We start from the raw sequence: 56,691 nt of genomic DNA, 5'->3' as shown, positions 1-56,691 counted from the left end.
AGCACCTCGTTCAGCCCTTCCTGCGTGATCGGCTTAAGCAGGTAGTCGGCCACCTGGTTGCGCAGCGCCCTCTGGATATAGTGAAAATCCGCGTGGCCGGTCAGAACGATGAGCTCGATCTCGGCATAGGAGCGCCGAATATTCTCGATCAGGTCGAGGCCGTCCATCACCGCCATTTGGATATCCGTAATGATCAGGTCGGGCTTCGCTCGCGCGACGGCTTCCAGCGCCTCCTCGCCGTTCCTCGCTTCCTCGACGGCCGATATCGCGATATGGCTGTTCTCGAGCAGCTTGATGATTCCTTTGCGGATGACGGCTTCGTCTTCAACGATCAGAATTCTCAACGTTCTCCCTCCCCTTGGGCAGCAAAATCCGAACGAGGATACCGCCCGACATCGATTCCTGCATCGACAAACCGTAGGCTCCTCCGTACTTCAAGCGGAGCCGGCTATGGACGTTCGCGAGTCCGATGCCGGCGCGCGAATCCCCGGGCGGCGACTCAAACCGGCGATTGATCTCCTCGATTCTCTCCTCTTCCATCCCTTCCCCGTTATCTTCCACGAAAAGGGCATAAGAGTCGTCGTCCACGTCCTCCGCGTAAATCCGAAGGTAATAATCGCGGCTTCCCTGGAACGCGTATTTGAACGCGTTCTCGACGACGGGCTGAAGCGTCAGCTTCAGGATCGGGTATTCCCCGAACTCGCTCACTCCGTCCATGTCGATCTCGATATCCGGGTAGCGTTCGTGCTGGATATCCAGGTACGTCGCCACGTGCGCCGCCTCCACCTTAAGCTCGACCTCCGCCATCGGGTCGTCGACGGAGTAGCGGAAGAAGTCGGCGAGCGCCTTGCTCATGCGGCTGACGCTCGGAACCTCGTTCAGGATCGCCTGGCAGTTGATCACCTCGAGCGTGTTGTACAGAAAATGAGGATTGATCTGGTTCTGCATCGCATGCAAGGTCGCGTCTCTCTGCTTGACCTCCGCGCTCAGCTTGTCCATCTCCGCCCGGTGCGCCTTCTCGATGGAATCGGTCATCGTGGCGAGCATGCGGTTGAAGCCGTTGCCGAGAACGCCCACCTCGTCGGCGTATTTGCCGTTAAAGCGAACGTCCAGGTCGCCGAGCTCCGCTTGCTTCATGAGCCTGAGCAGCTTCTTGATCGGCCGGACGAGGGACAAGGAGAGGATGACCGAGATAAACAGCGTCATGAGCACGACCAGCACGAGGATGAACGGCTGAATGATCCTGATTTTGCTGACCGTCTCCTCGATGTACGACTTCTTGATATGGGCCTGGATCCGGAAGCCGCTCTGGCTAAGGGTGGAATCCATGCGGATGTCGTCCCGCGAATCGTAAAGCTCGGCCGGAGCCAGCGAGGAATAAACGATCTGACCGGACGCGTTCAGCAGCTCGATGTTCAAATCCCGGGTCACCAATAACCGGAAGGCATCGTTGAACATTTTGCCGTTCAGCCGAATGACGAGGATTCCGTCCTTCCCTTCGGCGTCGTAACGGGCCATCGTCAGGTAGATCGTCGTCATCGAGCGGTCTTGATAGAACAACAGCTCTTGGGTCGGCTGCGACCAGAAGTTGACGCTTCCGGAGAGGAAGTCTTTATACCAGCTCATCTCGCGATAATCCATGTCCGGCACCGGATCGAGCTCCGGGTCGTAGAACAGCGTCTCGGCCCCTCCGGCGCGACGGTCCCGCAGCAGGAAGAAAGCGGATTCCAATTCGCTCGAATACTGCATGCGGTACGCTCCCAGCGTGTTCTCCGCCCAGCTTCGGTCGTCGGCCGCCTCCGCGGAATCGCCCGTCCTTAGCTTCATGAAGCGGCTCTCGTTCCCCGAATACTCGAAGAAATAATGGACGTTGCTGACGATCCGGTACATCTGGTTGTCCAGGTTAAGCGCCGCTTGGTCGATCGAGCGCTGGACCCGGTAAATCTCGTTGTCCGTCAGCACCTTGCGGAAGTATTGCTGGTAGACGAAGGCGATGCTGAACACGCCGATGAAGGAGACGATCGCGATCGAGACGAATATCTTCGTGAAGAACTTCCGGTCCATGACCAGCTTCAGCAGCTTCTCCTTCATCGCAAGCCCCCCTCTACCGGCTGTTCGTTCGTTGATAGACATTATAACCATATTTCGCGGGGGTTGTCTTCGACATTTTTCTTCCGGATTCGACCTTCCGTTGTGCGCGCAAACGAATAAAGGCCCCTCCCGCTATCGGGAGGAGCCTGTCAGCCTGTCGCTACCCAGCCTTACAACGGCATAGATAAAGCCATATACCTTACGTGGGATAACTCGCCGTTTTGCTCGAAGTAGAGATGGAATTTCACGTAATCGCCGACCCGATATCCCCAGTAGGAATCCGTCTTGATATTCGGTTCGCCGAGAATGGCTGCGACCTCTTCGGAGGTAGATCCGTGGCCTACTCTCGGGAATCGATCAGCGTAAAATCATCATAGTGGAACGCCGGGGCCACGATGCAAGTGACGAACACCGGCTCGTCCCCGAGCGGGGTCGCCGTCTGCCAGGCTCCAGCGGGAACGAGCGCCTGCGGACGCTGTCCCTTCTCCAGATCCATGCCCAGCACGAACGTCTCTCCCTTCTCCGGCTCGTCGCCTTTGCCGCCCAATGTCAGCAGAAGCGGACCTCCGGAATGGTACAGCCACAGCTCGTCCGACAGCACCTTGTGCCATGCCGACACCTCGCCCGGATGGAGCAGGAAGTAAACCGAGCTTGCCGACGCCCGCGCCCCGGAATAGGCTGCGCCGAGCACCTCGCGGGGAATCTCGAACGACGACTTCCACATTTCGCGGAACCATCCGCCCTCCACGTGCGGCTGCAGATCAAGCGCCTCGACCAGAGGCGACAACGTTTGGCTTGGCATGCGTTTCTCTCCTTTGGATCTCTCTATTTATCGCTATCTATTATACTGATTTTACGCCGAATGATCCGAATTGGACGAAAAAAAAGCCGGGCCCGTTCCCCGACCTTCGAGGAAAAGCGACGGCTTGAGGCGCGAGCGTCAGCTGCGAACCTTCTCCAGCGTATAGCGGTTCTCCGGGATCGGGAGGCCCAGGTTGCCTCGCAGCGTGTCGGCTTCGTACTCCGTACGGTAGATTCCCCGCTCCTGAAGGATCGGCACGACAAGCTCGACGAAATCGCTAAGCCCGCTCGGAACGTTCGAATGAATGATGAAGCCGTCCGCCGCGCTTTCCTCGTGCCAGAGCTGAATCCGGTCCGCGATCTGCTCCGGCGTCCCGAAGAACTCTCCTCTCGGCGTCGCGCTCTGAAGCGCTACCTGGCGAAGCGTAAGCCCCTTTTCCTTGGCTTGCTTCTTGATCTTGTCCGTTCCGCTGCGGAAGCTGTTGCTGCCGAGATCCCCGATATCCGGGAACGGCTCATCCAGAGGGTATCGCGAGAAGTCGAAGTGATCGAAGAACCGTCCGAGGTAGTTCAGCGCGTTCTCTATCGAGACAAGGCTCGCGATCTCTTGGTACTTACGCTCGGCCTCCTCCTCGGTTCGGCCGATGATCGGGCCGATGCCGGGCAGAATGACGATATCGTCCGGGGAGCGGCCCTCGAGCGCGGCCCGGCGCTTCACGTCCCGGTAGAATGCCTTCGCTTCTTCCAGCGTTTCGGGCCCGGTGAACACGGCGTCCGCTTCCTTCGCGGCGAGATTGCGGCCGCTCTCCGACGAGCCGGCCTGGAAGATAACCGGGTGGCCTTGCTTGGATCGAGCGATATTAAGCGGGCCCTGAACGGAGAAGTGCTTGCCCTTGTGATTCAGCGTATGCAGCTTCGACGGGTCGAAAAAGACGCCGCTTTCCTTATCCCGCACGAAGGCGTCGTCCTCCCACGAGTCCCATAGGCCGCGGGCCACCTTAAGAAACTCCTCGGCGATCTCGTAGCGTTCGTCGTGCGTCGGGTGATTCGCCCGGCCGTAGTTCAGCGCCGAGCCCTCCAGAGGGGAAGTGACGACGTTCCAGCCGGCGCGGCCCCCGCTGATATGATCGAGCGAGCCGAACTGGCGGGCAACCGTGAACGGCTCGCTGTAGGATGTGGACAGCGTGCCGACGACGCCGATCTTCGAGGTGGCGGCCGCAAGCGCCGACAGAATCGTCAGCGGCTCGAAGCGGTTCAGGAAGTGGGGGATCGACTTCTCGTTGATGTACAAGCCGTCCGCGATGAACACGAGATCGAACTTGCCCTCTTCCGCCTTCCGGGCTTGACTCTTGTAGAAGTCGAAATTGACGCTCGCGTCCGTCGGCACCTCCGGATGTCTCCACGCCGAAACGTTGCCTCCGACTCCGTGAATCAAAGCTCCGAACTTCAGTTTTTTTCTCGCCATCGGATCCGTATCCTCCTTTTTAGTGGAACGCCTTCGCCTTCAATTGCAGCTTGTAGCTCTTCACGAGAGTGTCGCCTTGCCGGACGTCCTTGTCATAATCCCGCTCGAAGCCGAGATATTCGTACAGACGGACTGCCGGAGCCATCACGTCCGACGTGTGAAGATGCAGCGTCTCCGCCCCCCATTCGGATGCGCGTCTGGCGCTCTCGCGCAGGATGGCCGTGGCGATGCCCTGTCCCCGGTGGGACGGGGAGACGGCCAGCAGCCGTATGATCGGGCTATGAATGCCAAGCTCCGGATCCCCGTAAGCTTCGGCCGAAGAATCGAAGAGAAGCGCGCTGCCGACGATTTCCCCGTTCAGCTCGGCGACCAGCCTAGCCTTGGGAGCTCCCCCGTCAACCGACGCCAGAATCGATTCCTTGTAAGCCTCCCAGCGATCGGGGATGTCGGAGGCGTACTGCTCGTAAGCCTCGATCAGGATTTTGCGAAGCTCTTCCCTGTCCGCCTCGGCGGCGTCGCGTATGCGAATCTTAGTTTCCGGCATGTCTCCGATCCCTCCATGGTCTCTTTATTGGCTCCGAACGCTGTCCGACGCTTCGGACAAGGCCAGCTTGATCCGGTCGATCTGCCCCAAGTGATGCTGCACGTGCTCGACGAAGGAGCGAACGACTTCGTTCAGTTTAACGGTGTCTCCCTTCGCGTTGACGGCCGTCTTCTGCCCGTCCTCCTCCGACAATCGGCGGAATAGCTGCGCGTTGTAGATCAACAGCGAACGGTAAAAAGTCAAAATCTCGGGAGCCGACGCTTCGTTGCCGTATTGGTTCGCCACCCAAGGATCCTGCTTGAAGGCGGGCAGGCGCTCCGCCGAGCCGGACAGGATCTCGCGGATCCGGAAGGAGACGACGATGTTGTGATCGGCCAGATGGGTGAGCACCTCGGCGATGCTCCATTTGTTCGCGGCTTCCTTCCACTTGAGCTGCTGCGGGGTGAAGTCCGCGATGGCGGCCTGCAGCTGGTCGTGCGTGTTCAAATATCGAGCGATCTCAAGCTCGCTTAGGCTCATATCGGTTACTCCTTTTCGGATGTCGTTAAGAAAGGATCGGTCCGCCTTATGGGCGCTATTCCGGGCTAAGCTTGTCGAGGCCGTCCTGCGCCAATCGGGCGAAGAAGGCGGCCGTGAGAGGAAGCGCCAGTTCGTCGATGTCGAAGGAGGGATGATGCCACTCCCGTGGACCCGAGGTTCCCATGAAGAAGAAGGCTCCGGGCACAGCCCGTCGATAATAGGCGAAGTCTTCTCCCGCGGGGGACGGCGTCGGCACGATCGCATGCAGTCCGACGCTTCGCGCCGATTCCGCCGCGACTTCGGCCCATCGCTTGTCGTTGATCACCGCGGGCGGCCCGTCGATCCACTTGACGGAAGCTTTCACCCCGAAGGCGGCGGCGATGCCCTCCGTCACTTGCTCGAACCGCTCCCTGACCGTGGAACGTACCTCTTCGTCGAACGTACGCAGCGTTCCGTCCAGAAGCGCGTGCTCCGGGATGACGTTCCACGAGGTGCCGCTATGGATTCGCGTCACGCTGATGACGGCGCTCTTGAGCGGGCTGACGTTGCGGCTCACGATCGTCTGCAGCGCCGCGATAAGATGGGCTCCGGCGACGATCGGGTCGACGCCCGCCTCGGGCACCGCCGCATGGCTGCCGACGCCCTCCAGCCGAACGACGAAGCCGTCCGCGGCGGCCATCAGCGGCCCTTCCTTGATGCCGATCGTGCCGACCGGCAGATCCGGCTTGTTGTGCAGGCCGAAGATGGCGCCGACGCCTTCGAGCGCCCCGCTCTCGATCACTTCGAGCGCTCCCTTCGCCTTCTCCTCGGCCGGCTGGAAGATAAGCCTTACGGTTCCGTTCAGCTCGCTCTCCTTCTCCTTCAGGAGGAAAGCGGCCCCGAGCAGGGAAGCCGTATGGTAATCGTGACCGCAGGCATGCATGCGGCCGGGCACTCGCGACGCGAACGGCAGCCCCGTCTCTTCCTGTACCGGAAGCGCATCGATATCGGCTCGCAGAGCGATCGTCGGCCCCGGCCGCTTCCCGCCGATCTCGGCGATAACGCCTGTGCGAAGCGAGTAATCGAGAATGCGGATTTGCTCCTCCGCCAGCCACTCCCGAATCGCGTCGGTCGTGAGAAATTCCTCATGCGACAGCTCGGGATTCGCGTGCAGCTGCCGCCGGATGGCGATCAGCCTTGTCGCAAGCTCCTCGCGCAGGATTTTATCCTTCGTTGCGCCGTTCATAGGGTTTCCCTCCTTCTAAGCCTGCCGGATCGGCGCGAACGCCTCGTGAAGCAGCTCGATCGAACGCTTGCGCAGCCCGAAGTCCTTAATCGGGGTCGTCGCGATGATCTCGTCTATGCCGAGACGGCTTTGGAGCTCGAGCAGCCTTGCGCGGACCGTCTCCTTCGTCCCCTTCGCCACGTCCGCGTCCTTCACATCGATCTCGTAGGACTCGTTCGCTTGGCGGACGAATTCCGCCGCTTGCTCGAGAGTGCCGACCGTCACCGTGCGGCCGCTCTCCAAGCGGATCTTCACGATCTTGAGCTCCTCGGCCAGCTCCGCCGCCTCTTCATCCGTCTCCGCGACAAGCACGGAAGCGGCCAGAAGCACATGAGGCGACGTTCCCTTCGCTGGGTTAAACTTCTCTCGGTACGTCCTGATCGCTTGCTCGGCAACGGCCAGATCGCTGTTGATGAACAGCGCGAACACGTACGGCCGCCCCAGCTCGGCGGCCAGCTCCGCGCTGGCTGCGCTCGCTCCGAGCTGGTACAGCTCCGGCGAAATCGTCGGCTTCGGCGTGACGCGGATGCCGGCAAGCGGATGCTCCTCGGGCAGCGTACCGTACAAGAATTGCTCGAGCTCCTTCAACTTCTCGCCCAGCGAGAGAGGCTCCGTCACGCCGCGCTGAAGCGCCTTCGTGGAATTCGGAAGGCCGCCCGGGGCGCGCCCGATGCCGAGATCGATGCGGCCAGGCGCGAGCGCCGACAGCAGATTGAAGTTCTCGGCGACCTTGTACGGGCTGTAATGCTGAAGCATGACGCCGCCCGAGCCGAGACGGATCCGGCTCGTGTTCGCCGCCAGATGCGAGATCAGCACCTCCGGCGAGGAGCCGGCAAGCTGATCCGAATCGTGGTGCTCGGATACCCAAAAGCGGTGGTAGCCGAGCCGGTCGGCCAGCTTCGCGATCTCGATCGTATTCCGCAGAGCCTGCTCCGCCGTCTCCCCGGGGCCGATCAAGCTCTGATCCAGAATGCTTAGTTTTAAGGTCATTCGCCTTCTCCTCCTCTGATTGAACCTAAATGAAGCCTTTATCCGTCTTGCTGAAGCCTCTCCTATCAAATCGAATAGCTGGCCTCCGGAGTGATTCGCTTCAGGAACTGCTTCGTTCTCTCTTCCTTCGGCCTCGCGAAGATCTCTTTGGGATCGCCTTCCTCGATCACTAAGCCTTCGTCCATGAACACGACGCGGTTCGCCACGTCTCTCGCGAAGCCCATCTCGTGCGTGACGACGATCATCGTGATGCCTTCCTTCGCGATCCGGCGGATGACCTCGAGCACCTCTCCGACCAGCTCCGGGTCCAAGGCCGACGTCGGCTCGTCGAACAGGATCACCTCCGGCTCCAGCGCCAGAGCTCTCGCGATGCCGACCCGCTGCTGCTGTCCTCCGGACAGTTGACTCGGATAAGCGTCGATCTTCGAGCCCAGCCCCACCTTCTCCAGGACGGAGATGCTCTTCGCCCGTGCCTGCTCCTTTGGGATTTTCCTCACGACGACGAGTCCTTCCATCACGTTCTCCAGCGCGGTCTTATGCCGGAACAGGTTGTAATGCTGGAACACCATCGCGGACTTCAGGCGCAGAGCGTGAATCTCTTTCTTGGAAGGATGCTTGCCGTCCGCCTTGAAGTCCCCGATCGCCACCGTCCCTCCGCTCGGCTTCTCCAGGAAGTTGATGCACCTTAGCAGCGTCGTTTTGCCGGAGCCGCTCGGTCCCAGAATCGCGACGACCTCCCCCTTCCCGACCGTCAAATCGATGCCCTTCAGCACTTCGTGGCGGCCGAACGCCTTCGTAATCCGGCTGAGCTGGATCATGCGACCCCTCCTCTGTTGTAAACGTTGATTCGGCGTTCGATTCGCGACGCCAGCTGCTCGATCAGGACGGTAAGCCCCCAGAAAATAAGCGCCGCGGCGAGATAAGCCTCGAAGAACTTCCAATTCGTCGATGCGACGATCTGCGCCTTCGCCATGATCTCGACAACGGATACCGTGAACGCCAGCGTAGAGCCGTGCAGCATTCCGATCAAGCTATTCGACAGATTGGGAAGGCTCGCGGCAAGCGCCTGCGGGAACACGATCCGGCGGAGCGCCTGCGGCGTCGTCATGCCGATCGAATAGGCGGCCTCCAGCTGCCCCCGGTTCACGGCGAGCAGGCCGGAGCGAACGACTTCGGACATATAGGCGCTGGCCGTAATCGTAAAAGCGATAAGCGCGAACGCAAGATAAGGAATCGATACCGACCGGAACGAGGAGCCGAGACTCTCCGAGACCGCGTCGACGATAGCGGGAAGGCCGAAATAAATGAGAAGCAGATGGGTAATCATCGGGGTGCCGCGGATAAAGGTGACGTAGCCGGCCGCGATCTGGCTTAGCACGGGAACCCGGTAGAGGCGCAGAAGCGCGATTCCCGTCCCGATCAGGAACCCGCCGAGCACCGATACGGCGGTGATGAGCAGCGTCGTGGGAATGACGGACAGCAGCTGGACGAAAGCCGTCCAGATAAAAGCGGGATCCAGCTTCATGCCCGACTCCTCCCTTCTTGGGCTCGCGCCGTCTTGGCCAGTAACCCTCGCAGGCTTGGAGCTCGCCTCCATCCGAACCTTTTCCCGGAATCCGTCTCTCTCCGGTCATGCTTCAGCAATCGCCGCTCCAGCAGCAGAAAAACTTTCTCCAACGCGAAGCTGATGACGAAGTAAATGACCGCCAGGGCGATGTACGTCTCGACGAAATGCTGGCTCAGCGTAATAAGCGTCTGCGCCTTGCCCGTCATCTCCATGACTCCGAGCGAGAAGGCGAGCGAAGTATCCTTGAGAGTGGCGATGACCAGATTCGCGAACACCGGAAGCGAAATCGCGAACGCCTGCGGAAGCACGATGCGGACAAAAGCCTGGAAGCCGCTCATCCCGACGGAATAAGCCGCTTCGACTTGGCCTCGGTCCACCGCCGTCACCCCGGCCCGAATCATCTCCGAGAGATAGGCTCCGGCGTGCAGGGAATACGTCAGTACGACGAAGACGAGCACCGGCGTCCGGGTCACGTCCGCGTGAACGAGCTTAAGAAGCTCGGGAAGTCCGTAGTAGATCAGGAACAGCTGAATCAGAATCGGCGTGCCCCGAAAAAACGAAACGTATACTTGCGAGACGCGCTGCAGGATCGGTACCTTGTAAAGCCGGGGAAGGGCGACGAGAAAGCCGAAGCCCAATCCCAGCAATATAGACCAGCCAACGATCGTGAGCGTGAGGCCCAGCGTGGACAGCAGCTTGGGAAAATAATCGAACACGTACGCGATATCGAACTTGGCGCCCGGCATACCCGATCCCCCTCCCCTGAGAGCATTCGTTTACTTGATATCCTGGGTAAAGTCGGCGCCGAGCCATTCCGTGCTCAGCTTGCTCAGCGTTCCGTCCGCTTTGATCTCCTTGATCGCTTCGTCGATCGCGTCGGCCAGCGTTTGCTCCTCCGGATCGTCCTTGCGGAAGACGAACAGGATATCCGCCGCGCTTAGGTGATCTCCGACCGACTTCAGCTTGCCTTCCGGATCGATAAGCGGCAGCGTGAAGTCCGGTCCGATCGTCGCGTCGACTCTTCCCGAAGAAATCTGGGTTACGTAATCCGCCGAGCCGCTGCCCGAATAAACGATTTTGATCGCGTTGTCGTGCTCCTTGTTGTAATTCTCGACGATCTGAGCCTCCGCGCTCGTCGCTCCCACGATAACCTTCTTGCCCTTCAGATCGTCGAGCGTTTGGATCGAATCGTTGTCCTTGGCGACGAGGATCTTGTTCTGCCAGTGAGCGTAAGGCTCCTTGTTGAACAGGTACTTCGCCTCGCGCTCCGGATTCTTCTCCATCTCGTGAGCGATAAAATCGATCTTCTTCGTCTCGAGGCTGAGCAGCAGGTTGGAGAAATCGTACGTTTGCAGCTCGAATTCGTACTCCGGCAATCGGTTGTCGATCTCGCGAACGAGCTCGACGTCGAAGCCGGTCAGCTTGCCGCTCTCGTCGAGAAAGGCGACCTTCGGGAACTGGGTTCCCGTCCCGACGATGATTTTCTTGACTTCCGCCGGAGCCGAGCTCTCGGCGCTTGCGCTAGGGGAAACCTCTGCCGTTCCGCCCGCTGCCGACGAGGACGCCGGCGCCGACTCCGTTGCCGGAGCCTGCGAGGCGCCGGAAGCGTTGTTCGAGCTATTGTTGCCGCACCCGCCCATCACCACGGCTAATCCGATTGCTGCCGTTAATACCGATAAGGACTTTTTCATTTTTGACCCCTCCACCCTCGTTAGCGTGATAACTTATAATTCCTACCTGTTAAGTTAGGATTATGTTGAACCTAATTTATCACCGGGGGCAGGCAGCGTCAATGCGACTCCCAATAGAGAAAATCTATCGATAAATACAACTTTTGAATCGTTCGCGTCAAACTCCCGTACGAGACTTCATCATCGAGGCGAATTCCTGGACGATCTCCGTATGCTCGCCTTGAAACGAGATCAGGCAGGTCTGCATGGAGATGCCCGACGTCTCGGGAAAATCGATCGGGAACAGCTTCCCCTCCGCCACCTCTTGGCTGGCGCAGATGCCCGGCAGGAAGCAGATTCCGGCTTTGCGCAGCACGAGCTTCTTCGCCGTCTCCGAGTTGTCCGTCTGGAATTCGATCCTCGGGGGCCGATTGAGCGATTCGAACACCCGGTGAATCCGCAGCCAGTCGAGCGCCCCGCATTCGAAGAAGACGAGCGGCTCGTCCCCGATCGCTTCGATGCTCAAGTTCTCCTCCCGAAGAAAAGGGTGACCCTCGTACACATGCAGCCGGATCGGGTCGAGCAGCAGCTTGACGGAACGAATCTCCGGATGGTTCACAGGCCGCGAGAAGGCGATGTCCACTTCCTTGTTCAGCACCTTGGCCGCCAGCTCGTCGGTCGTTCCGGTCTGCAGCTTGAACCGGATCTGCGGATATTTCTCCCTCATGGCGGGGAGCAAGCCCGGAATCAGATAGTTGGCGACGGACACCGTGCAGCCGATTCTCAGCTCGTTCGGCAGCTGCTTTTTGTACTGAACATGCTCCTTGCCTTTGCGATAAATTTGAAGGAGCTGCTGCGCGTACGGAAGGAATCGCTTGCCTTCTTCGGTCACCTGCACCTGCTTGCCGATCCGGTCGAACAGACGGCAATTCAGCTCCCGCTCCAGCGATTGAATGCGCGCCGTCACCGAAGGCTGCGACAGAAACAGCGCGTCCGCCGCCTTGTTGAAGCTGCCGTAATGAATCACGTACACGAACGCTTCCATGTTCTCGATGTTCACCCGATCACTTCCTACTTTTCCGATTAAATAACTATGTTATTAGGTTGAATCCATGGTACGCTCGATTAGCTTTATCTGTCAATATCCGGTCTTCGTTTGCAATCGGGTTATCTTGAGCCGTCGCAAAAAAAAACGCCCCGCAAGGGACGGCAAACCATCTATTTGCTTTTATTGCGGACGCGTCGGACAGAAGCCGGGATTGGCCGCGCACAGAGCGGACGTATAAGCGGGATCCTTCTTCGCCAGCTCCCAGAAGTAACTGCCGATCACGTGATTGCCGGACATCGTCCTCTTGCGGAACTCCATCGTATGGACGGTGCGGACGTGCCGATATTCGTAGACCTTGCTGCTTCGCGGCAGCCGGAAAACGATCGGCGGAAGATAGGGGACCGCGTCGAACAGGTTGCTGACCCGATGGGAGTTCGGAACCGCATCCATGAACGCCCGAACGAAGCTTGGATCTCCGGCTCTCGGCGACCCGAACGTGTAGACGGCGCAGGAGCGAAAAGACACGTTCGTCGCGACGTCCAGCGCGCACAGCGTAGCCAGCGCTCCTCCGAGGCTGTGTCCCGTGACGACCAGCCTCTTCTCTTTGCTGAGACGGGCAAGCGCGCTCATTATGCCGGCTCTCGCCGACTTATAGATCTGGGTAAAGCCGCGATGCGTCTGCCCCGCATGGCGGCAATAGGGGTACTTCATCTGGTACGCGATCGCGTCGGACAGCCAATCGGACGTCGAGCTCGTACCGCGGAACGCGATGACGACCTCTTCCTCCGATTCGAGGATGAAGCCGAAAAGCTCGCGATTGCGATTCAGCGACTGGGCGTCGAACGCCGCCACCGCCGCATAAGGAGCAGGAACGATGAAGCTGCCGTCCGGATGATCGTATTGCTTATACGTCTGACCGCACATGCCCGCCAGCAGAATGGCCCTGCGTACGTCGAATCCGTTCGTTCCCATGCCCCTTCCCTCCTCGCCTATATTTTATTAGGCGAAGGGGACGGTTGTGCTTGGCATAATGGCAAGCACAAAAGGAATCTAGCGGTATCGACCGCCTGACGTCTTCGCTAACTCAGTGCTAGCGAATGTAGGGTACGGGGCGCACCACTTTGGCGGATTTGCGCCTCTGCTAGAACTAGACCGATGAATTTCCGAATCAGCCGTCGTCTAATTAAACGAAGACATCAATGACAACCAAATTCATTTAACGATGGGGTGTATGAAAATGGCATTAACGTCCGCATTCACGAGCTTCAACCTGCCTGTAAAAAACGTGGAACAATCAAAAGCGTTCTTCACCGGACTCGGATTCGAGCTCAACCCGCAATTCCCCGATAACGAGACTTCGGTAGCCATCGTGATCGGCGATAACCTGCAGGTCATGCTGATCAATCAAGCATTCTTTAATACGCTCACGGAGAAGGAATCCGTCGATACGAGCAAGTATGCGCAGATGACGATCGCATTGGCCTTCGAGAGCCGGGAAAGGGTCGATGAAATCGTGAATACCGCGGTCTCCTTGGGCGGGAAATTGCACGCTGAACCTGAAGATCATGGGTTCATGTATCATTGGGGCTTCGTGGACTTGGACGGACATCTGTGGGCCATTAACTACATGAACATGGATGCGGCACAAGGTTAAGGCTAACGGAGAGCATGCTCGTACTAGGGTTCAAAAAGAAAGACGCCGGGCATCTTTCCGGCGTCTTCTTCTTGATGATTAGTTTTGCTCGGTATAGGCTTTGAAGTTATCCATGATCGCTTGCCAGCCTGCTTTCTGGAACTCGACGGGATTGGAGCTTTCCGCGTCGAACGTTTCAATGACCTTCGTCTCGTTGCCTTGATCGACGAAGGCAATATCCACTCTTCTCTCGTCTCCGAGGGTGTAGCCGATCGCCTCGTGGCGTTTCACGACGTCGTAGACGCCTGCAAAATCAAAACCCATGCTGCCATCCTTCGCTTCCATCCGCGTCGAAAACTTGCCGCCGACCCGCAGATCGTTCTCGGCTCTCGGCGCATGCCAGTCCTCGGACGCTTGGTTCCACTTCGTAATATGGTCCGGCTCGGTCCAATAGCGCCATACCTTCTCGATAGGGGCTTGAATGACGGCTTGCACGGTTACTTTCGTCGGTTGACTCGTTTCCATTTTAAATGGACACCTCTCTCGTAAAATTCGTTGTTTGGTTTATTCTCAATGATATAGACGTAAGCCAATGACGAAATTCATCGGTCGAGTCGTTCTGGCAGCCCAAATCGCGAAAATAATTCGGCGTTGATGAAATTTTGAACGTGCAGGATTCGATCTTCTTTGGTTTCGATGACGTGGATGCCCCAGGGCACCAGGCTGTCGTTCTCCTTGCCCGGCATATACTGGGCCAATGCCGGATAACCGCCATTCACCGTAACGGGCACGAATCGCGAACCCTCGCAATGCCAGCGCGTAAGCGAATAGAAGGCGGATAAATCGTCCTTGCCGCGAATCCACATCTCGAAGGGGGGCATCAACATGCAGCCCTCCTCGTGAAACAGCGCGACAAGCGCGGCAATATCGAATCGCTCGAAGGCCTCCACGTACCGGGACAGAAGCTGCGGGTCCGGCTGTGCGTCCATCCTGCTGAGTTCATCGGAACGAAGCTGCGTCCGGTCCATCGTCTCTCGGGCTCTCTGCAAGGCACTGTTCACCGCCGCGGGCGACATCGCCAACGTGTCCGCGATCTGCTTGGAGGACCATTCGAATACATCCTTCAAAATAAGTACCGCGCGTTGCCGCGGAGGCAAGGTCTGCAAGAGAGCGATGAAGCACAGTTGAAGCGTATCTTTGCGGACGAGCCGATCCTCCGGGTTGCCTCCGAAGTCGGGAGACGGCCAGATCCACGAGGCGTCCGGCCGCGTATCGCGCGGCTCGACGATGGCGGCGGCCGGATCGAACAAGTCGATGGGAAGCGCGCGGCGCTTGGATTGTCTCAGCTTGTCTAAGCATATATTCGATGCAATCCGATAGACCCAAGTTTTGAACGAAGATTCCTGTCTGAACGTGCTCCCGCTCTGCCAGACCCGAATGCTCGTCTCCTGAACGGCATCGTCCGCATCGTCCATAGAGCCCAGCATCCGGTAACAGAACGACAATAAGCCCGGCTTCAAGCTTGCAAATAAAGGTTCGTCAAATGCGGTCTCGTTCATCGCGGCCTCCCTTAATGATCTCCACAGCTCTACCGGCATTTACTCCCACCGGGGAGCACGCTCCAACGAGACCGGCTTATAAATCTCGAGCGTATGCCCCGTCGGCGAGGGAATGCCGTCCGTCCCGATCCGGAAGGAGACGATCCGGTTCGAGTCCTGAAGCGCGCTTAGCAGCCAATTATCGCCGAACACGGCGAAGCTGCGCGGAGTCTTGCCTCCCGCGGACACGTGGCCGAGCGGCTCCAAACGGCCGTCCTCGAGGACCCGATAGGCCGCAAGGCTGTCATGCCCCCGGTTCGAGGCATACAGATAGGCGCCCGACTCCGTCAGATGAATGTCCGCGCAGGTATTCTCGCCTTCGAATCCTTCGGGAAGCGTGGTCGCCGTCTGCAACGGAACAAGCTCGCAGGCGTTCGCCCGATATTCGTACGCGGTCACCGCGCAGCTCAGCTCCTCGACGACGTAGACGATCGGCAGAGCCGGATGGAACGCGGTATGGCGAGGTCCGGCCCCGGGCGTCGTATCGAAGCGGCGGCGCAGCGTCAGCTTGCCCGCCTCCTCGTCGATGCGGTAAACGTACAGCCCGTCCGTTCCCAAGTCGCAGACGATCCAGTCCCGAGTGCCCGGAACCGGGAAAATCGAATGGGCGTGAGCCGCCTCCTGACGATCGCTTCGAACGCTGCTTCCTTCATGCTTCGCTTGGTCCGAGAGCGGCCCGATGGAGCCGTCCTCCTCGATCGGATACAGGCAGACGCTGCCGGACGAATAGTTGACGGCGACGAGCCACCTGCCCGACGCGTCGACGCGAAGGTGGCATGGATCGTTCCCCTTGGAGGGCTGCCGGTTCAGCTCGGTCAACGTCTCCCCTTCCGAAGAGTACCGATAGGAGACAACGGCCCCCTCAGCCGTCTCGCTTACCGCATAGACATACGTCTTGCTCGGGTGCACGGCTACGAACGACGGATTTTCCGCCCCCGATACGCCGTTGATTCTCCTGAGTTCCCCCGTCTCGGCGTTTAACCGGACCAGATGAATCCCTTCGCGTTCGGACGAATCATAAGTTCCGACAATAATAGGACCGATAATGGGCTCGCTAATTGGCATGGCAACGATACCGCCTTTCTGGAATTGAGGCTTCACGCGATAATTATACCATCTTTCGGAAGCCGAATCGGGAAGCAGTTGAATAGAATAGGGATAAAATCGCATGGGCGAAAAAAGGGGCTGGGAGCATGGGACGCGGGAGCGCGGTTTATCGGAGGCTGATGCTGTCTCTATTCGGGAACCGGATGCTGGGGAGACTGATTTCGAGGCACGGCGCCCGGCTTGCCGGACGCTTCGTTGCCGGCCGGGACCGTACGAGCGCCCTGCTCGTCGTCCAGAGACTGAACCGGCTCGGCATCGCGGCCACGCTCGACCACCTGGGAGAATCGGTTCGCAGCCTGGAGGAGGCCGCGGGCTTCCGGGAGGAATATCTCCGGCTGCTGGACGGCATCAAGCTGCAGAAAGCGAAGGCCACGGTCTCGGTGAAGCCGACCCAGATGGGACTCGCGCTCGATCCGGAAGCATGCTTCCGCAACGTCCGGCAAATCGCGGAACGAGCCAAGAAGGCGGGTACCTCCGTCTGTCTCGACATGGAGGATTCGAGGTATACGGAGTTGACGCTCGAGCTCGTCCGGCGGCTGCACGACGAAGGCCATAGGAACGTTACCACGGTGCTTCAATCGTACCTCTATCGCAGCGAAGAGGATGCTTCCCGGCTGCTGGAGGAAGGAATCCCGCTGCGGTTGGTTAAAGGCGCCTATCAAGAGAAAAAGGAGATTGCCTATCCGAATTCGGAAGACATTCTCCTTCAATTGCTGAAGCTGATTCGGCTTCATCTGGAACAAGGCGTCTTCGTCGCGATCGGCTCGCATGACGACCGGGTGATCGGCGAAGTTCGAGCCTATGCCGAGAAATTCGGCATCGACCGAAGCCTGTTCGAGTTCCAGATGCTGTACGGGCTGCGCATGAACGTTCAAGCCGAGTTGGCCCAAAGCGGATATCAGGTCCGATGCTACGTGCCGTACGGCAGGCAATGGTACCCTTACTTCACCCGAAGGCTTGCCGAGAAGCCGTCGAATCTGTGGCTGGTCGTTCGGAATCTGTTCCGTTAAGAATACCTTCCGTCAAGCTTGATCCGCGATCGGGAACCAACCCGGAGTATGGACGATTTTGTTCCACAGAGGATCGGAGATTCCCAATTTCTCTTGATCGTTTAATGACAGCTCGGTACGAATCTCGTTTTCCTTGCCGCTAGCCACCTTCCGAACCCAATCCGGATCGATAATCAGTTCCCGTCCGAGCGCGATGAGAGGAACGCCTGTCCGCAGCGCTCCAACGGCCTCGTCGGGCGTGCGTATCGAGCCTACGCCGATTAAGGGAACCCTTGGCCCGACAAGCTCATGAAGGATCTCCATTCGGGAACGATCGTCCTCCACTCCGCGTCTCGGCTTGGACCAGAAGTTCAATAAAGAGACATGCAGATAATCCAACTCTTTGTTCGCGAGGGCATCCGCCAATTTTAACGTATCCGCCATGGTAATGCCGGGCGTCGTTTCTTCTTCCGGCGACAGCCGATAACCGACCAGGAACGGCCGTTCGGCGTGTTCGGCCGCGGCTTTCAACACTTCATCCACGACGGCGAGCGGGAACGCCATTCGCCGGTCCGCGTCTCCTCCCCAACGATCGTCCCGCCTGTTCGTGTAAGGCGAGAAAAATTGTTGAAGAAGAAACCGATTCGCCCCGTGAATCTCGACCCCGTCGAACCCCGCCTCGATCGCCCGTCGGGTGCTGGCTCCGAACGCGCGAACGATCTCCAGAATCTCGTGGTCTTCGAGCGCCCGAGGGATCGCGCTCGCTCCTTCTTTGGCCACCGCGCTTGCGCCGACGATCTCGCCGCCCGCCGCTTCCGGCGAGCTTTCGCGGCCGCCGTGAAAGAGTTGGAGGATCGCTTTCGCCCCATGCTTCTTCATTGCCGCCGCTACGCGCTGCAAGCTGGGAATCGTCTCGTCGCGATCCGCCGCCAACTCCCCGCCGAATACCTTGCCGCTAGGCGCGACGGTCGTGCTTCCGGTAACCGCCATTCCGACGCCGTTCGTACGGCTTTCGTAGTACGCGATCAAATCGTCGGATGCCACCCCGTCTTGCCGGGAAAAAGAAATCGTCATGGGCGCATGCACGACGCGGTTCATGACTTCGACGCCGCTCCTGAATTTGTAAGGTTCCATTAATGGTTGATAGGCAGGGTTCATCGTAATCCGCTCCTTTTGTTGTCTGTGCTTAATCTTCTTTAGGCGCGTTGGCCTAGATATTCGCTCTCGTAGATCTTCTTCACGCGCTCCAGGATCGTCCGATCCTGTTCCTTGAATTTTAAATCCGCAGCTTGGCCTTTGATCAGGAACAATCCGGTCTTGTCGCGATGTTCGCCTAGAGCGCCCTCGTACAGTCGGCCCGCTCCGTGGGTAGGCGGCGAAAAAAACAGCTTCATGAGCGGTTTTACATAAAAGGGCAGTCCGGACTTTTTGTCTTTGCGCAGCGTGTTGTTGCTTCCGGGGTCTACGCTTCGGATCCGAATGCCGTCCCGAGCCAACAACTCCGGCGCGACGGCGTGCGTCCACAGCGACAGGGCCAGCTTCGAGGAGGCGTATGGCCCGATCAGCTTGCGGAACGTTTTCGGGCGCTCCAGGATGTCGATGCTAAGCTCTTTAACCATCTTCGTCGCGGCGGAGGATGTGTTGATCGCCGTTTTGTGCCGGCCTTTGGCCAGAAGGTCCTTCAATTCCATCAGAACGATGTAGGGAACGACTGTCATCAGCTCGAAGTGCAGCTCTCGCCCCTGCTTGGAATAACTCAGCTCGTTAAAGCTCCCGCCTGCGTTATTGAATAAGAGATCGATCCGCTCCTCCTTCTCCTTGATTTCTTCCAACGTCCGCCTCAATGCGGCAAAATCGGAAAGATCGGCCGTGCGGTAAACGCGCAGACGACCGTCATTCGCGGCGCTCCGCAGCCCCTCGTCTTCCTCCGGAAGGCTAGAGCGGTTCAGCGCGATCACCTGCCAGTTGTCCGCCAGCAATCTTCGGGTTAACTCCAACCCTATCCCGTTGCTCGCTCCCGTTATCAGCGCGATATTTTCTCGTTGATCCGTATTCATGATTCTCCACTCCTTTGTGTCGCCCGGGCTCTTGCTCCCGGTATCGACCATTGTAGAAGTTGGAGTCGACTCCAAGTCAATACGGGACTTTACCGCTTGACTTGGAGTCGACTCCAAGAGTTATAATGCTATAAAATCGTCTTTGCGGGAGGTCATGGAGATGCGGGACGAACAAACGTATTCGATCAAGCAAGCCGCCGGGCAAACCGGAATCTCCGAGGATACGATCCGTTATTACGAGAAGATCAAGCTGCTGCCTCGGGCAGACCGGAAGGGCAACGGACATCGCGTCTACCGTGCGGAGGACATTCATACGCTTCGGCTGATCGCCTGCCTGAAGAAGTCGGGGATGCCGCTCGATGCCATGGGGCCGTTCCTCGCGGTCTCGGCCGATGCCGACCCCGCGGAATATCCCGAGCTGGTGGAGAGCTTAAAGAGCCATCGGGAAAGCATCGTGAGCCAAATCGCCTCGCTTCAGCAGCTCGTCGATTTTATCGACATGAAGCTCGAGGAAGGAAGATATCGCAAGGATTGCTCGACGGAGAGCCGGGAAGCCGAAGCGGGGAGCGAAGGCGGAGAATCGAAGCCAAGGCCCGTCTCTCCCGCCGAGATGAGTTACTTCTCTTTATCCGGAAAATAAAATAAGGCGACCGCCCCGGACGAATCAATCTCGTCTTCGGCGGTCGCCTTTGCTATCTATCGTTATCCCAAGCGAATCAGATGCTTCGTGAACGAAGTGAGCACCTCCGCCGTGCCGTCCTCGCGGATGTACAGATCGTCCTCGATGCGGACGCCGCCGATCTCCGGCACGTAGATGCCCGGCTCGACCGTGAACAGCAGCCCGGTCTCAATAAGGTCCCGGTTCTCCCCGTGAAGGGACGGGTACTCGTGGATGTCCATCCCGAAGCCGTGGCCGACGCGGTGGGTGAAGTACGGTCCGTAGCCTCTCGCGGCGATCTCGTCTCGCGCCGCTTTGTCGACGGAAGCGATCGTCCGGCCCGCGCGGGCGGCTTCGATGCCGCGCAGGTTCGCGGCATGGACCGCTTCATAGATGGCTTCCTGCTCCGCGGTTCCTTCTCCCATGAGGAACGTGCGGGTGATGTCGGAGCAGTAGCCTTGGACGACGACGCCCATGTCGATCAGCAGGAAGTCGTTCTCCTCGATCTTCGCGTTCTCCGGCACGCCGTGCGGCAGGGCGGAGCGGCGTCCGGTCAGCACGATCGTCTCGAACGACGGCTTCTCGGCGCCGAACCGCTTCATCTGGTATTCCAGCTCGGCGGTCAGCTCCAGCTCGGTCATGCCGGCTTCAACGTGCGTAAGCGCATGGTTCATGACCTTCTCGATCGTCTCGATCGCAAGCCGTACCTTGGCGATTTCCTCGCTCGTCTTGCGCATCCGCATGCCTTCGAGGAACGGAGTCAGATTGAAGAATCGGACTCCGGGAGCGACGGCTTGGAGGCTCTCGGCCTTGTCGACCGTAACGTTGTTCTTCTCGATGGCGAGGCTGGCGACGGAGCTGCCCAGCTTCTTCCGCAGCTTCTCGTACGGATTCTCGGTGTCGCTTACCGGCACGATCGCCTCGACCGTCCCTTGCTCGCCGGCCGATTGGGCGTCGAGCTCCGGCGCGAACAGCGTCTCTTCCTCCGAACGCGAATCCAAGAGCAGCGCCAGGAACCGTTCATGCGGGTCCGAACGGAATCCGGTCACGTAATAAATCATGGACGGGGACGTGATCAGAGCCGCTTCGATCCCGTTCTCCTTCAGATGCCGGATGACCCGCTTCCGTCTCGTATGATAGACAGTGCTCATTTTCTAACCTTCTCTCTTGTAATCGCTAATGGCGCGAAGGAACTCCGCCCCGTACTTCGCGTACTTCGCTTCCCCGAGGCCTTTGACCTCCCGCATCCCGCGCTCGTCGGCCGGCATCCGCTGGCACATGTCCCGCAAGGTCGCATCGTTGAAAATGATAAAGGGCGGAACCCCCTCGCGAGTGGCCAGCTTCTTGCGCAGGTCCCGAAGCCGTTCGAACAGCGCTTCGTCGTACGGCTCGTGCGAGCCATCCTGCCGGCCGCTACCGTAACGAGAGCGGCTCTTCGTCGCCTGAGCTTCCGGTTCGACTCGGCTAAGAACCTTCTCGGTTCCTTCGATGACGCCCCGCACGCGCTCGGCCAATTGAACGACGGGGTACTGGCTGTCCGTCAGCTTCAGGTACCCGTCCGCGATCAGCTCGTGAATGAGCCGGACAAGCTCCTTCTCCGGCGTGGACTTCATCATTCCGTATACCGACAGCGAGTCGAACCCGAACTGGCGGATCTTCGCGTCGTTCGCTCCACGCAGCACCTTGGCCGTGAGCGTGACTCCGAAGCGCTGCCGCATCCGGGCCACGCAGGAGAAGATGATCTTCGCTTCCTCGGTCATGTCGCGAAGCTCGCGGGTATCGGTGCAGTTGCCGCAGCGGCCGCACGGCTCTCCTCCCTCTTCGCCGAAGTACCGGACGATGCTGCGCTGAAGGCAATCCGACGTGTTCGCGTATTCCACCATATCGTGAAGCAGCCGGTAGTCGTTCCGCTTCCTCTCCTCGTCCGCTTCGCTCTGCTCGATGAAGAACTTCTGTGTCACCGTGTCCGCGGCCGAGTAGAGCAGCACGCACTCGCCCGGCTCTCCGTCCCGTCCCGCGCGCCCGGCTTCCTGATAGTAGGCTTCGAGGTTCTTCGGCATGTTGTAGTGAACGACATATCTCACGTTGGATTTGTCGATGCCCATGCCGAACGCGTTCGTCGCGACGATGATCTGAAGATCGTCTCTAAGGAACGCGTCCTGAACCTCGGAGCGCTCTTCCTCGGTCAGACCGGCGTGGTACTTGCCGACCCGCATTCCGAGGCTCGCCAGATGCTGCTGGCACGCCTCGACCTCCCTACGGGTCGCCGCGTAGACGATGCCCGATTGGCCGGGACGCTCCCGGATGTACTTCACGAGAAAGTCGCGCTTGTCCGCGTTGCGGACGACCGACAGCGCCAGGTTGTCCCGCGCGTAGCCCGTCGTCAAGCGAACGGGCGCGTGCAGGCGCAGCCGCTCGAGGATGTCCTCCTTGACGACGTCCGTCGCCGTCGCGGTGAACGCCGCCATGATCGGCCGGCGCTCCAGATAAGGAAGAATGCGGACGATGCCCATGTAGCTCGGCCGGAAGTCGTGCCCCCACTGCGAGACGCAGTGCGCTTCGTCGACGGCGATGAGCGGCACTTCGATTCGGCTGATGAGGCCGAGGAACCGTTCCGACTCCAGCCGCTCGGGAGCGATATAGACGAGCTTATAGCGTCCGTCTTCGATCGCTCGGAGCCGTTCGCTCGTCTCCTTGCCCGACAGGGAGCTGTTGATATAAGTGGCGGGAATCCCCGTCTCCGTCAGGGCATCTACCTGATCCTTCATCAAGGAGATCAGAGGGGAGACGACCAGCGTAACGCCGGGCAGCAGCACGGCCGGGACCTGGTAGCAGATCGACTTGCCCGCGCCGGTCGGCATGATTCCGAGAACGTCCCGGCCTTCCAGGATCGCTTGGATGACGGTCTCTTGTCCCCGGCGGAACGAATCGTAGCCGAAGAAGCGGCTCAGCGCCCGTCTGGCATCGTCGAGACGGTTCGGATTCGGATAGGCTTCCGCGCTCATGAATGGGCCTCCTTCCGTTCGAAGGAGAGGAGCGGCGAAGGCTCGCCGGCGAAATAAACGTCCAGCACGTGAAGGGCGCGAGTGCAGACGGTATATAAAAGCTTGCGGTCCTGCTCTCTTCCGTATTTCTCCGCCGAAGCGTCCCAGACGATCACCGCGTCGAATTCGATCCCCTTCGATAGATAGGAAGGGAGGATCGAGATGCCAGGCGGCAACTTCGCTGAGCCTCCGGTCACGAGCGTAACCGGCGTCTCTTCGGATAACCGCTCCTTGATCAAGGCGCTGGCATCTCCGCACTCGACGGCCGTCTTGGCGATGATGCCGATGGTCGCGTAGCCCGCGGCCAGCAGCTCCTCCGCTCTCTTCGCGACCCTCTCCGCCAGCTCGTTGTTGTCGCGGCAGGAGAGAACGCTCGGTTCCTCGCCGTCCCGGTTGAACGGGGTAATGTTCGCCGCGTCTTCCGGCTTCAGGATCCGTTTCGAGAACTCGACGATCGGCCGGGTCGACCGATAGCTTGTCGTCAGCCGCCAGACGGCGGTTTCTTCCTCCGGCACCAGCCGGGTCCAGCCGCCGAAGCCCCCGCTCTCCTCCGCTTGGGCGTAGATCGCTTGATTGAAGTCTCCGAGCACCGTCAGACGCGCATGAGGAAACCTGCGCTTCAAGAATGCGGCTTGGAACGGAGAATAATCCTGCGCCTCGTCGACGAACAGGTGCTTCACTTCGCCTTCCACCTTGCGAAAGCCTTCCAGCGCCTCCATGACGAATAGAAGCGGAGTCGCGTCTTCATAGTCGATCGTCTTGCGGCCGAGCGTCTCGTCCGCGCGCATCGCCATCCACTCGTACTTCGGCGGCAGCTTGCCGTCCGGCGCGCACGCCGTAAACAACGTACGGCTGCGGAACAGCTCGCGGTACGTCGCCATCGGGTCCATGAAGCGGAAGCCCTTCACGGCCTTGCGCAGAGGAGCGATCGAATTCTCCGCGACTCTGCGTTTCAGCAGATCGGTCATCCGGTCCTCGTCGTCGAAAGCCTCGTCGTGGAAGCCGCCTTGTTTTCTAATCTGAACGTAAACTCGCTGGATGTCCTCGTCGTCCGCGAGCTCCGCCGCTTCCTCTAGCCACGTCTCGCCGATCTGGCTCTCGATCCAAGCGTTGAGGCGCTCGTTCAGCCATTTTCTCAGCTTGATAAGCCGGTCTCCGAAGTCCTCTTGAGCGAAATCGCCGTAATACTTCGCCGACATCTCCTCCGTCGAGACGATCGTATCTCCCCGGAAGCGAAGCGGACGGAAGCGCACTCCTTGCTTCTTAAGACGCTCCAGGTAGTTCCGCACCGTCGCGAAGAAGTGCTCCGAGCCCTTGTAGCGGGCCGCCGCCTCGCGCGAATCGCCTTCCGCCGTGCCGCTGGCGGCCGCGAGCTCCTCGGTCTGCTCGAACAGGTCCTCGACCTCCCAGCGGCGGCCGAGCCGGGACTCGATCAGCTCGCGGAACGTCATCTGCCTCATGTTCGCCTCTCCGAGATCCGGGAGAACCCGGGAGACGTAGCCCTTAAACACCGGATTCGGCGAGAAAAGCACGACCTGATCGGGTGTCAGCGTCTCCCGGTAACGGTACAGCAGGTAGGCGACCCGCTGCAGGGCCGCCGACGTTTTGCCGCTGCCCGCCGCCCCTTGGACGACAAGCAGCTTATGCTTCTCGTCGCGGATGATCCGGTTCTGCTCCTTCTGGATCGTGGCCACGATGCTTTTCATCGACGTATCCGAACGCTCGGACAGCACCGCCTGCAGAATGTCGTCCCCGATCGTCTCGTCCGTATCGAAGACGTGCTTCAGTTGGCCTCCCCGAATGACGAATTGCCGCTTCAATGTCATCGACCCGCGGATCGATCCGCTTGGCGTCTCGTAAGAGACCGGCCCCGGCTCTCCGTCGTAGAACAAGCTCGACACCGGCGCCCGCCAGTCGTATATATAGAAGGTTTCGCCGTCTTCGCCGATCAGCGAGGAACGGCCGATGTAGATGCTCTCGACCGGGTTCCCCGCTCCCTCTTCCACGAAATCGATCCGCGCAAAATACGGATTGTCGTGCTGCCAAGCCAGCCGCTCCACGGCCGTCGAAGCGACGCGATGGCTGCGCTCCCGCTCCGCGAGCAGCTCCGCTTGCTGCACGATGCTGCTCCAGGTTTCTCCGAGCTCCGTCGCGTCCGAGAAGTTAAAGCTGACGTCGTCGAAGAACTCCTGCCGGATCCCGACGACGTCTCCCCGTCTATCCCCCAGCACGGACAGCTCCTTGAACAGCCGCCTGTCGATGACCCCGAGCACTTCGGAGAGCCTTGCCGTCTCCTCCGCCCGAATGACTTCCTCCTTCTCCACCACTCCACACGTCCTTCCTTCCAGCTTGCGAACATCAATATCCCTTTGTTTTATCATGCTCTCAGGAAGAGTGCAAGCTCCCGTCCGAAGAAGCCTAACGCTCGGCCAATCCCGATTGCCGCCCATTGCCGCATTTCTCCTATCCTATTCGCCGGGCGTTGTACGATTGCCTTCCCGCCGCGCGATTCCAGCCCCCGGCACACTCGCCGCATCGGCAAGAACCATTATTTGGTCATCAACCAAAGCGGCAACGCCATCTCCATCTCCATCAACGCGTCGGAGATCGGCGTCGTTCGTATTCGTCCGTAACATTCGCAAGCGTATTTCTGGAAAGCGGGTAGACAAAAAACCGACTCGCCAAGGAGTCGGCCGATATTCAATATTTGAAGTTCCGTTTCATTGCCATATGCTTGAATGAGGTAATGACGTGCCGTTCGTCCTGATCCAAAATCTTGTATGAGATGACGTATCGATCAACAAAACAGTAATGGAATCGATGACGAGCCGTCTCGGTCCATTGGACGATCAATTACAGGCCACCGCGCTTTATCTCTTCTATCATCTCTTCCGTTGTATACACTCTGCCGAGTTTCAAGTCATTTTCGGACTCCTCGATCATTTGCCTAATCTCCTGGTCGGAATCGAGATCGTCAACGGGATTATAGATTTCATATTCCTAACCAGCGATTTGAATGTAATCTTTACGATTTTTATGATATGACTCACGGGAGCTTTAAGGTTAAATGGCATGTTATCCCCCTCCTTAAGCTTGGATGTATGGAACCAACTAGCTCAAGCCTTGTCAATAAATTATACCACAGGGGGGGGATCAACCTTGGCAACTTCGAACCTCGTCCAACTGTCACGACTTATCCGGTTCCCGCATATACATAGCGTGGTGGAACTATTGCCATTCGAGGGGGAACGGCCATGTACATGTCCCATAACGATGAACATCACGAACTGGAGACCGCCATCGGGGAGATTACCGAGATCGCGAAGGGCTTCGGGCTCGATTTCTATCCGATGCGGTACGAGATCTGTCCGTCCGATATCATCTATACGTTCGGCGCTTACGGGATGCCGACCCGCTACAGCCATTGGAGCTTCGGCAAAACCTTCAATAGAATGAAGATGCAGTACGACCTCGGCCTCAGCAAGATTTACGAGCTCGTTATCAACTCCAACCCCTGCTACGCCTTCCTGCTCGACGGCAACTCGCTCGTCCAGAACAAGCTGATCGTCGCGCACGTATTGGCGCACTGCGACTTTTTCAAGAACAATGCCCGCTTCTCCGCCTCGAATCGCAACATGGTCGAGAGCATGTCCGCCACCGCCGAACGGATTCGCCAGTACGAGCTGGAATACGGCAGCGACGAAGTGGAGAAATTCCTCGACGCGGTCATGGCGATCCAGGAGCATGTCGATCCCGCCATCGTAAGGCCGCAAGGGTTGGACAAAAGAAGGTATATGGAGATGCAGCAGCGCGCCGAGAAGGAACGGAAAAGCAAGTCCATCCAGCCTTCGCCTTACGATGACTTGTGGTCGCTGGAGGAGAACGCGGACGCCGACCGCCATAACGAGCCCACCGCCTCCTCCGATGCCCGCCGCTTCCCCCCGGAGCCGGAGAAAGACCTGCTCTGGTTCATTCAGGAATATTCGCCGTACATGGCCGACTGGCAGCGCGACGTCATGTCGATGCTGCGCGAGGAGATGCTCTACTTCTGGCCGCAGATCGAGACGAAGATCATGAACGAAGGCTGGGCCACCTTCTGGCACCAGAGAATCATCCGCGAGCTGAATCTGACGAGCGAGGAGACGATCGAATACGCGAAGCTCAACTCGGCCGTCGTGCAGCCCTCCCGCAGCTCGCTGAACCCGTACTATCTGGGGCTGAAGATTTTCGAGGACATCGAGAAGAGATGGGGCCGCGAGAAGATGTTCGAGGTGCGCGAGCTCGATTCGGACCCGTCCTTCCTGCGCAATTACTTGACCAAGGAACTGACGGATGAGCTGGATCTGTATATTTTCGAGAAAAAGGGGCCGGATTGGACGATTACGGATAAAACGTGGGAAACGATCCGGGATCAGCTCGTCTATTCGAGGGTGAACGGAGGCTTCCCTTACCTCGTCGTAACCGACGGCGATTATCAGCGCAACGGAGAGCTGTACCTGTCCCATCGGTTCGAGGGCTCGGAGCTGGACCTGAAGTATATCGAGCGCACGATGCCCTACGTGGTGCAGCTCTGGGGCAAGCCGGTGCATCTGGAGACGAGCGTGGAAGGCAAAGACGTTCTGTTCAGCTGCGACGGGAAGAAGACCTCGCGGAAGAATGTTTAAAAAATCCGTTCTGGTCGTAATCTACTCCTGAGGAAAGGAGTGGATTATCTATGTTCATGTTGCTTGACGCAGATCAACCCGGCTGGGCGGCGCCGTCCAGGCCGGATCACTTCCCGCCGCAGCATCAGGACCGTCAGCCGGGCTTGGAGAGCGATATGTATCCCGCCCCGGAGGCGGAGTCCCCGATCTACCGGCCGGCCGGCAAGCTGGCCGGGAAGGTCGCCATCGTTACGGGCGGGGACAGCGGAATCGGCCGCGCCGTCGCGATCGCCTTCGCCAAAGAGGGCGCGGATGTCGCTATCGTGTACTTAAGCGAGTACACGGACGCGAAGGAATCGCAGAGGCAGGTGGAGCAGGAAGGCCGCAGTTGCTTGCTGTTCGCCGGGGATATCGGCGATCCCGCCTTCTGCAAGGAAGCCGTTCAGCAGACGGTACAGAAGCTCGGCCGATTGGACATCGTCGTGAACAACGCCGCCGAGCAGCATCCGGTGGACGGCTTGGACAAGATAAGCCCGGAGCAGCTTACCAAGACGTTCGCGACGAACGTATTCGGCATGTTCTATCTGACGCAAGCCGCTCTTCCGTATTTGAAGCCGGGCTCCGCCGTCATCAATACAGCCTCGATCACCGCGTACAAGGGCAACCCGAAATTGATCGATTATTCCGCTTCCAAGGGAGCGATCGTCTCCTTTACGCGCTCGCTTTCCCTTAACCTCATCGGCAAGGGAATTCGGGTCAACGCCGTCGCGCCGGGGCCGATCTGGACTCCGCTCATCCCTTCGACTTTCAACGAGACGGAAGTATCGAAGTTCGGCATGGATACGCCGATGAAGCGCGCCGGGCAGCCGGACGAGCTGGCTCCCGCCTATGTCTATCTGGCGAGCGAAGACTCGTCTTACGTCAGCGGACAAGTAATCCATGTGAACGGCGGAACGGTCGTGAACGGTTAGGAAGCCGGCAAGAAAGGAAGAAGCCCTCGGATCCGATAAGGGCTCGAGGGCTTCTTGCCTATAGTAAGTACACGTCTTCAGTGGACGTCTGTGGTGTCAGGTCCTATTCCTTGACCAGAACAAACCTTTAGGCGCTTTCTGATACGAAGAAGATTCCTCCTTGACCAGATGCATCACCTTATGTGTATTGGCCTCGGAAACCGTTGCGAAGAAACTGCCAGAAGTCCAAGGGTCTTCGAAGTACACTTTGCGCGATTTTTTGTCGAATGACTTGGCATGAGTCATGTTGACCAGGTTGCCCCGATCCAGCCGCTCGAAGCCAGCCTCGCCTAGCAACGCCTGAAATTCCTCAAGAGTCGTAGGATAATAGAATACCCCATGCTTAGTGTGAAATTCTGGGCCGTTGGAAGTCGGTCGAATCGCGAGCACTTCATCGACATTCACTTCGACCGGATGCCCATTCGCATCCAGTAGGTGAAAGGTAGACATCATGCTCCCCTCCCCACTTCTTATGCGCGTTTCAGTTCGGCAGGGATTTCCGGACGGTGCATGATCCAGAAGCACGCCGTGCTTACGAAAACAACCGCGAATACGCCAAGAGCCTTGCCCAGTCCAAGAGCCAGTTGCTTCTTCATGAGTGGTTGACCTCCTTTCCATTCTTGAATAAGAGCAGAACAGATTGAAATATGGCAACAATTGTAAGAGTAGGGTCCTTCATGAAGAAGTTCGCTCCCACAATTACAATCGACACCAGCTTAAGAATAGGAAAAAACTTCTCGGGAATCTGCGCGAATCCCTTAATATTCGACGGCGCAAATATAGCCATCATTACTAAATTAACAATATTTCCAATAATAATCAAATCGTTAGATAACGAGATGAACGGAGCAGCGCACATTAGAACCACAGAAAGCACGGAACACCAGAGTGAGGAATGTAAATGATAGCCTCCGGAGAAGAATCTCAAAAGCATAAAATACAGCAAACCATAAAGAGTTACCCATGGTTTTCCTAAAACCAATCCGACGATAATGATAATGACCATCGTGAACAAGGTGTGAAGGATCGTGATCAACGAGAACTTCATTACCTCAATGCTAGGAGTTTGGTCTTCGTCGACTTTCTTTATTGAGGTAGCGATGGAAAGGGCTAACTTCTCTATCATACTATCGTTCCTTCCTTATGGAGAAGTAAATAAGTACTAGAAGAATCGCAATAAGAGATATTGCTACGACGGAGATCGAATCGATCATTCGGGAATTGGTCATGTACAAAACATTAACGGCAAATAAAATAATAAGACCCAGCACCAAAAAAATCAGGAAGAGCTTATTTCCTTTGATCGAATCTTTGTAGAATCGGCTGCTGGATTGAATGTAGCCGAATCCGCCTTTGCTCAGGTAGATGAAGCCTGAAATCAAGCACACGAAGAAGAAAGTCAATAACTGCAACGCATATCCCGAAGCCGTATATGGAACAAATTCATCCACGGCGTTCGAATTAATCAAGATCATATATAGCAGCCATTGGACGAGAGCTTGCGTGACATAGCCCATGACTACCATGATAAACGCATGGAACAACCGAACTCTCAATATAATCGTAGTTAAGAAGAACAAAATAAACACGTTAACGATAGGAGATATATCCTGCAAAGACTCGGTTTGGAGTGTGTTCGACACGAACGCCAGGATCAAGGCTCCGAGGATGAATCGGAGAATGTTCTCTTTCACCGAGAATCGGAACAATACCATAACAAAAATAAAGAAAGAGATATACTCTAGCATTGAAGCAGCTATAAACATGATGAAAGCCATAAGATCCCCCGCACGCCGCTATTTATAGTTCCATTTTACCAACGAAGCTACATTTTTCATATCCTTATTTCTAGACGGAGAGCTTCAAATCGTCTTATTTTAACCCTTTTTTTGCTATTATTGACAGCTGAATCCCCATAATCCTACAAAATACGACTTCAGACCTAGAAAATAGACAAAAACAATTGGAATATTTTATATTATTTTAGGCGGTTAATATTAGAAAAAACCGCAGCCCTCGAGTGCGTCGAGAGGTCGCGGTCCTGATTCCTATGTGGTTTATGAAGCAAAAACGTGCCGAATCCGTTCGACGGCCCAATCCAGATCGGCTTCCGATACGATCAGCGGCGGGGCGAAGCGGATGACCCTCTCGTGCGTTTCCTTGCACAATACCCCGATCCTCTGCAGCATCTCGCAGTAAGGACGCGCAGGGCAGCCGAGCTCCAAGCCGATGAGCAGTCCTCTGCCCCGCGCTTCCGCGATGTCCGGGTGCCGAATTTCGCGCAGGCTGTCCAGGAGCTTGGCGCCTAAGGCCAGCGCGCGCTCCGCGAGCCTCTCCTCCTCGATGACCTTCAGCGCCGTAACGGCCACCGCGCTGGCCAGCGGATTCCCGCCGAAGGTAGAGCCGTGGGAGCCGGGCTCGAACACGCCGAGAATCTCCCGGTCGGCGGCGACCGCCGATACCGGAAGCACCCCTCCTCCGAGCGCCTTGCCCAGAATATAGACGTCGGGAACGACTCCCTCCCAGTCGCAGGCGAAGCGCTTGCCCGTTCGGCCGAAGCCCGTCTGAATCTCGTCGGCCATGAACAGCACCCGATTGCGCTTGCACAGCTCGGCCGCGCCGCGAAGGTAACCGTCCGGAGGAATGACGATCCCCGCTTCCCCTTGGATAGGCTCGATCAGCAAGGCGGCGGTATTCGCCGCGATGGCCTGCTCCAGCGCCTTCAAATCCCCGTACGGAACCGTCTTTACGCCCGGCACGAAGGGACCGAAGTGCTCGCGGTAGCCGGGTTCCGAGGAGAAGGAGGTCGCCAGCAGGGTGCGCCCGTGGAAGTTGCCCTCGCATACGATAATTTCCGCGCCGCCGTCCGGGATTCCCTTTTTCCGATAGCCCCAGCGCCTTGCCGCCTTCACCGCCGTCTCCACCGCTTCCGCTCCGGTATTCATGGGCAGCATCATGTTCTTGCGGGTCAGACGGGTGACCAGCTTCATCAGATCGGCCAGAGGCTCGTTGTAGAAAGCGCGGGAAGTCAAGGTAACCCGATCCGCCTGCGCCTTCAGCGCCTCGATGATTCGCGGGTGCCGATGCCCTTGGTTCAGAGCGGAATAGCCGCTGAGCATATCCAAATACCGCTGACCGTCCGGGTCTTCCACCCAAGCCCCTTCCGCTCTCGCGATCACGATCGGCAAGGGATGATAATTGCGAGCGCCGAGCCTATCCGTCGTTGCCATCGTATCTTTGCGCGGACTCATACACGCCCTTCTTTCCTGTTGGCTTCAAAGGGTGGAAAAAAGACCCCGCTCTATCCGATAGAGCGAAGCCTTTCGTCCTTCTTACCGGTTCAGCAAGCTGCCCACGTACCGCATCAGCTCGTTGGAGCAGACCGGGCAATAGCCGTGCTCGTCGATCAGCCGTTTGGTCACCTCGTTGATCCGCTTGAGCTGGTTCTCGTCCGGCGTCTTCGTCGAGGTCGTGATCTTCACGATGTCCTTCAGGTCGGTGAACAGCTTCTTCTCGATCGCCTCGCGCAGCCGCTCGTGCGTGCTGTAATCGAATTTCTTGCCTTTGCGGGAGTAGGCCGAGATGCGGATCAGAATCTCCTCCCGGAACGCCTTCTTGGCGTTCTCGGAGACGCCGATCTGCTCCTCGATGGAGCGCATGAGCCTCTCGTCCGGATCCATCTCCTCGCCCGTCAGCGGATCCTTCATTTTCGTCCAGTTGCAGTAAGCCTCGATATTGTCCAGGTAGTTCTCGAACAGCGTGCGCGCCGACTCCTCGAACGAGTAGACGAACGCTTTCTGAACCTCCTTCTTGGCCAGGTTGTCGTATTCCTTCCGGGCCACGGAGATGAAGTTTAAGTACTTCTCCCTCTCTTCCTTCGTGATCGAAGGATGCTGATCGAGACCGTCCTTGAGCGCGCGGAGCACGTCGAGGGCGTTGATGCAGGGCAGATCGTGCTTGATCAGGGCGCTGGAGATTCTGTTGATGACGTAACGAGGGTCGATGCCCGACATGCCTTCGTCCGTATGCTCGTTCTGCAGTTCCTTCAGATCGGCCTCCTTGAAGCCTTCGACCTCTTCCCCGTCGTAAAGCCTCATTTTCTTGACGAGGTCCATTCCTTGCTTCTTGGAGTCCTTCATGCGGGTGAGAATGGAGAAAATGGCGGCGGAACGAAGGGCGTGCGGCGCGATATGAATGTGGCTCATGTCCGATTGGCCGATCAGCTTGGAGTAAATCTTCTCTTCGTCCGAAACCCTCAGGTTATAAGGAACCGGCATGACGATCATCCGCGATTGAAGCGCCTCGTTCTTCTTGTTCGAGATGAAGGCCTTGTACTCGGATTCGTTCGTATGGGCGATAATCAGCTCGTCGGCGGAGATCAGAGCGAAGCGACCGGCTTTGAAGTTGCCTTCTTGGGTGAGGGATAGAAGGTTCCACAGGAACTTCTCGTCGCACTTCAGCATCTCCTGGAATTCCATCAGCCCCCGGTTCGCCTTGTTCAGCTCTCCGTCGAACCGGTAAGCGCGAGGATCGGATTCGGAGCCGAACTCCGTGATCGTCGAGAAATCGATGCTGCCCGTGAGGTCGGCGATATCCTGCGACTTCGGATCGGACGGGCTGAAGGTGCCGATGCCGACCCGGTTCTCCTCGGAGAGGAGCACGCGCTCGACAGGAACCCTCTCCACGTCGTCGTAGAATTCCGTGCGAAGCCGCATCTGGCAGGACGGGCACAGATTGCCCTCGATGCGAACGCCAAGCTCCTTCTCGAATTCGGGACGCAGCTCGTGCGGAATCAAATGCAGCGGTTCTTCGTGCATAGGGCAGCCTTGAATCGCGTAAACCGCCCCGCGGTCGGTCCGGGCGAACTGCTCCAGGCCGCGCTTGAGGATGGTGACGATCGTCGATTTGCCTCCGCTCACGGGCCCCATCAGGAGCAGGATCCGCTTGCGCACGTCGAGACGGCGAGCCGCGGAGTGGAAGTACTCCTCCACGAGCTTCTCCATCGTTCGGTCAAGCCCGTAAATATCGCGTTCGAAAAATTTATATCGCTTGTGCCCACCGATCTCCTCTACGCCGTGCGACACGATCATGTCGTAAACCCGGGCATGAGCGGTCATCGCCGGAGCCGGATCGCGGCGCAGCAAATCGATATAATCCCTGAAAGTTCCGGACCACGCTAGCTTCTCGCTCTCGGTCCGATACTCCGCGAGACGTCTGAATAGATCCATGCCGCTACCTCCTCTACCCTAGTCCCTTCCCGTTACGAAACGTACTTATAACTATGCGGGATTCGGGACGAAATTGCCCTTTTTAGGTCCATGAAAACCGGAGAAGTCGTCCCGCAAACCCTGCGTGTCAGGTTCAAACCCGCGCCGCTCTTACGATAAATCCGTTCCGTGATATAATTCATTAGAATAGGAAAATGAAAGCGAATGGGAGGTTGTATCCGTTGGCCATCGAGCGCGAGACCGAGCTGTACGCCCCGATCAAAGCCCACTTTACGCGTCTCGGCTACGAGGTGAAGGCGGAGGTTCGGGGGTGCGACCTCGTTGCCCTAAGACCCGCCGACTCCAAGCTCGTTATCGTGGAGATGAAGAAGACGTTCACGCTTCCCTTGCTGCTTCAAGGCTTGGAGCGCCAGCGAACGGGGGCCGAGGTGTGGCTGGCCGTCGAGCGGAATCGGACGAAGAAGGGCGCCCATAACCAGAGGTTTCACGAGCTCTCCTCCCTATGCGGAAGATTAAAGCTGGGATTCATGACCGTCACTTTCTATAAAACCAAAGCCCCCGTCATCGAGATTTGGCGCCAGCCTCGCGAAGGAGCGGCCGCACCCGAGCCGGCAGTCCCCATTAACGCCGAAGAGCTCCGGATCGCGGAGCTGCCTCCCGAGGACGGCTATACGCTCAAAGAAGGCGGCCGCACGCGTCGCGGGGCCAAGAAGCTGCTTCAGGAATTCGAAGCCCGCAGCGGAGACTACAACGTCGGAGGAAGCTCCAAGCGCAAGCTGGTGACGGCCTACCGGGAGCGTTCCATACAATGCGCGCTGGCGCTGGAATGCGGCGGTCCGATGTCGCCGAAGCAGGTTCGCGACCTGACCGGCATTCCGAACGCGGCGTCGCTGCTCCGCGACAATTATTACGGTTGGTTTCGCCGCTTGCAGCGCGGCGTTTACGCGCTGACGAACGAAGGCTCCTCCGGCTTGGCTCAGTTCCCCGAGGTCACGCGGACTTGGGCGGCCCGCTTCGAATGGGCGGCCGGACGAGCCTCAGGCTCGGAGGAGCACGAAAGGAGCGAGCTTAGATGATCGAAATCTCCCTTGGACCGATCGAGAGCTTCGAGAGCTTCCCGTCCGAAGTTCTGGTGGATGGAACTCCGTATTGGCTTGTCCGCGAAGGCGAGGAGGAATACAGGCTGCTTCTGGCGCTTTGTCCTCATGCGGGAGGGGAGGTTCGCTGGACAGGCGAAGTCTTCTTCTGCCCCTTGCACTTCTGGACATTCGACGGAAGCAGCGGAGCCTGCCTGAACATGCAAGACGAGCGTTTGGTTCGTCGCGATGCCATGCTGAGGGACGGCATTCTCTACGCCGTCGGCGAAGCTTATTGAGACAAGACCTTAGCTCCAACGGCCCAGAAAGTCCGCGATCGTCTCGGCCAGCCGTTGGACCCCGGCCTTGATCCATTTTTCTTCCGTATGCGCGACCGTCACCCTGATCTTGCAGCGATCCGGATCGGAGACGTAGAAGGCTCCGCCCGGCTGGAACAGCAAACCGTTCAGCCACGCCGCCCGGAGCAAGGCGTCCCCATCCAAGCCCTCCGGAAGCTCAAGCCACACGTGCAAGCCGCGCTGCGGCTCTCTCCAGCTTACTCCGTCAAGACGCTGTCGCTCGAGTTGCTCGGTCAGCGTTCCGATTCTCGCGCTCACCATGAATCTCATCGTCTTGACGATCGGTTCGATTCCTTCTTCCAACAGCGCGATCAAGGCAAGCTGTTCGGCTGGAGACGCCTGCTCCGGCTGAATGGAAGGACTCGGCAGGAGCTCCCGGATGTCCTCCTCGCCGCCTTCCAAGCAAATCCATCCTAGGCGGAGCCCCGCGACCATTCCCGGAGGGAACTCCCCCATCCGGAATACGACCGCATTGTCTTTCTCGCCCCGATCGACCTCGACCGCCGAGTCCCTGCGGGGCCCGGGCTCGCACAGCAGCGATTGACGCTCATCCAACAGGACGGCCACGCCTTGTTCCCGGCATATCTGCAAGAGAGCTTCCTTTCTCTCCGGGCTCCAGGCCCTTCCTTCGGGATCGGTGCAATCCGGCGCCGCATAAACCAGTCTCGGATGAAGCTGCCGGATCGATTCCGACAACGCCGCGGGATCGACGCCGGAGGAGTCTCCCGACATCGGATGGGGGACGACGCCCGCTTTGCGGAAGGCATGAAGGGCATATCGGCTCGTCGGCCGTTCGACGAGAACCGCGTCGCCGGGCTGAAGCCATCTTTTGATCGTCCAATCGATAGCGGCATCCGCTCCGGAAGTGACGAGGATTCGGGAGGACGGCACTCCCCGAGTCGGCAACAGCTCCGCTTGCGAGAGCGCTTCCCTGAGCTTCATGGAATCCCGTTCCCGCCACTGCAAGGCCAGCTTCGCGTATCGGCCCGTACGTTCCTCCCACTCGGCAGCCGATATCACGCCTTCCTTCGGCCAGCCGCCCATCCAATTGATCATTTCGCCCATCGTCATGCCCTCCTCCTCTTCCAAGTGGCAGCGACATCCGGCTACGTTCCTAGTCTATGCGCGGGGAGGCCAACATTTTGCGTTTTCTTTTTGACTTGTCTTGGTTATAATATAGGAAGTTAAGTGGAGGTGTGGCAAATGTTTCTAGGATTAAGCACTAACTTCTGGATCGTTATTCTTGTGTTCGCGATTCTCCTGACGGCCATTCTGACCGCCGCTTATAATGAGGACAAGACCGCAGGAATGTAACCAGAGCTCCATCGGTTCCTCCGATACGAGAGAAACACCGCCTGTCCCGTTGCCAAACGGAATAAGCGGTGTTTCTTTTTGCCTATAATAAAGCGGCTCATCCGCCGCCATTGACGCGAACAAACCGCTTCTTCGATTACAGCATGCCTTGCATTTCGCTCATGCAGGAGCCGCACACGTAACGTTCCTTGAATTCCTCGACGTTATCCATCGACGTGCAGAAGACGCAGCGAGGACGGTAGCGCTCCAAGATGATATGGTCACCCTGCACGAGAATTTCGACAGGGTCTCCTTCATTCATTTGATATCTCTTCCGGAGAGATTTAGGCAATACGATACGACCGAGTTGGTCCACTTTACGAACGACGCCAGCGGGTTTCAAAACAGTTCCTCCTCATTTCTTTTGCACTAATCTAGGGTAGTATTCAATAGAAACCGTTAACTTTATATAACTTCTCTATTTCGTTAACATATCCTCCGTACATGGTTGATTTGCTTAAAATCGTACAAAGAATCGACAAAAAATGCGAAATTTAGTCAATTTCCGTTATGGTATCCATGGATAAAAGGAGGAATCAGCCTTCCATCCCCGGAAATCCGGTTTGCCGGAGGGCTTCGTAAATGACGATAGCCGCCGAGTTCGCCAGATTAAGCGAGCGAACCTTGTCGGTCATCGGCATTCTCATCCCGGTGTCCGGGTTGGCATCCAGAAGCTCCTGCGGAAGCCCCTTCGTCTCCTTGCCGAAGACGAAGAAATCGCCGTCCCGGAATTGATAATCGCAGTAGCGCTTGCTCACGCGAGTGCTTGCGAAGTAGAATCGCCCTTCCGGATACTGCGCTTGAAGCTCCGCGAAGGAATCGTGGTACGAAATGTTGACCGAGTGCCAATAATCGAGCCCGGCTCTCTTGAGCTGACTGTCGCTCGTCGAGAACCCCAGGGGGCGAACCAGATGAAGGTGCGTGCCCGTAGCCGCGCACGTTCGGGCGATATTGCCCGTATTCGCGGGTATCTCGGGTTCCACCAATACGATGTGAAAGGCCATATGTATCCTCCCGTTGTTGCATGTCGCTTTAGGATTGCCAAGACAGGATGAAAAAAAGCGGCTGACGCCGCTCTTTTCATAAACGTAAGCTTAGCCGTTGCGTTTTTGGAAGTCGGCCATAAATTCCGTCAAAGCCCGCACGCTCGCAAGCGGAACGGCGTTGTAGATCGAAGCGCGAAGGCCGCCGACGCTGCGATGGCCCTTCAGGCCAACGAATCCTTCCGCTTCCGACTCCTTCACGAACTTCTTCTCCAGCTCTTCGCTGCCCAGACGGAAGGTAACGTTCATGATCGAACGGCTATCCTTCTGCGCGAAACCGCGGTAGAAGTTCCCGCTCTCGTCGATCGTCCGGTACAGCAGGTCGGCTTTCTCGCGATTCGCCTTCTCGACGCCAGCCGCTCCGCCCTGAGCCTTCACCCATTTAAGAACCAAATTCGTCATATAGATGGCGAAGGATGGCGGAGTGTTGTACAGGGAATCGTTCTTCGCGTGCGTGCTATAACGAAGCATCGTCGGAACCGTCATCGACGGAGTGGCGATCAGGTCTTCGCGAACGATGACGATCGTCACGCCGGAAGGTCCCAGATTCTTCTGGGCTCCCGCATAGATGAGACCGAACTGGGAAATGTCGAGAGGTCGGCACAGGATGTCGCTGGACATATCCGCAACGAGAGGAATGGAGCCCGTGTCCGGATATTGCGCGAATTGGGTGCCTTCGATCGTCTCGTTCGAGGTTACGTGCAGGTAGGCCGAATTTTCCGGGATGACAATCTCGTTAAGCGAAGGAATGCGATTGTATTTATCCGCTTCCGAGGAAGCCGCGATCGCCGTCTCTCCGAACAGCTTCGCTTCCTGAATGGCTTTGGTCGCCCAGCTCCCCGTCGCGACGAAGCTCGCCTTCTTGCCCGGCTGAAGCAGGTTCATCGGAACCATAGCGAATTGCGTGCTTGCCCCGCCTTGCACGAACAGCACCTTGTAGCCGGACGGAATGCCAAGAAGCTCGCGAAGAAGCGCTTCCGCCTCCTGATGCACGCCTTCGTAGATGGCGCCGCGGTGGGACATTTCCATCAAGGACATTCCCGATTGTTCGTAATTCACGAATTGCTCCTGCGCTTGCTGAAGAACCTCAAGCGGCAGCGCTGCCGGACCCGCGTTGAAGTTATAAGCTCGGTTAGTCATCTCATACCCACCTTGTCAGAATTCATGATAGCTTTATCATATCAAAGCGTTGCCTCAGCAAGCAACCGTTTATCGGACGAAAAAGGTGGCAATTGATTGAATTTCCGAACAAAAATCCATATTAAACAGAATAATCTTCGGCTTTAATGGATAAATGATAAAAAGAGCCGCCCCGGAGTCGGGTCGACTCTCGGGACGGCTCTGTGCCGCTAGGTCTGCTTCGAGCTTAGCAATCGAAGTACAGGCCGTATTCGTGCGGATGTACGCGGATAGCGACAGCCTTAGCTTCTGCGCGCTTAACGGCGACATAGTTCTCGATGAATTCCTTGGTGAAGACGTTGCCTTCGGTCAAGAATTCGAAGTCCGCTTCCAAAGCGTTGAGCGCTTCGTCCAGCGTTCCCGGAACGCTGCGGATTTCCTTCTTCTCTTCATCGGACAGTTCATAGATGTTCTTGTCGTAAGGACCATAGCCGAGAGCAGCCGGATTGATCTTGCGCTTGATGCCGTCAAGACCAGCCATCAGCATTGCGGCGAAGGCAAGGTACGGGTTAGCCGTGGAGTCCGGAGTACGGAACTCGATGCGGCAGCCCTTCGGAGTTACGGCTGCAACCGGAATACGTACGGCTGCGGAACGGTTGCCCTTGGAGTATACCAGGTTAACCGGAGCTTCGTAACCAGGAACCAGACGCTTGAAGGAGTTCGTGGACGGGTTCGTGATCGCGATCAGAGCCGGAGCGTGGTACAGGATACCGCCGATGTAGTTCAGAGCCACTTCACTCAGGTTGGCATATGCGCCCTTCTCCCAGAAGAGAGGAGTTCCTTCGTTGAAGATGGACATATGAACGTGCATGCCGCTGCCGTTGTCGCCGAAGATCGGCTTCGGCATGAAGGTTGCGGACTTGCCGTATTGGCGAGCTACGTTATGAACGATATATTTATACTTCATCAGGTTGTCAGCAGTCTTCGTCAGCGTGTCGAAGCGGAAGTTGATCTCGGCTTGACCGGCCGTTGCGACTTCGTGGTGATGACGCTCGACGCGAAGTCCGGATTCTTGCATCAGGCGAACCATTTCGCTGCGGATGTCTTGTTGGGAGTCTACCGGAGCTACGGGAACGTAGCCGCCCTTGACGCCGACTTTGAATCCGAGGTTGCCGCCCTCTTCCTTGCGGTTGGTGTTCCAAGCCGCTTCTTCGGAATCAACGAAGAAAGAAGAAGAGTTCATGGTCGATTCGTAACGCACGTCGTCGAAGATAAAGAATTCGGATTCTGGGGCGAAGAAAGCATCCGTACCTACGCCAGCGGCTTGCAGATACTCTTCCGCTTTATGAGCGATCGAACGTGGGTCGCGCTCATAGCGTTCGCCGTCCGGAGTATAGATGTTGCTCATTACGATCAAAGTGGCATGAGCAGTAAATGGATCTACGTATACGGATTCCGGATCCGGCATCATGACCATGTCGGATTCTTCGATTCCGCGGAAACCCGTGATCGAGGAGCCGTCGAATGCTACGCCGTTAACGAAAGTGTCAGCATCTACCTCAGTAGCAGGCAGCGTGATATGGTGAGCGCGGCCAGCCAAATCAACGAAACGGAAATCTACGAACTCGATGTTTTTTTCCTTGATCAGTTCCAAAACTTTTTGTACGGACATTTCGAATTTCCTCCCCATTCCCGAACATTATGAGTGTAATTCATGTAGAACGTTCAAGTTTCACCCAACTCACTGAAGCTATTATAATTCTCGATATATGGAGCGTCAATAGTTATGTAAGGTTTTTTTTGTGGAAGTGTGAGCTATTCTTACACTTTCGTAAACACTTGAACTTACCGTTTTTTCACCGTTTAGCGTGCGGCAAAAAGTCAATATCGGCGCGGTTTCCCGGTAAGCCATGTCAGGTTTTAATGCGAAAAAGAAAAGGCTTACATGAGCATCAAACGTACGGGTTTAGCTTCGTTCTTGTCCGTTAAGCGAACGATAGAGAAAGTCTATCCTTCGTTTTTTGGCGTTTACCGTTAACAAAACGTCCTCCTTAAGCCTTGCTTGCGTCCCGTCCGCAAGCTCTCTTATCTGCGCAAGAAGAATAAATCGGCCAGCAGCTCGTAGCAGCGGAGCCGCAGCCTGAAGTCGGACATCATGCAAGCGATGAGCACCTCATCGGTCCGATAGCTGTCCGCAAGCGCCAATAAGGACGAGCGTACCCGTGCCGGTCCCCCGACGATCATTCTTTTGCGGTTTTCCGCTATTCTTGCGCGCTCCCACTCCGTATAGGGGTAGGCTGCCGCTTCTTCCGGCGTCGGGAAGGAACGGAAATATTCCCCCTTCTCCTGCTGCAGCAGCCGCAAGTCCATCGCCTTGGCTTCCCGCTCGGCGGTCAAATCCGAATCCGCGCAGATGACGAAGACGCATACGCTGACTTGAGGCCTTCTTCCGAGCGGTCCCGGCCGATAGCCTCTCGAGTATTCCGACGTCGCGCTCTGCCCTCCGTTGCCGTTGATAAACTGAGCGAACGAGAACTTCGCCCCCATTCTCCCGGCTAGAGCCGCGCTGAAGCCGCTGGAGCCCAGCAGCCAGATCTCCGGGGCCGTTCCCACCTTCGGCGTGGCCGTCAAGCCGGCCAGAGGGTGCTCCTTGGGGAGCGGCGCCCCCGTCTCCAAATAAGCCCCCAGCTCCGCCAGCATTTCCGGCAGCTTATCGTCTCTCGAGGAAGCCCCGTCGCCGCGAAGAGCCAGGGAGGACAGCGGCATGCCTCCGGGCGCTCGGCCGATCCCCAGATCGACCCGTCCGGGGTACAGCCCCTCCAGGATGCGAAAGTTCTCCGCCACTTTGTATGGACTGTAGTGTGGCAGCAGCACGCCCCCTGAGCCGATTCGGATATGCGAAGTATGCGAGCCGATCGCCGATAGCAGCACTTCCGGCGAGGAGCCTGCCAAGCTTCCGGAATCGTGATGCTCGGATACCCAGAACCGGCTGTAGCCGAGACGTTCCGCCCTCCTGGCGAGCTCGATCGTATGCCATAAGGCGGTTGTGGCGTTCTCTCCCGTTCCTATCGGGGATTGATCCAATATCCCTAGCTTCAGCAATCTCATCACCCTCCTTAGATGGATGCCTATTGGTCGCTCGAGTTGCCATGTAACCCTACATCGGGTTACAGCGGCTTGGGACTCCCGTTCATCTCTCCATTTTGATACCCGTATCCTTTAGCTTACTCGGGATGAGAGCGATGCATGTGCGAGTGGCAAGCCAAACGCAAAAAGCCGCTCAACACCGATCAAAGGATCGGGCTTGAGCAGCCTTATTCGAGTATGATTAATTAAATTATACCTTCCAAGCAGCGAACGCTTCGGCCGGCTCCTTCGCCGTGTCGAACCGCTTGCCGAGCAGCGGAGCCAGTTGTTCGAGCTCCTTCAGCAGGTTCGCGAACTGATCCGGGAACAGCGATTGCACGCCGTCGCCCGTCGCGGAGTTGTCCGGGTCCGTATGCATCTCGATAATAAGGCCGTTGGCGCCGGCGGCTACGGAAGCCTTCGTCATCGTCTCGACCAGCTCGCGGCGGCCGGTAGCATGGCTAGGATCGGCGATAACCGGCAAGTGGGACAGCTGTTGAATGACCGGAATGGCCGTCAAGTCGAACGTATTGCGGGTGTAGGTCTCGAAAGTGCGGATTCCGCGTTCGCACAGCATCACGTTCGGGTTGCCGCCGGCCAGAATGTATTCCGCCGCGTTCAGCCACTCGTCGTACGTCGCGCTGAAGCCGCGCTTGAGGAGGACCGGATTCTTGATCGTCCCGAGCTTGCGAAGCAGATCGAAGTTCTGCATGTTGCGGGTGCCGACCTGCATGATGTCCGCATATTCCGCGCATACGTCGACGAATTCGGGAGCCATGACCTCGGTGATGGTAATCAGGCCGTATTTGTCGCCCGCTTCCTTCATCCACTTCAAGCCTTCAATGCCGATGCCCTGGAAGCTGTAAGGCCCCGTACGCGGTTTGAACGCTCCGCCGCGCAATACTTGGCCTCCCGCCGCCTTGACCAGGCGGGCGATCTCGTCGATCTGCTCCGGCGTCTCGACCGCGCAAGGCCCGCCCATGACGACGAGATTGTCTCCGCCGATCTTGACGCCCTTCACTTCGATAATCGTATCGTCCGGGTGGAAGTCCCGGCTCGCGAGCTTGTAGGACTTGGAGATCTTGATGACGTTCTCGACGCCCTTCATCGAACGGATATGCTCCGCGAGATGAGGATCCGCCTTGCCGATGATGCCGATTACGGTGCGATCCGTTCCCCGGGACACATGGGCTTGCACGCCGCTTGCTTCGATCTGGCGGACGATTTCTTGAATGCGTTCTTCGGTAATTTGAGGGGAAGTGATAACGATCATGAATTTCAGCCTCCTATATGTTATAACGCAATATTTTAGCACTTATACGCTTCGACGCTTATACGCTTTTACGCGCTAAAGTAAATATAGCCGAAAAAAAGCAGGCTGTCAATGCCTGCCGGGCAATCTTATTGAGGGATAAAATGAAGCGGAGCCCTCGCATCTCCAACTCTTCTCCTTGTTGGAAACAAAACGAAGGTTGCTCGGGCTCGTGCCTTTTTATATATTCAGCTTCCGATCGCCGCTCGGCGAAGCCTTCTGTTCTCCTTGCGCTTCCTTTTAAATGCATTCACGCTGTAACGAATCGGGAAGTAGAGCAGGAAGGCGAGCGCGGCCCCGTCGATCACGCCGCCGACGATCAGCTTTAGATTCAGAAGCAGGGCATGGTTGATCCAACCCGGCAGGAAACTTAGCTGAACCGAGAAATCGTCCGGCAGCACCGAGCTTGCCACGTACGTATTGAGGAAGGACATCGGGACGTAAATGAGCTTCCCGAAGACGAAGCCGACAAGCGCCGCGGCCAGGCTTCCCCTAAGGACGAAGTTAAGAGGGAAGATCAAGAGGAAGGAAGTGCCGTAGGTCGGCAAATTGAACATCTCGACGAAGAGGCCGACCGCGAAGCCCATCGCGATCACCGCTGCTCCTCCCTTTGCCCGCAGCAGCTTGTAATATTGGAATTTGACGTATCTTTGCAGCTTGCGCCAGAATTTCTTGAGGTTCATAACTCGATACCTTCTATCTATTCGAATTCGTCCCGAGCGCGCTCGATGTCCGGCACGAAGGAACGAGCGGAGCCGGAATCTTCCCGGCGTGCATGGACACCGACAGACTCCGGCTCGAAAGCCAACTCTCTTATACGGACTTCTCCCTAACGGTAGGCAGCAGCTTGTTCATGTTGACCGTCCGGCGAATCTCCCAGGTCTCCGGGCGATTGGAGTCGTATTGCTCCAGGTATTGGATGACTTCCTTCGTGAGCGGCGTCGGGGTAGAAGCGCCCGAGGTGACGGCGACCCGTTCGATGCCCTGCAGCCACTCCTGCTTGATCTCCGACACGTCCGACACCCGATAGGCGGGAACGCCCGCGATCTCCGAGGACACCTGTGCCAGCCGGTTCGAGTTATTGCTTCTCGGGTCTCCGACCACTATGCACAGCTGCGCTTGACCCGCTTGACCGGCAACGGCTTCCTGCCTTACCTGAGTGGCAAGGCAAATCTCGTTATGAATTTCCGCGGTCGGATAAGCTTTAAGCAGGCGAGCTATCAGATTCTTAATATCCCACTGCGACATCGTCGTCTGATTCGTGATGATGATCTTCGAGGAACGAACGTCAAGCGTCTCGATCTCATCCTCGCGCTCGATCAGGTGAACATGCTCGGGGGCAATCCCTATCGCCCCTTCGGGCTCCGGATGTCCCTTCTTGCCGATGTAGATGACCTCATAGCCTTCCGCGACCTTCTCGCGAATGAGATCGTGCGTCTTCGTAACGTCCGGGCAGGTCGCGTCGACGACCGTGAGCCCCTTCTCCTTGGCGCGGCGGCGAACCTCGGGCGACACCCCATGCGCGGTGAAAATAACCGTCCCGCTCTCGACCTTATCCAGAATCTCCAGACGGTTCGGTCCGTCTAGCGTAATGATGCCTTCGTCCTTGAAAGAATCGGTCACGTGGCTATTGTGCACGATCATGCCCAGAATATAGATGGGGCGCGGCAGGTCCAGGTTGCGCGCCGTCTGAAGCGCCAAGACCATGGCATCCACCACGCCGTAACAATAGCCTCTCGGGGATATCTTTACGACTTCCATAGGATTAATGCCTGCTTTCCCGCCCTTGATGATAACTGCCGCGAAGACTCATTCGGTCTCCATAGGGCGTACTGATGGTTCTATTATATCGTATTCGACAGGTTCCGAAAAGTCGATCGGAAGCCACACGATGAACTTGGTGCCTTCTCCCACCTTCGTGCGTACCTCGAGCGTAGCATGGTGCATGTCCGCGATCCACTTGGCGATGGAGAGGCCGAGCCCCGTTCCCGGCGTCTCTCCCCTGGACACGTCAACCCGATAGAAGCGGTCGAATATGTGCGGAACCTCTTCCTTGCGAATGCCGATCCCCGTATCCGCCACCACGAGAGCCACCTTGTCCCCGGATCTCAGCGCTTCCAGCCGGACTTCGCCCGAAGGCGTGTACTTAAACCCGTTCTCGATGAAAATAAAGAGAAGCTGAACGAGATAATCCCGGTTGCCTTGTACCCACACTCCATTAAGCGCATCCAGCGAGCCGACCTTCCATTCCGCTTTGCGAGGCAGGAAGACCGCTCTTCTCGCGGCCTCTTCCGCAAGCGGCTTGAGCTCCAATCTGTCCTTATCCATGACGTAGCCCGCATCCGCCCGGGCCAGCGACAGCATATCGTTCACGAGGCGGCTCATCCGGCGAGACTCATCGGCGATGTCCTTGATCGCCTCCTTGGACAGCTGCTCCTTCTCTTCCGCCGTCAGCTTGGGCGAGCTGGCCATGCGAACGTCCACCTGATCATGATCGGAGCTCGGCTCCCCATCGGTAAGGACCACGGGGCTATCCCATATTTTCTCCAGAAAATCCACGTTCCCGCGAATCGTCGTCAGAGGAGTGCGCAGCTCGTGGGAGGCATCGGAAACAAACCGTCTCTGCGCGATGTTCGTATCCTCAAGGCCGCGGTAAGCCCCTTCGATCCTCTCCAGCATGTGGTTAAGCGTCTGCCGCAGACGTCCGATCTCGTCCTGGGTATCTCCGGGAATCCGGGTGCTCAAGTCGGAGCCGCTCTGGATTCTCTCCGCTGCCTCGGTTACTTGCTCGATCGGCTTGAGCGCTTTGCGTGACAAGAACATCCCGAGCAAGAAGGCGATGACCAAGCCGGCGAACGAAGCCAAAACGAGAATTTGGCGAAGCTGAGACAGCATGGCAACTTCATTTCTCATCAATGTGGCTACTTGCATCGATCCGACAATCCGGGACGAGCCGCGTGATGCGTATACAGGCTTTTCAAGGACGTAAAAAGGTTCATCGGCAAGTGTTCTCACCACATAGCGATAACGGAAGTTAATCTGATCCAAAGTCGGGAAATCAAAAACATACCCTCCCAGATTGTCCGTTCCATCGCTTCTAAATCCATTCGGGGAGTTGATGTAACTGTTCAGCTGAACAAAAATGGTCGTGCTTTCAAACCGACTACCCCTCTGGAAAATTAGTTGGGAGGTTGTCGGCAGGTTAGTCACTTCTATGAACTGGGATTCGATATTCAGTTTGGATTTCAAGTCCGCGTACGTATTATGCGAGACGATGTAATAGACAATAAAACTAAACGCCACCAACGTGACGGCTAATAATCCCGAGTACCAAAGCGTCAGGCGCAGGCGAATCGACATGATGAATCAGCTGTCCCCTTTCAGAACGTAGCCTGCCCCTCTCACGGTTTGGATGAGGCGCTTGCCGCCGTGCTCCTCCAGCTTCTGGCGCAGCATCGCTACGTATACCTCCAATACGTTGGACTCGCCGCTGTAATCGTAGCCCCAGATGCGCTCCATGATCTGGTCGCGCGAGAGAACCCGCTTCGGGTTCTGCATGAACAGGTGAAGAAGATCGAACTCCTTCGCCGTGAGCTCGATTCGCTTGTCTCCGCGCATCGTCTCTCTTCCGTCGACGTCCAAGAGAAGATCGTCGTAGCGCAGTTGATTGTTGTCCTCGGCTTGTTCCGGTCTCCTTCTGAGCAGAGCGCGAATCCGCGCCATAAGCTCTTCCAGCGCGAATGGCTTAACCAAGTAATCATCGGCTCCGATATCGAGCCCCTTCACGCGGTCCTGAACGTCGTCCTTCGCCGTAAGCATGAGAACGGGTGAATGAACTCCCGCGGCGCGAAGGCGGCGGCAGACTTCCCAGCCGTCGAGCTGAGGCATCATGACGTCGAGCACGACAAGATCCGCATGCCTCCCTTGGAGAATCCGAAGCCCTTCGGCTCCGTTCGGAGCCGTCGTGACCTCGTACCCTTCGAACGCTAAGCTCCGCCGCAGCATGGAAGTGATTTTCTCATCGTCATCGATAACAACTATATGGGATCTCATGGCTCGCTCCTTATAAGTGGCAGATAATTTCTCTTCTATTGTATAGAAAGAAGGGCAGCCTTGAAAGACTGCCCTTCTGACTGTTCTGACCGCTATCGTGGTTATTGCTGCGTCTGCGTCTCTTGCTGCTGCTGTTCGAAGTCGTTCTTGTCGCCGATCGTTACGGAGATATCGATATTCTTGCCGGCGCGAATGACGTTCAACGTGACCTTGTCTCCGACGCTCTTCTTCTGGATGGCGTCGATGATCTCTTGGCTGTTCTTGTAGCTCGTGCCGTCGATGCCCGTGATGACGTCGTATTGGCGAAGGTCTCCGTTATAGGCGGGAGAATTGTACAGCACGTTGTACACGACCGCGCCTTTCGTGTCGCTCAGTCCAAGCTGTCTAGCCGTATTGGCGGACAGGTCCTGCAGCGTCGCGCCGATGAACGGAGACGGCTTCGTCGGAATCTTCGTGTTGGTCTTCAGATTCTCGAGTACCTCGCTGATCGTGCTCGTCGGGATCGCGAAGCCGATGCCTTGCGCCTCGGAGCTGACGGCCGTGTTGATGCCGATGACTTCGCCGTTCAGGTTAAGCAGCGGACCGCCGGAGTTGCCGGGGTTGATCGAAGCGTCGGTCTGCAGCAGATGCTCGTAATTGCGCGTGCCGTTCGTGTCTTGAATGCTGATTTCGCGTTCGTTCGAGCTCAGGACTCCGACCGTAACGGTATGATCGAATCCGTAAGGATTGCCGATCGCGACGACCCAGTCGCCCATGTTCGCAGCATTGGAATCGCCCAGCGTCAGGGTCGGGAAGCCGCTGCCTTCGATCTTCAGAACGGCGAGGTCGAGATCGTAGCTGGAGCCCAGCACTTCTGCGGTGAACGGTTGATCGTAACCGTTGACCGTGACTTCGACTTTCTTCGCTCCGTCGATCACGTGCTCGTTCGTTAGAATATAGCCGGTAGAGTCGAAGATGAAGCCGGAGCCCATGCCGGATTCCTGCAGATTGTCGTCGCTGCCGTTGGAACCGCCGTTGGAGCCGCCGTTGCCGCCCTGGCCGTTCTGCTCGTCGCCGAAGAATTGGCGGAAGAACGGATCGTCCATCCAACTGCCGCTTCCGGAAGACTGTTGAACCGATGTATAAGTCTCGATCTTGACGACGGCCGGGCTCGCTTGCTCGAAGATTTTCGAGATGTTGTTCGGCCTTACCGTGTCGGTCGTGTTGCTCACCGTGTTCGCCTTGGTCTGCGAAGATTGCGACGATGCCGCCGCGCTGCTCGCCGCCGGATTGTCCGAGAACCAGTTGCCCCGGTCCGCCGCGAACATGAGTCCGCCTACGGCGACGACGCCTACCATAAAGGAAGCGAAAACGGCTCTCAGCGAGGTTCCTTTGCGGCGCGGCGGAGACTCCCAATCGCGTCCGCCTCCGGACACGGTAAACGGCCGAGGCTCTCTCGCGACCGGAATCAGTTCCTGCCTGCCGCCTTCGTTGCCGGAATCCGAACCTCCGGGAGCGCTGCCGCCGCCGGAGAAAGGCCCATAGGTGTACGTGCCGTTCGAAGAGCTCGTCGCCGTTGCCCTCGGCTGGTTATCCGTATGGGAGGAATACGGGCTGTAGATCGTCTCGCCTTCCTCCTGGGCGTTATCCGAGTTCATCGGTTCGGCCTTGCGGGTTTCCCGCTCGTCGTTATCGTTGCCGTCGCCGGCATATCGAAATCCGAATAAATCTTCCGGCTTCTTGTAGTTGTTGTCTTCCATCTTCCAGTCCTCCTCGTTATACGCGCGGCTTGTTATCGCCTCGGCGTGCGTCAACTTCGTCTTGGTTATATATTCACTCTTCAACCTTAAAACAAGATTAATTCAAAGTGAACAATATCTAAAAGATGAACGGAATATGAACAAAAGCTCAAACGGCCGTTAAAACCGGATTAAAAAACGCAGGCCCCCCGGGATTTCCGGAGGGCGCTCTCGTGTTCTTAGCATTCATTACGCCGGATAGATTTGCTCTACTTCCTTTAAGCGCTCTTTGGCTTTATCCACCCATCCCGGCTCGATGCCCGCGTCCGAATCGACCGGATCCTGGAATTGATCGAACGCCGCGCCGAACGTTCTGGGCTGCGCTTCGGAGTCGAGCCCTTCATTATACAAGTGCTTCAAGACATAGGGCTCTCCGAAACGAATCTTCGCGTCGTTGTCCTCCGTCTCGCTGTCGATATGCCCGTTGGTCACTTGAAAAGGCAGCCGAAGCCACACCTTATTGTCCTCGTCGAGGGCGCAATCGAAGGAACCGCTGTCGTAATCCCAAGAACCGCCGAGGGCGAAGCCTTTCTCCGCTAGAGCGTTCTGGACGAGAACGAATTCCTGAACCTGAGAGGTTAAACGCGATGGCAATGGAATCATGGGGAATCTCCCTTTTATTCCTTATCGTTGCCGTTTTCCTCCGTTTTTAACCGTTGCCTTATTGGGCCCAGCCCTTCCGATGAGCATAAATGGCGAGCTGCGTGCGATCCTCCGCGCTGCACTTCATGAGCAGGTTGCTCACGTGGGTCTTGACGGTCTTGATGCTGATGTGAAGCTCGTCTCCGATCTCCTTGTTGGACTTCCCCTCCGCGATCAGAAGCAGCACCTCCCGCTCCCGTTCGGTTAGCCCTTCCTCCTCGTTCTTCACGGAGCGCTGCCGCAAGCCTCTCGTCAGAGCCTGGGACACTTCCGCGCTCATGACCGGCATGCTTCGCATCGCCCCTTGCATCGCATAGATGAGCTCTTCCGCCGACACGGTTTTGAGAACGTAGCTGACCGCCCCCGCTTCCATCGCTTCGATCACTTTATCATCCTCGAGGAAGCTCGTCAGGATAATGATCCGAAGCCCGGGGAATCGGTCCAAGAGCGCTTTGGTCGCTTCCACGCCGTTCATATCGGGCATCATCAGGTCCATGAGAACGAGGTCGGGAAGCTGCCCGCCATAGCTGCCGCCAGTCAGGTTCGTTACCGCTTCTTGACCGCCCCCCGCCTCCCCGATGACCTCGAATCTGGGATCCAGCATCAGATAGGTTCGCAGGCCGGTCCTCACCATCTCGTGATCGTCTACGATCAGAACCTTGCAATTCTCTAATTCCGCGCTCATCGTGTCATGTCCCTTCATTAATTAATCAGAAATTCGGAAATCGAACCAGCACCCTCGTCCCCGTGCCCGGCTTCGTGACGATCTCGGCCTCGCCTCCCAGCTTCTCGGCCCTCTCGCGCATGGACGTAAGGCCGTACGATCCCGCCCGAATCTGCTCCGCCTTGAAGCCTTCGCCGTTGTCTTCGATCTGCAGCATGATTTGACTCTCCGTCTCTCCCAGAGCCAAGCGGACCTCGCTGGCTTTGGAATGCTTAACGACGTTCGCCATCGCTTCTTGCGCGATCAGAAAGATTTGATGCTCCTTGGCCTCGGAGATCGGTCTATTCACTTGAACGTCAAGCGTTCCTTGAAGGCCGTTCTGCCGACAGAAATCCGGGAACCAGCGATCGAACGCCTCGGTCAGCGATTTGCCTTGAAGCTCCATCGGCCGAAGCTGGGCGATAAGTCCTCTCATCTGCTTCTGGGCGGACGAGGACATCTCGATCAACTGCTCCATCACCTTGCCGCCCTGCTCCGGATTTCGTTCGACCAGCTTGGGCAGCGCCGACGCCGCCATATGCAGGGCGAAGAGCTGCTGGCTGACCGTATCGTGCAGGTCCCTGGCCAATCGTCTGCGTTCCTCTTGGACCGCCACCTCGAGGGCGGGCGCTTCCTCCATCACGTTCTTCTCGCCGAGCTGCTGAAGGAGCTTCATTCGAGTTTCCAGCCTGTCCAACATGGCGTTGAATTCCCGGTATGTCTCGCCGAACGCGTCTCTCGACAGCTCCGGAAGCCGAACGCTCCAGTTGCTGGTCGCGGCTTCCTTCATCGCCAGCTGCAGCTGATCCAGCCGGCGATGAATTCGCCTGCCAAGCAGATAAGCGATAGCGACATCGGCGATCCATAATGCGACCGCCCATCCGCTCCACCAATTCATCTCCGGAACGTTCCCGCGAATGGTCGTCCATGCCGCGTAGACGAGTCCCAGCATAAAGGCCGTCGATACTCCCGCGTAAACCGCCCATTCCCACTTGCTGTTGCGCATGAGCCGAATCATCCGTTTATCCTACCTTCTTGATGCGAACATCGCCGATAAAGGTGCTGACAATGATAATGATACGTTTGGCGGTATCCTCGAAATTCGGCGTCTGAAGGTTCACCTGGTTAAAAAAACCGTCGCGTTTCTGCTCCAGCACGGCCACGTCGCCGATAAAGCTGCTCGACACGACCCGAACGCCGACGGAGAAATCGTTCGGGATAAACACCTTGACATCCCCGATGAACGAAGACACGTAAATTTTCGTTTCTCCGGCCGGAATTTGCGCGCGGGTCAGATCCAGTCTCGTATCTCCGATGAAATTGGAGATGCTCATCGGACGCAGCTCGAAGTAATCGCTGCCGATATCGAAATCTCCGATGAAGCGCGAATGGTTCTCGCGCTTCGGCGAATGATCCCAATACCCGCCGTCCCAACGCGACTCTTGATGGTGCTCCTTCCAATATTTATGCTTCATATAAGAGCTGTCCCGAGGCCGCGGATCTTGCTCCGGGATTTCTTCGAACTTAGGTTCGGAAGGATCGAAACCGAGGTCGAGAGGTTCCGGCGCCGGCGGAGGACCCCTGTCGACGGGAGGCTCGGATGGAGGCGCCGGCGGAGGCGGCGGGGACATCGGAGTCGGATTGATCGTGTTCCATTCGGCTTCTTCGCTCGGCTTCTTTTTGGTACGGCCGCCGCGCACGATCATGAAGAGGCCAAAGACGATAAGCGCGACGGGGCCGACGAATCGAATCAAGTCATGAAACTCCCAATCGACCCAATCCAGATTCCGGGCAAGAAAATATAAGGCCAGCAAGATAAGGATCGCATTCCACCATTGCCCGCCGTTTCGCTGCAGGAGCATTCCTTGCACGCCGACCAGCAGCAGAATGACCGGCCAGAAGGTCTTGAACACGTCCCCGATGTCAATAGAGATGACACCCGCTTGGTTTAACAGGAAGATCACCCCGACCCCGACCAGAACGATCCCCCAGAAAATCCGATGAAGTAGGGATTGCATAACGATTCCTCCGTAAGCAAACATAATGTGCGTATCTGAAATGCGTATCTGCGTTAACGGCACAATAATAACCGCAACGGTAGGAGACGCAACGTTTACTCTACCTATTATAACGGCATTGCCGCAATCCCTAAAGCGGCGCGAGATGGATTGTCGCTTCGGTCTCGAGACCGAGGCGATCGCCTTCGGGTCGGCTTCCGCCATCGATGTGACGTAAACTAACAATCTTCGTTGACATCGTTAACTCCTCACTATATAATGAGTCCGGTTTGAGAGTTTTCATGTCAGGTTTCTACAATTTTTGACGGAGTTGAGCTTATGCAGCTAACAGATGTGTCCAACGGTTTAGATACGATATGGGTCGTTCTGACGGCCGCCATGATTCTTTTGATGGAAGGCGGCTTCGCCCTGCTCGAAGCGGGCTTCGTCAGGCAGAAGAATGCCGTCAGCATCATCATGAAGGTATTCGTCGATATCGCGTTCGGAGCGCTGGTCTTTTACTTGATCGGCTTCGGCCTGATGCACGGCCGGGATCTTGGAAGCGTTATCGGTTCGTCCGGCTTCCTCTTGAAGGGCGATCTTAGCCATCTGCCGACGAATATTACGTCCGATACTTTCTGGCTGTTCCAATGCGCCTTCGTCATCGCCGTTATCTCTATCGTCTCGGGAGCCGCCGCGGAACGGATTCACTTTCGAGCTTATATTTTGTATACCATCGTCATGACGGGTCTCATCTATCCGATCTCCGGTCACTGGATCTGGTCGGCCGACGGTTGGCTGGCCAAGCTCGGCATGATCGATTTCGCCGGCTCCGCGGCCATTCACGCCCTTGGAGGCTTCGCCGCCCTCGCCGCGGCCCTGTTCCTGGGTCCTCGCCTCGGGCGCTTCGGCCCGGAGGGCAAGATCAACATCGTCCCTCCGTCCAATCTCCCGCTCGCCTCCGTCGGGGCGTTCGTCCTCTGGTTCGGCTGGTTCGGCTTCAATTCCGGAAGTACCCTTAGCGCCACGAATACCGGCATCGGCCATATCGCGGTGACGACCATGCTGGCATCGGCGGCGGGATGCGCGGCCTGCATTCTGTTCACCATGCTGCGCTACCAGAAAGCGGATCCTCCGATGGTCATTAACGGAGCGTTGGCCGGCTTGGTCGGCATTACGGCCGGATGCGCCTTCGTCTCCGACGCCGCCGCGATCGGCATCGGCGCCGTATCGGGGATCGCCATGGTGCTCGTTTCCGAATGGCTGGAGAAACGCAGGGTAGACGATCCCGTGGGAGCCTTCGCCGTTCACGGAGTCAGCGGAAGCATCGGCACCCTTGCCGTCGGACTCTTCGCCCTGCCGGGCACCGCTTCGCACGCCGGCCTGTTCCATGGCGGCGGCTTGCACCTGCTTGGCGCGCAGGCCCTCGGCCTCGCTGTCGTCGCCGTTTGGGGCTTCGGCTTAACCTGGATCGCCCTCAAGCTCATTCAAGCTTGGCGACCGGTTCGAGTCACCGCCGACGAAGAGAAGATCGGCTTGGATGTCGCTCTGCACGGCGTTCCCGCATACAGCAAGGATAAGGACTTCATCGACGTGGATGAGCTTCGCAACCCTACATCTTAAGCCAAGCTAACGTCAATAGAACAATATAGCGGATAAAAAAGGCCTGCGCCCGGCGCTCTTCCCCAAGAGCACCTAGGCGTCAGGCCTTTTATCAAGTAAGCTTCCTATTCCGATAACGCAACCGGGAGAGTCCCCTCAAGCATGGCCCGGTACCGTTCTATCTCTTCCCGGAGCAGGCGAACCTTCTCCTTCGGCTTCTTGACATAATGAATGTATTCCACGGCGAGATGGTGATCGGGCTTCCTGCCGGCCAACATTCGCCGGATCGGCGACATCGTCCGATAGGCTTGCTCTTCCCTCTGGACGCGACGCTCGTACCGGTCAACCATCTGCTCGATCTCGCGAATCTCCTCTTCCCTCTTCTCGATCAGGGATTCGAGAAAGGAATAGATCTCGGCATTCTTCCGAGCGGAAGAGGTATCCGGGATCGTAGAACTCATCGGTCCATTCATGAAATATCACCTATCTATCCTTGTTAACATTTGTGACAACTACACATATTGTACAGGATATCGATAGGATTGAGAATGCTTATGTCAGGTTATTTCGTAGAAATTGCAATATCGATTCCGATTACGCCGGCCATTCGGCCTTCTTCATCCCGAATAGGCATCGAAACCGTCAAGCAAGGTTGTTTCGTAATGGCAGATAAGTACACATCGGATACGAAAGTCTCTCCGTTCATCGCCCGTTGCCACCATTCCCTGCCCTTGGCGTTAAGCAGGCCGGCTTCCGGCTCCGAGAACACGAAGGTGCCGTCGCTCCGGTTCGACCAGATCGCCTCCATCCCCTCCGTGCTCTTGAGCAAGGAGCCCAGCTTCCGGCGATGCTCCTCCTCGTTTAGACCGCACAGACCGGGGTTCCGCTCCAGCACTCCGGCGAGCAGCGCCGTCCATCGGCCGGCATCGATGTCCCGTCCAGCCGCTAATGCGCGTCCGCCCGCTTGGCGAACGGAATCGGCCAGTTCATCCGCCGATCGCTTGACGGCCGCGGATACTCTCCCCAGCTTCGAGATCGCCTGGCGCTGCCGCTCATTCTGCACCAGCGTATCGTCCACGCCGCGGACCATGAGTCCGACGGAATCGACCACCTGCTTCAGCATGCCGTTCGCGGAGCCCGTTCTCTCCGCTTGCTCCCCGGCGGCTTCGAGCGTCTTCCCCGCCTGGGAGTCCACCTTCACGATATGGTTAAAAATCGAATCCATCCGATCCCGCGTATGCTTCATCTCCTCCAGACCTCGAGATACGGATTCCTTCTCTTGATCGACCGAGGCGACGACTTGCCGGATGCCGTTCTCGATATCCTTCACGATCGTAGTCGAGCGTTTGACCGCATGGCCGCTCTGCTCCGCCAGCTTGCGGATCTCCTGCGCCACGACGGAGAATCCGAGTCCGTACTCGCCCGCATGGGCCGCTTCAATCGCCGCGTTAAGCGCGAGCAGCGAAGTCTGGGTCACGATCTCTTGGATCAAGGCGTTGATCTCGTTAATCTTGGAGGCTTGTTCGATCAGGCTGCGAACGGTCTCTTCCATCGTTCCGTGATGGACGGACAAATCGTTCATCACTTCGTCGGTGTGCGTCAAGGAACGGGCGACCTCGATGACGACATCCCGGGCTTCCCGGCTCTGGGCGCTCATCTCTTCCGAAATGACGCGGATCTCCTCCGAAGAAGCGGCTACTTCTTGAAGGGAGGAGAAGGCTTCCTCCAATTGCCCGGAGGCCTCTCTGCTCTTGATTCGAAGCCGTTCCTCCTGTTCCGCGGCTCGGCCCGCGATCTCCTCGAGCTGGCCCATGCTCGAATCCACCTCGGCGACGGCTGCCTGCAGTCGGTCGGAGATGACCGACGCTTCCTCTATCATATGATTGAGTGCGCTATCATTTCCTGATGCGGAAAGGGAGGATTCCGCATGTTCCCGAGAATCGCCCGATCCCCCCGCTTGTCCGTTCCGATTGACGTTCCCGCGTTCCCTGATCCATCGTTGCCATTGCGCCATACGGCACCTCCAACTGATTGCCTATGTATCGAACTGCGCTCTCGAATCTCATGATACATTTTTTAACATTATATGACGAACATCCGCAAAATAAAAGAGGAACCCTAGGTTCCTCTTGTCGCCTTTATGGATGCTCGCGCTCGCGCTCGCGATCTTCCCGAATTTGTTCTTTGATTCTTTCTTTCTCCCGGTGAATCTTCGACTTAATCGTTCCGACCGGCATTTCGAAAGCGGCGGCGATCTCATCGTCCTTGAAGCCATAATAAAACTTGTAAAGAAGCAATGTCCGCGTCGTCGGGTCAAGCCGTCCGAGCAGATCGGACAGCTCGGTCTGAAGCTCCGGGTTCGCATCGAGTCCCGAATTGAACGCATGCTCCGATACGCCGCTGTCGTAATCGGCGTGGATCGTCGAACGGCTTCTTCCCGCTCTATTCGCATTGGAAGCCAGATTGTACACGATCGTCTTCGCCCAAGGAATGAGCTTGTCTTCGTCTCTCAAGGTATCCTTCTTCTCTAAGATGCGCACCCAAGCTTCCTGAACGATATCCACCGCGTCGTTCTTGCGGATAAGCTTGTGCCTGGCGACCC

55 protein-coding genes (2 of these 55 only partly in view) are annotated in these 56,691 nt (G+C 57.4%); 8 read left to right on the top strand and 47 right to left on the bottom strand.

The features are described from left to right. The 14 genes from H7B67_RS06705 to H7B67_RS06640 form a co-directional block, all read right to left on the bottom strand. On the bottom strand, window positions 1-344 hold the beginning of the coding sequence (locus H7B67_RS06705) for a response regulator transcription factor (RefSeq protein WP_185119012.1). It extends 700 nt beyond the left edge of the window; the window shows 344 of its 1,044 coding nt (coding positions 1-344); the start codon lies at window positions 342-344; the stop codon falls past the left edge of the window. Continuing rightward, the gene (locus H7B67_RS06700; RefSeq protein WP_185119011.1) at window positions 325-2,091 is read right to left on the bottom strand and encodes a cache domain-containing sensor histidine kinase; all 1,767 of its coding nucleotides are present in this window, start codon (window positions 2,089-2,091) and stop codon (window positions 325-327) included. Before H7B67_RS06700 ends, H7B67_RS06705 begins: the two co-directional genes overlap by 20 nt. Before the next feature lie 340 nt (window positions 2,092-2,431). Further along, on the bottom strand, window positions 2,432-2,893 hold the full coding sequence (locus H7B67_RS06695) for a cupin domain-containing protein (RefSeq protein WP_185119010.1): 462 nt from the start codon (window positions 2,891-2,893) through the stop codon (window positions 2,432-2,434). A 138-nt stretch (window positions 2,894-3,031) separates the two neighbouring features. Next, complete coding sequence (locus H7B67_RS06690) at window positions 3,032-4,357, bottom strand: LLM class flavin-dependent oxidoreductase (protein ID WP_185119009.1); 1,326 nt, start codon at window positions 4,355-4,357, stop codon at window positions 3,032-3,034. Between the two features lie 19 nt (window positions 4,358-4,376). Further along, entirely contained in the window at window positions 4,377-4,901 is a 525-nt protein-coding gene (locus H7B67_RS06685; protein WP_185119008.1) for a GNAT family N-acetyltransferase, read from the bottom strand. A 24-nt stretch (window positions 4,902-4,925) separates the two neighbouring features. Then, on the bottom strand, window positions 4,926-5,420 hold the full coding sequence (locus tag H7B67_RS06680) for a DinB family protein (protein WP_185119007.1): 495 nt from the start codon (window positions 5,418-5,420) through the stop codon (window positions 4,926-4,928). A gap of 55 nt (window positions 5,421-5,475) precedes the next feature. Then, window positions 5,476-6,645, bottom strand: coding sequence for an amidohydrolase (locus tag H7B67_RS06675; RefSeq protein WP_185119006.1), 1,170 nt, complete (start codon window positions 6,643-6,645; stop codon window positions 5,476-5,478). Between the two features lie 15 nt (window positions 6,646-6,660). Then, a complete protein-coding gene (locus H7B67_RS06670) occupies window positions 6,661-7,674 on the bottom strand; it encodes an LLM class flavin-dependent oxidoreductase (RefSeq protein WP_185119005.1) in 1,014 nt (337 codons plus the stop codon). A 65-nt stretch (window positions 7,675-7,739) separates the two neighbouring features. Continuing rightward, window positions 7,740-8,492, bottom strand: a complete 753-nt coding sequence (locus H7B67_RS06665) for an amino acid ABC transporter ATP-binding protein (protein WP_185119004.1) — start codon at window positions 8,490-8,492, stop codon at window positions 7,740-7,742. Further along, complete coding sequence (locus H7B67_RS06660; RefSeq protein WP_185119003.1) at window positions 8,489-9,199, bottom strand: amino acid ABC transporter permease; 711 nt, start codon at window positions 9,197-9,199, stop codon at window positions 8,489-8,491. Before H7B67_RS06660 ends, H7B67_RS06665 begins: the two co-directional genes overlap by 4 nt. Next, a complete protein-coding gene (locus H7B67_RS06655) occupies window positions 9,196-9,987 on the bottom strand; it encodes an amino acid ABC transporter permease (RefSeq protein WP_185119002.1) in 792 nt (263 codons plus the stop codon). Before H7B67_RS06655 ends, H7B67_RS06660 begins: the two co-directional genes overlap by 4 nt. Before the next feature lie 30 nt (window positions 9,988-10,017). Further along, on the bottom strand, window positions 10,018-10,932 hold the full coding sequence (locus H7B67_RS06650) for a transporter substrate-binding domain-containing protein (RefSeq protein ID WP_185119001.1): 915 nt from the start codon (window positions 10,930-10,932) through the stop codon (window positions 10,018-10,020). Window positions 10,933-11,089: 157 nt separating this feature from the next. Next, a complete protein-coding gene (locus tag H7B67_RS06645) occupies window positions 11,090-11,971 on the bottom strand; it encodes a LysR substrate-binding domain-containing protein (RefSeq protein WP_185119000.1) in 882 nt (293 codons plus the stop codon). 168 nt (window positions 11,972-12,139) lie between these two features. Next, on the bottom strand, window positions 12,140-12,931 hold the full coding sequence (locus tag H7B67_RS06640; protein ID WP_185118999.1) for a lipase family protein: 792 nt from the start codon (window positions 12,929-12,931) through the stop codon (window positions 12,140-12,142). A gap of 265 nt (window positions 12,932-13,196) precedes the next feature. On the opposite strand from H7B67_RS06640, the gene H7B67_RS06635 reads away from it, so the two are divergent. Then, window positions 13,197-13,613 (top strand): VOC family protein, encoded by a 417-nt coding sequence (locus tag H7B67_RS06635; RefSeq protein ID WP_185118998.1) that lies wholly within the window; start codon window positions 13,197-13,199, stop codon window positions 13,611-13,613. A 78-nt stretch (window positions 13,614-13,691) separates the two neighbouring features. Here the strand turns inward: H7B67_RS06635 and H7B67_RS06630 are convergent, their stop codons facing one another. From H7B67_RS06630 to H7B67_RS06620, 3 genes are all read right to left on the bottom strand, one after another. Continuing rightward, the gene (locus tag H7B67_RS06630; RefSeq protein ID WP_185118997.1) at window positions 13,692-14,117 is read right to left on the bottom strand and encodes an SRPBCC family protein; all 426 of its coding nucleotides are present in this window, start codon (window positions 14,115-14,117) and stop codon (window positions 13,692-13,694) included. A gap of 77 nt (window positions 14,118-14,194) precedes the next feature. Then, window positions 14,195-15,151, bottom strand: coding sequence for a sigma-70 family RNA polymerase sigma factor (locus H7B67_RS06625; RefSeq protein ID WP_185118996.1), 957 nt, complete (start codon window positions 15,149-15,151; stop codon window positions 14,195-14,197). A 39-nt stretch (window positions 15,152-15,190) separates the two neighbouring features. Next, a complete protein-coding gene (locus H7B67_RS06620; RefSeq protein ID WP_185118995.1) occupies window positions 15,191-16,255 on the bottom strand; it encodes a lactonase family protein in 1,065 nt (354 codons plus the stop codon). A 128-nt stretch (window positions 16,256-16,383) separates the two neighbouring features. Between H7B67_RS06620 and H7B67_RS06615 the strand changes: the two genes are divergently transcribed. Beyond that, a complete protein-coding gene (locus H7B67_RS06615) occupies window positions 16,384-17,307 on the top strand; it encodes a proline dehydrogenase family protein (RefSeq protein ID WP_185118994.1) in 924 nt (307 codons plus the stop codon). A 12-nt stretch (window positions 17,308-17,319) separates the two neighbouring features. Here the strand turns inward: H7B67_RS06615 and H7B67_RS06610 are convergent, their stop codons facing one another. After that, window positions 17,320-18,444, bottom strand: a complete 1,125-nt coding sequence (locus H7B67_RS06610) for an NADH-dependent flavin oxidoreductase (RefSeq protein ID WP_185118993.1) — start codon at window positions 18,442-18,444, stop codon at window positions 17,320-17,322. A 38-nt stretch (window positions 18,445-18,482) separates the two neighbouring features. Continuing rightward, window positions 18,483-19,343, bottom strand: a complete 861-nt coding sequence (locus H7B67_RS06605; protein WP_185118992.1) for an SDR family NAD(P)-dependent oxidoreductase — start codon at window positions 19,341-19,343, stop codon at window positions 18,483-18,485. A 160-nt stretch (window positions 19,344-19,503) separates the two neighbouring features. Between H7B67_RS06605 and H7B67_RS06600 the strand changes: the two genes are divergently transcribed. After that, window positions 19,504-19,983, top strand: a complete 480-nt coding sequence (locus H7B67_RS06600) for a MerR family transcriptional regulator (RefSeq protein ID WP_185118991.1) — start codon at window positions 19,504-19,506, stop codon at window positions 19,981-19,983. A 62-nt stretch (window positions 19,984-20,045) separates the two neighbouring features. On the opposite strand, the gene H7B67_RS06595 is transcribed toward H7B67_RS06600, so the two are convergent. From H7B67_RS06595 to helD, 3 genes are read right to left on the bottom strand one after another with little or no spacing between them, the layout of a single operon-like run. Next, window positions 20,046-21,152, bottom strand: a complete 1,107-nt coding sequence (locus H7B67_RS06595; RefSeq protein WP_185118990.1) for a M24 family metallopeptidase — start codon at window positions 21,150-21,152, stop codon at window positions 20,046-20,048. Between the two features lie 3 nt (window positions 21,153-21,155). Beyond that, window positions 21,156-23,006 (bottom strand): DNA helicase RecQ, encoded by a 1,851-nt coding sequence (gene recQ, locus H7B67_RS06590; protein WP_185118989.1) that lies wholly within the window; start codon window positions 23,004-23,006, stop codon window positions 21,156-21,158. Next, a complete protein-coding gene (helD, locus tag H7B67_RS06585; RefSeq protein ID WP_185118988.1) occupies window positions 23,003-25,372 on the bottom strand; it encodes an RNA polymerase recycling motor HelD in 2,370 nt (789 codons plus the stop codon). The genes recQ and helD overlap by 4 nt, the downstream gene beginning before the upstream one ends. Window positions 25,373-26,305: 933 nt before the next feature. On the opposite strand from helD, the gene H7B67_RS06580 reads away from it, so the two are divergent. Further along, complete coding sequence (locus H7B67_RS06580; RefSeq protein WP_185119247.1) at window positions 26,306-27,709, top strand: SpoVR family protein; 1,404 nt, start codon at window positions 26,306-26,308, stop codon at window positions 27,707-27,709. A gap of 56 nt (window positions 27,710-27,765) precedes the next feature. Then, window positions 27,766-28,659: an SDR family oxidoreductase gene (locus H7B67_RS06575; protein ID WP_185119246.1), complete on the top strand. Its 894-nt coding sequence runs from the start codon at window positions 27,766-27,768 to the stop codon at window positions 28,657-28,659. 96 nt (window positions 28,660-28,755) lie between these two features. On the opposite strand, the gene H7B67_RS06570 is transcribed toward H7B67_RS06575, so the two are convergent. The 6 genes from H7B67_RS06570 to H7B67_RS06545 form a co-directional block, all read right to left on the bottom strand. Then, window positions 28,756-29,148 (bottom strand): LytTR family DNA-binding domain-containing protein, encoded by a 393-nt coding sequence (locus tag H7B67_RS06570; protein ID WP_245363979.1) that lies wholly within the window; start codon window positions 29,146-29,148, stop codon window positions 28,756-28,758. Window positions 29,149-29,168: 20 nt separating this feature from the next. Next, window positions 29,169-29,294 (bottom strand): cyclic lactone autoinducer peptide, encoded by a 126-nt coding sequence (locus H7B67_RS06565; protein WP_185118986.1) that lies wholly within the window; start codon window positions 29,292-29,294, stop codon window positions 29,169-29,171. Next, window positions 29,291-29,824 carry an accessory gene regulator ArgB-like protein gene (locus H7B67_RS31435; RefSeq protein ID WP_185118985.1) on the bottom strand — a complete coding sequence of 178 codons (534 nt, stop codon included), beginning with the start codon at window positions 29,822-29,824 and terminating at the stop codon, window positions 29,291-29,293. The genes H7B67_RS06565 and H7B67_RS31435 overlap by 4 nt, the downstream gene beginning before the upstream one ends. A 1-nt stretch (window position 29,825) precedes the next feature. Continuing rightward, entirely contained in the window at window positions 29,826-30,476 is a 651-nt protein-coding gene (locus tag H7B67_RS06555; RefSeq protein WP_185118984.1) for a hypothetical protein, read from the bottom strand. Window positions 30,477-30,755: 279 nt separating this feature from the next. Beyond that, a complete protein-coding gene (locus H7B67_RS06550; protein WP_185118983.1) occupies window positions 30,756-31,949 on the bottom strand; it encodes an ornithine--oxo-acid transaminase in 1,194 nt (397 codons plus the stop codon). An 81-nt stretch (window positions 31,950-32,030) separates the two neighbouring features. Continuing rightward, the gene (locus H7B67_RS06545; RefSeq protein WP_185118982.1) at window positions 32,031-33,926 is read right to left on the bottom strand and encodes a PrkA family serine protein kinase; all 1,896 of its coding nucleotides are present in this window, start codon (window positions 33,924-33,926) and stop codon (window positions 32,031-32,033) included. 221 nt (window positions 33,927-34,147) lie between these two features. Between H7B67_RS06545 and H7B67_RS06540 the strand changes: the two genes are divergently transcribed. Together H7B67_RS06540 and H7B67_RS06535 are read left to right on the top strand one after the other, a co-directional pair. Next, the gene (locus H7B67_RS06540; RefSeq protein ID WP_185118981.1) at window positions 34,148-35,002 is read left to right on the top strand and encodes a DUF2161 family putative PD-(D/E)XK-type phosphodiesterase; all 855 of its coding nucleotides are present in this window, start codon (window positions 34,148-34,150) and stop codon (window positions 35,000-35,002) included. Further along, window positions 34,999-35,301, top strand: coding sequence for a Rieske (2Fe-2S) protein (locus H7B67_RS06535; protein WP_185118980.1), 303 nt, complete (start codon window positions 34,999-35,001; stop codon window positions 35,299-35,301). The genes H7B67_RS06540 and H7B67_RS06535 overlap by 4 nt, the downstream gene beginning before the upstream one ends. Window positions 35,302-35,310: 9 nt before the next feature. On the opposite strand, the gene H7B67_RS06530 is transcribed toward H7B67_RS06535, so the two are convergent. The 16 genes from H7B67_RS06530 to liaF form a co-directional block, all read right to left on the bottom strand. Further along, window positions 35,311-36,426: an aminotransferase class I/II-fold pyridoxal phosphate-dependent enzyme gene (locus H7B67_RS06530; protein WP_185118979.1), complete on the bottom strand. Its 1,116-nt coding sequence runs from the start codon at window positions 36,424-36,426 to the stop codon at window positions 35,311-35,313. A 385-nt stretch (window positions 36,427-36,811) separates the two neighbouring features. Then, on the bottom strand, window positions 36,812-37,057 hold the full coding sequence (locus H7B67_RS06525; RefSeq protein ID WP_185118978.1) for an AbrB/MazE/SpoVT family DNA-binding domain-containing protein: 246 nt from the start codon (window positions 37,055-37,057) through the stop codon (window positions 36,812-36,814). 193 nt (window positions 37,058-37,250) lie between these two features. Next, entirely contained in the window at window positions 37,251-37,718 is a 468-nt protein-coding gene (trmL, locus tag H7B67_RS06520) for a tRNA (uridine(34)/cytosine(34)/5-carboxymethylaminomethyluridine(34)-2'-O)-methyltransferase TrmL (protein WP_185118977.1), read from the bottom strand. A 90-nt stretch (window positions 37,719-37,808) separates the two neighbouring features. Beyond that, complete coding sequence (gene serC / locus H7B67_RS06515; protein ID WP_185118976.1) at window positions 37,809-38,897, bottom strand: 3-phosphoserine/phosphohydroxythreonine transaminase; 1,089 nt, start codon at window positions 38,895-38,897, stop codon at window positions 37,809-37,811. A 226-nt stretch (window positions 38,898-39,123) separates the two neighbouring features. Beyond that, window positions 39,124-40,548 carry a type I glutamate--ammonia ligase gene (gene glnA / locus H7B67_RS06510; RefSeq protein ID WP_185118975.1) on the bottom strand — a complete coding sequence of 475 codons (1,425 nt, stop codon included), beginning with the start codon at window positions 40,546-40,548 and terminating at the stop codon, window positions 39,124-39,126. 413 nt (window positions 40,549-40,961) lie between these two features. Continuing rightward, window positions 40,962-41,984, bottom strand: coding sequence for an LLM class flavin-dependent oxidoreductase (locus H7B67_RS06505; RefSeq protein ID WP_185118974.1), 1,023 nt, complete (start codon window positions 41,982-41,984; stop codon window positions 40,962-40,964). 229 nt (window positions 41,985-42,213) lie between these two features. Further along, a complete protein-coding gene (gene aroF / locus H7B67_RS06500; RefSeq protein WP_185118973.1) occupies window positions 42,214-43,275 on the bottom strand; it encodes a 3-deoxy-7-phosphoheptulonate synthase in 1,062 nt (353 codons plus the stop codon). A gap of 227 nt (window positions 43,276-43,502) precedes the next feature. Continuing rightward, on the bottom strand, window positions 43,503-43,997 hold the full coding sequence (locus tag H7B67_RS06495; protein WP_185118972.1) for a DUF2062 domain-containing protein: 495 nt from the start codon (window positions 43,995-43,997) through the stop codon (window positions 43,503-43,505). A gap of 130 nt (window positions 43,998-44,127) precedes the next feature. After that, window positions 44,128-45,075 (bottom strand): 4-hydroxy-3-methylbut-2-enyl diphosphate reductase, encoded by a 948-nt coding sequence (locus H7B67_RS06490; protein ID WP_185118971.1) that lies wholly within the window; start codon window positions 45,073-45,075, stop codon window positions 44,128-44,130. 48 nt (window positions 45,076-45,123) lie between these two features. Then, window positions 45,124-46,227: a sensor histidine kinase gene (locus H7B67_RS06485; RefSeq protein ID WP_342592612.1), complete on the bottom strand. Its 1,104-nt coding sequence runs from the start codon at window positions 46,225-46,227 to the stop codon at window positions 45,124-45,126. A gap of 453 nt (window positions 46,228-46,680) precedes the next feature. Further along, window positions 46,681-47,367 carry a response regulator transcription factor gene (locus H7B67_RS06480; RefSeq protein WP_185118969.1) on the bottom strand — a complete coding sequence of 229 codons (687 nt, stop codon included), beginning with the start codon at window positions 47,365-47,367 and terminating at the stop codon, window positions 46,681-46,683. Between the two features lie 101 nt (window positions 47,368-47,468). After that, complete coding sequence (locus H7B67_RS06475) at window positions 47,469-49,106, bottom strand: S1C family serine protease (RefSeq protein ID WP_185118968.1); 1,638 nt, start codon at window positions 49,104-49,106, stop codon at window positions 47,469-47,471. Window positions 49,107-49,334: 228 nt separating this feature from the next. Then, window positions 49,335-49,748 carry a YugN family protein gene (locus tag H7B67_RS06470; RefSeq protein ID WP_185118967.1) on the bottom strand — a complete coding sequence of 138 codons (414 nt, stop codon included), beginning with the start codon at window positions 49,746-49,748 and terminating at the stop codon, window positions 49,335-49,337. Between the two features lie 58 nt (window positions 49,749-49,806). Then, entirely contained in the window at window positions 49,807-50,472 is a 666-nt protein-coding gene (locus tag H7B67_RS06465; protein WP_185118966.1) for a response regulator, read from the bottom strand. Between the two features lie 25 nt (window positions 50,473-50,497). Then, the gene (locus H7B67_RS06460; RefSeq protein WP_185118965.1) at window positions 50,498-51,508 is read right to left on the bottom strand and encodes a HAMP domain-containing sensor histidine kinase; all 1,011 of its coding nucleotides are present in this window, start codon (window positions 51,506-51,508) and stop codon (window positions 50,498-50,500) included. 4 nt (window positions 51,509-51,512) lie between these two features. Beyond that, on the bottom strand, window positions 51,513-52,508 hold the full coding sequence (gene liaF, locus H7B67_RS06455; RefSeq protein WP_185118964.1) for a cell wall-active antibiotics response protein LiaF: 996 nt from the start codon (window positions 52,506-52,508) through the stop codon (window positions 51,513-51,515). A 318-nt stretch (window positions 52,509-52,826) separates the two neighbouring features. Here liaF and H7B67_RS06450 point away from each other — a divergent pair, with 318 nt between their 5' ends. Further along, window positions 52,827-54,110 (top strand): ammonium transporter, encoded by a 1,284-nt coding sequence (locus H7B67_RS06450; protein WP_185118963.1) that lies wholly within the window; start codon window positions 52,827-52,829, stop codon window positions 54,108-54,110. A gap of 104 nt (window positions 54,111-54,214) precedes the next feature. Here H7B67_RS06450 and H7B67_RS06445 read toward each other — a convergent pair whose 3' ends face one another. The 3 genes from H7B67_RS06445 to H7B67_RS06435 all read right to left on the bottom strand — a co-directional run. Next, complete coding sequence (locus H7B67_RS06445) at window positions 54,215-54,562, bottom strand: hypothetical protein (RefSeq protein WP_245363976.1); 348 nt, start codon at window positions 54,560-54,562, stop codon at window positions 54,215-54,217. Window positions 54,563-54,651: 89 nt separating this feature from the next. Continuing rightward, complete coding sequence (locus H7B67_RS06440; protein WP_185118962.1) at window positions 54,652-56,103, bottom strand: methyl-accepting chemotaxis protein; 1,452 nt, start codon at window positions 56,101-56,103, stop codon at window positions 54,652-54,654. A gap of 124 nt (window positions 56,104-56,227) precedes the next feature. Next, window positions 56,228-56,691, bottom strand: the 3' portion of a protein-coding gene (locus H7B67_RS06435) for an RNA polymerase sigma factor (RefSeq protein ID WP_185118961.1). The gene runs 88 nt beyond the window's last position; only the last 464 of its 552 coding nucleotides appear in the window; its start codon lies off the right edge, out of view; it ends in the stop codon at window positions 56,228-56,230.

It is taken from the genome of Cohnella thailandensis, assembly GCF_014212135.1.
Classification (GTDB): domain Bacteria; phylum Bacillota; class Bacilli; order Paenibacillales; family Paenibacillaceae; genus Cohnella; species Cohnella thailandensis.
Note: the sequence above shows the minus strand (reverse complement) of the source record. Positions and strands in the feature narration are given on the sequence as shown.

Coding starts and splice junctions, on each gene's coding strand:
- H7B67_RS06700 (WP_185119011.1), bottom strand. CDS start 2,091: ATGAAGGAGAAGCTGCTGAAGCTGGTCATGGACCGGAAGTTCTTCACG.
- H7B67_RS06680 (WP_185119007.1), bottom strand. CDS start 5,420: ATGAGCCTAAGCGAGCTTGAGATCGCTCGATATTTGAACACGCACGAC.
- H7B67_RS06535 (WP_185118980.1), top strand. CDS start 34,999: ATGATCGAAATCTCCCTTGGACCGATCGAGAGCTTCGAGAGCTTCCCG.
- H7B67_RS06490 (WP_185118971.1), bottom strand. CDS start 45,075: ATGGAAGTCGTAAAGATATCCCCGAGAGGCTATTGTTACGGCGTGGTG.
- H7B67_RS06610 (WP_185118993.1), bottom strand. CDS start 18,444: ATGAACCCTGCCTATCAACCATTAATGGAACCTTACAAATTCAGGAGC.
- aroF (WP_185118973.1), bottom strand. CDS start 43,275: ATGATCGTTATCACTTCCCCTCAAATTACCGAAGAACGCATTCAAGAA.
- H7B67_RS06650 (WP_185119001.1), bottom strand. CDS start 10,932: ATGAAAAAGTCCTTATCGGTATTAACGGCAGCAATCGGATTAGCCGTG.
- H7B67_RS06670 (WP_185119005.1), bottom strand. CDS start 7,674: ATGACCTTAAAACTAAGCATTCTGGATCAGAGCTTGATCGGCCCCGGG.
- H7B67_RS06465 (WP_185118966.1), bottom strand. CDS start 50,472: ATGAGCGCGGAATTAGAGAATTGCAAGGTTCTGATCGTAGACGATCAC.
- H7B67_RS06575 (WP_185119246.1), top strand. CDS start 27,766: ATGTTGCTTGACGCAGATCAACCCGGCTGGGCGGCGCCGTCCAGGCCG.
- H7B67_RS06665 (WP_185119004.1), bottom strand. CDS start 8,492: ATGATCCAGCTCAGCCGGATTACGAAGGCGTTCGGCCGCCACGAAGTG.
- H7B67_RS06660 (WP_185119003.1), bottom strand. CDS start 9,199: ATGAAGCTGGATCCCGCTTTTATCTGGACGGCTTTCGTCCAGCTGCTG.
- H7B67_RS06445 (WP_245363976.1), bottom strand. CDS start 54,562: ATGAATGGACCGATGAGTTCTACGATCCCGGATACCTCTTCCGCTCGG.
- H7B67_RS06545 (WP_185118982.1), bottom strand. CDS start 33,926: ATGGATCTATTCAGACGTCTCGCGGAGTATCGGACCGAGAGCGAGAAG.
- H7B67_RS06620 (WP_185118995.1), bottom strand. CDS start 16,255: ATGCCAATTAGCGAGCCCATTATCGGTCCTATTATTGTCGGAACTTAT.
- H7B67_RS06685 (WP_185119008.1), bottom strand. CDS start 4,901: ATGCCGGAAACTAAGATTCGCATACGCGACGCCGCCGAGGCGGACAGG.
- H7B67_RS06695 (WP_185119010.1), bottom strand. CDS start 2,893: ATGCCAAGCCAAACGTTGTCGCCTCTGGTCGAGGCGCTTGATCTGCAG.
- H7B67_RS06675 (WP_185119006.1), bottom strand. CDS start 6,645: ATGAACGGCGCAACGAAGGATAAAATCCTGCGCGAGGAGCTTGCGACA.
- H7B67_RS06640 (WP_185118999.1), bottom strand. CDS start 12,931: ATGGGAACGAACGGATTCGACGTACGCAGGGCCATTCTGCTGGCGGGC.
- H7B67_RS06570 (WP_245363979.1), bottom strand. CDS start 29,148: ATGTCTACCTTTCACCTACTGGATGCGAATGGGCATCCGGTCGAAGTG.
- H7B67_RS06630 (WP_185118997.1), bottom strand. CDS start 14,117: ATGGAAACGAGTCAACCGACGAAAGTAACCGTGCAAGCCGTCATTCAA.
- H7B67_RS06555 (WP_185118984.1), bottom strand. CDS start 30,476: ATGGCTTTCATCATGTTTATAGCTGCTTCAATGCTAGAGTATATCTCT.
- H7B67_RS06450 (WP_185118963.1), top strand. CDS start 52,827: ATGCAGCTAACAGATGTGTCCAACGGTTTAGATACGATATGGGTCGTT.
- H7B67_RS06655 (WP_185119002.1), bottom strand. CDS start 9,987: ATGCCGGGCGCCAAGTTCGATATCGCGTACGTGTTCGATTATTTTCCC.
- H7B67_RS06485 (WP_342592612.1), bottom strand. CDS start 46,227: ATGAGAAATGAAGTTGCCATGCTGTCTCAGCTTCGCCAAATTCTCGTT.
- liaF (WP_185118964.1), bottom strand. CDS start 52,508: ATGCAATCCCTACTTCATCGGATTTTCTGGGGGATCGTTCTGGTCGGG.
- H7B67_RS06440 (WP_185118962.1), bottom strand. CDS start 56,103: ATGGCGCAATGGCAACGATGGATCAGGGAACGCGGGAACGTCAATCGG.
- H7B67_RS06470 (WP_185118967.1), bottom strand. CDS start 49,748: ATGATTCCATTGCCATCGCGTTTAACCTCTCAGGTTCAGGAATTCGTT.
- trmL (WP_185118977.1), bottom strand. CDS start 37,718: ATGGCCTTTCACATCGTATTGGTGGAACCCGAGATACCCGCGAATACG.
- H7B67_RS06475 (WP_185118968.1), bottom strand. CDS start 49,106: ATGGAAGACAACAACTACAAGAAGCCGGAAGATTTATTCGGATTTCGA.
- glnA (WP_185118975.1), bottom strand. CDS start 40,548: ATGTCCGTACAAAAAGTTTTGGAACTGATCAAGGAAAAAAACATCGAG.
- H7B67_RS06565 (WP_185118986.1), bottom strand. CDS start 29,294: ATGAAGAAGCAACTGGCTCTTGGACTGGGCAAGGCTCTTGGCGTATTC.
- H7B67_RS06480 (WP_185118969.1), bottom strand. CDS start 47,367: ATGAGATCCCATATAGTTGTTATCGATGACGATGAGAAAATCACTTCC.
- H7B67_RS06605 (WP_185118992.1), bottom strand. CDS start 19,343: ATGAATACGGATCAACGAGAAAATATCGCGCTGATAACGGGAGCGAGC.
- H7B67_RS06635 (WP_185118998.1), top strand. CDS start 13,197: ATGGCATTAACGTCCGCATTCACGAGCTTCAACCTGCCTGTAAAAAAC.
- H7B67_RS06505 (WP_185118974.1), bottom strand. CDS start 41,984: ATGAGATTGCTGAAGCTAGGGATATTGGATCAATCCCCGATAGGAACG.
- H7B67_RS06625 (WP_185118996.1), bottom strand. CDS start 15,151: ATGAACGAGACCGCATTTGACGAACCTTTATTTGCAAGCTTGAAGCCG.
- H7B67_RS06550 (WP_185118983.1), bottom strand. CDS start 31,949: ATGAGTCCGCGCAAAGATACGATGGCAACGACGGATAGGCTCGGCGCT.
- recQ (WP_185118989.1), bottom strand. CDS start 23,006: ATGAGCGCGGAAGCCTATCCGAATCCGAACCGTCTCGACGATGCCAGA.
- H7B67_RS31435 (WP_185118985.1), bottom strand. CDS start 29,824: ATGATAGAGAAGTTAGCCCTTTCCATCGCTACCTCAATAAAGAAAGTC.
- H7B67_RS06615 (WP_185118994.1), top strand. CDS start 16,384: ATGGGACGCGGGAGCGCGGTTTATCGGAGGCTGATGCTGTCTCTATTC.
- H7B67_RS06495 (WP_185118972.1), bottom strand. CDS start 43,997: ATGAACCTCAAGAAATTCTGGCGCAAGCTGCAAAGATACGTCAAATTC.
- H7B67_RS06530 (WP_185118979.1), bottom strand. CDS start 36,426: ATGGGCGAAATGATCAATTGGATGGGCGGCTGGCCGAAGGAAGGCGTG.
- serC (WP_185118976.1), bottom strand. CDS start 38,897: ATGACTAACCGAGCTTATAACTTCAACGCGGGTCCGGCAGCGCTGCCG.
- H7B67_RS06580 (WP_185119247.1), top strand. CDS start 26,306: ATGTCCCATAACGATGAACATCACGAACTGGAGACCGCCATCGGGGAG.
- H7B67_RS06595 (WP_185118990.1), bottom strand. CDS start 21,152: ATGAGCACTGTCTATCATACGAGACGGAAGCGGGTCATCCGGCATCTG.
- H7B67_RS06690 (WP_185119009.1), bottom strand. CDS start 4,357: ATGGCGAGAAAAAAACTGAAGTTCGGAGCTTTGATTCACGGAGTCGGA.
- H7B67_RS06460 (WP_185118965.1), bottom strand. CDS start 51,508: ATGATTCGGCTCATGCGCAACAGCAAGTGGGAATGGGCGGTTTACGCG.
- H7B67_RS06600 (WP_185118991.1), top strand. CDS start 19,504: ATGCGGGACGAACAAACGTATTCGATCAAGCAAGCCGCCGGGCAAACC.